Raw genomic sequence first — 56304 nt, 5'->3', positions numbered from 1 at the left:
GTTGCGAGTGACGAAGGATTGATGGCGGTCCTGTGGCCCGAGGATGATCCCGCCCGCGTCCGCCTGGGCGCCCGCTCCGAAGCGACCGACCACCCGGTGCTGCGCGACGCGGCTTCCCAGCTATCGGAATATTTCGCCGGCCAGCGGCAGCATTTTTCCGTCCCGCTGCATTTTCAGGGCACGGATTTCCAGCGCCAGGTCTGGGCCGCGCTGCTCGACATACCGTTCGGCGAGACGCGCAGTTATGCCGACATCGCCCGCGCCATCGGCCGCCCGACCGCGACCCGTGCCGTCGGCGCCGCCAATGGCCGCAACCCGATCTCGATCATTGCGCCCTGTCACCGGGTGGTCGGCAGCAACGGCGCGCTCACCGGCTTTGCCGGCGGCGTCGAGACCAAGAAATATTTGCTCGACCTGGAGAAGGGCGGGGACAATCTTTTTTCGTTCGCGCCAATGCCGGTTGCCGATGCTGGCGCGAGATCGGTTTAGGCCGCCTCGTCATCATGCGTTGATCGCATCACGGCTCAGAAATCGACCAATCGGCGCCAGCGTTCCGTAACGCTAAAATAGGAAACTGCGCGTCAGCCAGCCGATCTATGCGGCGGTTTGGTGCACCCAAGTGGATTCGAACCACTGGCCTTTGCCTTCGGAGGGCAACGCTCTATCCAGCTGAGCTATGGGTGCGTGACGCTGGTCAGAAGGGGCGCTTAGCAAAGGGCTTCGAACCGCGCCAGCCACAAAATCACCTGTTCCCGAAACTTATTTCGGGGCCTTCATCATCGGCTGGAATTTGCCCAGGCCACAGCTGGCACCCGGTTGCAGGCCGGGGCCGGCATTGAACAGCACGGTGATGATGTCGACCGAACAGAGCTGGGACATGCTGGTGCGATAGGAAAAGCGCCGCTCGAAGCCCAGGCTGGGGCAGCTGTTGGGCAGGCTGTTGCGGTAGATCTTCTTGCCGCTCACCTCGAAATCGATGGTGCGATCGTCGCGCACGCTGCTCGACCGGATCTGGCTTATCGAGATGCAATCGACCGGATCGCCGCTGGGCACGTAGGGATCCGGCTTGTCCTTGGTCTTGGCCAAAGCAGGTGTCAGGCCACAGGCCAGCAGCAGGCCGGCGGTGAGAATGGGGCGGATGGACATTGTCTCTCTCCTTCGTGCTGACGAGACGATTCGCGGAGCTGATTTCCGTACCGATCCTAGCACCGCCGTCCGGCGCGATCAGGCGGCTTTTGCGATGCTGCCGGGTTCCGGCGTCTTGGGCTTGAAGCGGCACAGGTCCGACACGATGCAGCGCCAGCATTCGGGCTTGCGCGCCTTGCAGACATAGCGGCCATGCAGGATCAGCCAGTGATGGGCGTCGCGGCGGAAGGGCTGGGGCACGCGCTTTTCCAGCTTGTCCTCGACCGCCTGCACCGTCTTGCCCGGCGCCAGGCCGGTGCGGTTGCCGACGCGGAAGATATGGGTGTCGACCGCGAAGGTTTCCTGCCCGAAGGCGGTGTTGAGCACGACGTTGGCGGTCTTGCGGCCGACGCCGGGCAGGGTGGTCAGCGCGTCGCGATCCTGCGGCACCTCACCGCCGAAATCGCGCGCCAATATCTCGGACAGGGCGATGACATTCTTCGCCTTGGTGTTGAACAGGCCGATCGTCTTGATGTGCTGCTTGAGCGCATCCTCGCCCAGGTCGACCATCTGCTGCGGCGTTTCGACCTCGCGGAACAGGGCGCGGGTCGCCTTGTTGACGCCGACATCGGTGGCCTGCGCAGACAGGGTGACCGCGACCAGCAGCTGATAGGCATTGCCATATTCCAGCTCCGTCACCGGCGCCGGATTGGCCTCTGCCAGGCGGCTGAAAAAGTCGAAGATCTGGCCCTTGTTCATGGCATCAGAGCCCCAGCACGCCCTTCATGTCATAGCGGCCGACCGGCTGGCCGGCGAGCCAGCGGGCGCCCTTGATCGCGCCGCGCGCGAAGATGTTGCGGTTTTCGGCGCGATGGCCCAGTTCGATCCGCTCGCCCTCGGTCGCCAGGATGACCTGATGGTCGCCCGCGACCGATCCGCCGCGCAGCGCGGCAAAGCCGATCGCGCCCTTCGCCCGCGCGCCGGTGATGCCGTCGCGGCCACGTTCGCTATGGTCGGCCAGCGTGATGCCGCGTCCCTTCGCCGCCGCTTCGCCCAGCAGCAGCGCGGTGCCGGACGGCGCGTCCACCTTGTGGCGGTGATGCATTTCGACGATCTCGATATCCCAATCGTCGCCCAGGCTGGCGGCGGCCTTCTCCACCAGCGCAGCGAGCAGGTTGACGCCGAGCGAGGTATTGCCGGTCTGCAGCACCGGGATGCGGACCGCCGCCTGGTCGATCAGCGCATGATGCTCAGCTTCCAGCCCCGTCGTGCCGATCAGCACCGGCTTGTTCGCGGCGATGCAGGCGTCGAGATTGGCGGAAAGCGCGGCTGGCACGGAAAAGTCGATCAGCACATCGGCCGCCTGTGCCAATGCCTGCGGATCGCTGGTGATCGCGACGCCCGGCGCCAACTCGCCGCTGCCGTCGCGATCGGTGCCGCCCGCCACGGTCAGCCCGGCTTCCGCCGCGGCCTGCGCGATGGCGCGGCCCATGCGCCCGGAGGCGCCGAAAATCCCGATGCTGGTCATGCCCTGATCCGTTCCTTGGCTATAAGTCAGCGCGCGATGCCAGAGCGGCGCGGCTTTGTCATCCGGCACCATGAATTTCTTGGGAAAGGCGACCGACCATGGCTAAGAGATGGCCATGCTCGATCTTCCCCGACTCTCCGTTCCGACCCTGCCGATCGACGGCAGCGCCGATCGCTTTCCCGTCCGCCGCATCTTCTGCGTCGGGCAGAATTATGCCGAACATGCGCGCGAAATGGGCGGCGATCCCGATCGCGCGCCACCCTTCTTCTTCACCAAGCCGGCCGATGCCGTGGTCGAGAATGGCGCATCGCTGCCTTTCCCCCCGCGCACGCAGGATCTGCATCATGAGGTTGAACTGGTGGTCGCGCTCGGCGCGGGCGGCACGGATGTCGCGGTCGAGGATGCGCTGGCGCTGATCTATGGCTGGGCGGTCGGCATCGACCTCACCCGCCGCGATATGCAGGCGGTTGCCAAGAAGGCGGGGCGTCCCTGGGACATGGCCAAGGGCTTTGATCGCTCCGCGCCGATCGGCCCGATCCATCCCGGCACGCCGCCGGCCAGCGGCGCCATTGCGCTCAGCATCGATGGCGACCCGCGCCAGTCGGGCGACCTGTCCGACATGATCTGGTCGGTGCCCGAAATCATCGCCAATCTCTCCACCTATGTGGAACTGGCGCCCGGCGACCTGATCTTCACCGGCACGCCTGCCGGCGTCGGCCCGATCGCGCCCGGCCAGGCGGTGCAGGCGACCATCGCGGGCCTGCCGCCGCTCGACATCGCCTTTCAGAACTGACCATCAGAACAAGGACAAACAGGATGGATATCGACATTCCCCATGATCTCGGCCGTGACGAAGCCAAGCGCCGGGTGGAGCAGGGCCTGCCCAAGCTGGAGCAGCATATCCCCGGCGGCGGCACCATGACCGCCACCTGGCCGTCGGACTATACGCTGGACATGGAAATCTCGGCCATGGCCCAGACCATCCCGGTCAAGCTGCTGATCGAGGAGGACAAGGTGCGCGGCACCGTATCGATCCCGATGTTCCTCAAGATGATGTCCGGCCCGATCTCCGACTTCATCAAGACCAGCGCCCAGAAGATGCTGACCAAGGCGTAAGACAATGGCGCGGCCCTTGCGGCGAGGTTGAGCGGCCGTCCCGAACAGGAAAAGAGGTAAGGATGGATCGCTCAGGCCGGGATGTAGCCCTTCCGATGGAAATGCAGGGGCTCTGGATCGATGCGGATGATCCGACGGTCGAACTATCGGTAGACGGTGGTGAGGTCGCCTGCTTCGGCCGCATCGTGTCCTATGACTATAAGCTTGTCGCCACGGATGACGATGTGGTGACGGTCAGCCTGAAGGTCGATGATGAGGAGCGTGAGGATGATTTTCAGCGCGCCAATGTCACCGAACTGGTGATCACTCCAGAAGGCGAGATGCACGCCTATAATGTCCGGTTTGCCAGCCAGTTCATCCGGCGCAACAAATGAAGGGGGCGAACGTCGCATGACCGACATCCGCAACATCGTCATCCTTACCGGCGCGGGCATTTCGGCCGAGAGCGGGCTTGCCACCTTTCGCGGGCCGGATGGCTTGTGGGAGGGGCATCGGGTGGAGGATGTCTGCACGCCCGAAGCGCTGGCGCGTAATCCGGCCTTGGTGCATCGCTTCTATGACGAGCGGCGCGCGAAGCTGGCGGAGGTGGTCCCCAATCCCGCGCATGAGGCATTGGCCGCGCTCGACCGCGCCTGGCCGGGCGATCTGCTGATCGTCACCCAGAATGTCGATGACCTGCATGAGCGGGCCGGGGCGAGCCGGTTGCTCCACATGCATGGGGAATTGCAGTCCGCCCTCTGTGCCGCCTGCGGCAAGGCGGTGGCCTGGGCCGATCCGCTGCCGCCCGGCAGCGTCTGCGCCGGTTGCGGCGCGCCCAGCCTGCGGCCCGACATCGTCTTCTTCGGCGAAATGCCCTATGATATGGAGCGGATCGAGGAAGCGCTGGCGCAGGCCGACCTGTTCGTGTCGATCGGCACGTCGGGCGCGGTCTATCCGGCCGCCGGCTTCGTTCAGATGGCGCGTCATTATGGCGCTCGAACGCTGGAGCTCAATCTCGATCCGTCGGCGGGCAGCAGCTATTTCGAGGAAAGCCGGCTTGGCCCGGCAAGCAAACTTGTGCCCGAACTGGTAAGCGACCTGCTCGGCTGACCGGCCTTATTCGCTGGGCGCTGCCATGATGTCGGCGCCATCGGGTTCATCGCGATAAAGCAGCATCACCGATCCATCCTCGCCATTTACCGCGCGGATCGGCAGGCTCAGTTGCAGCGCGGAGAGGAATTCCTTGCTGTCGCTGACGCGGAAGCGCCCGCCGACCCGTAGCGAGGAGACGCGCGCGTCACCGATCAGGATCGGCGCGCGGCGATAGCGGTTGAACTCGCTGACCGCCTGCTCGATCGTTTCCCCGTCCAGCTCGACCATCTGGTCGCGCCAGGCCGTGCGCTGGTCGATCAGCTTGGGGCTGAGATGGGTGAGGTCGATGCTACGCGACTGGATCACGGCGCCGCTGCCGGCGCTGACCTTTTCCAGCCCGCTATTGCCCGAATGGACCGTCACCGTGCCTTGCGTGACGGTCAGTTCCACCACCGACGGGCGCATGCGGACGTTGAAAGCGGTGCCGACGGCGCGGATCTGGGCCGATCGCACCTCCACGTCGAACGGGCGGCCCTTGTCATGGGCCACGTCGAAGGAGGCTTCGCCCTTCAGTACGCGCACCTTGCGGCCGATGTCGGTGAAGCGGACTTCCGCCTCGCTATTGCTGTTGAGGTGCATGATGGAGCCGTCCGCCAGCGCGACGTCGCGGATCTGGCCGACCGCCGTCTCATAACGATCCACGCCGCTGAAAGTGCGGATGGTGACGATCGCGGCGACGATGAAGAAGGCGATGGCGATGCCGGCGGCGATCATGATGTTGCGCGACAGGCGGCGCTGCTGTTCCTCGCTGACGATCGCTTCGAGCGGGGGCAGATTGACTTCGGCAGCGGCGCTCTTCAGCCGCTCGGCCGCGTCCCAGGCGGCTTCGGCGCGGGCAAAGGCCACGCCATGGCGCGGATCGGCCTCGATCCACGCACATATCTCGTCTTCGTCCTGGGGAGTAGGGTCGCTGTTAAGCCTGGCCAGCAGGCGCGCGGCTTCCAACGCGATCGCGTCCCTGTCCCCGCTGTTTGAACCTGGTCCCGACGCCTGCACGTTCGAAATCCGTTTCCTCACGTTCTGCCCAGGCCCGCATAACTATGCCGATCGCTTTGGCCAGATGTTTTTCAACAGTAGAAACGGACAGAGACATTTCCTCCGCTATTTCCAGCATCGATTTTTCGTGAATACGGCGAAGAATGAAGACGCGGCGGCACTGGGTGGGCAGCGAATCGACGATCGCCTCGACCTGGCGGAGCGCCTCGCGGGCGTGGAGCTGTGCCTCGATGGTGTTTTCGCCGCCCAGCAATTCCAGATCGGCGATCGTCTCGAAGCTCACCACCTTGTTGCGGCGGGCGGTGTCGATGACGAGGTTGCGGGCGATGGTGAAGAGATAGGCGCGCCCGGTGGTGACATTTTCCCAGTTCTCCGTGGCATAGGCACGGGCAAGAACTTCGGCGACCATATCCTCCAGCTCGTGGGTGGAGGGCAAAATGCGACGCAGGCGACCCCTCAAGGCAGCTTCCTGCGGCAAAATCACGGTCTTGAACCACTCTAGCTTGGCGCGAACCCTATGCACGTCGACCCCCTTTTATGTCAGCGCGCCTCTCCTGAATTTCTTTTTGTTGTCACATTTCAATCATGGATTCCGGGGGGTGTCCAGCACGTGATTACGCATATTCCGTAATCCGCCATAAAAAGTTCCACCCTGTTGCAAAAAAGTTTTCAGGGGCCTTCTTTTGTTGCGTGGTTACGAAATTATGTCAGGCGGAACCTCGTCCGGCGCGCTGTCGGGCTGGTCATAATCGGGTTCGCTGGGGATGATTTCGGGCGGCTCGTTGATCGGAGTCTCGTCCGGAGTCGCGGGGGGCGGCGTTTCGGGCGGCGACTGGGGTTCGATCCGGTCGGGCGGGGGCAGGGTGTCGGGCGCTGGATCGGGCTGGGTGGCCATGCTATGCTCTCCTGCAAAGAAGAAGCTACGCGCGGGCAAGGACGCCGGTTCCACCAATGCATCCATATCCCTTGCTCTCGCCAATGCTTTTCTCTATGCCGCGCCGACCGGCGACCGATGCGGGCGTGGCGAAACTGGTAGACGCGCCAGATTTAGGTTCTGGTATCGCAAGATGTGGGGGTTCGAGTCCCTTCGCCCGCACCAGTGTCAGGCTTGGCTTGATCCGGCGCCAACGAGATTCAGCTAAGAAAGCGTTTGAGAGAAGAGATGCAGACTGTCGAGACGTTGAACGAGGGCCTGAAGCGCGCCTACACCGTGACCATCACGTCGAAGGATATCGACGCCCGCGTTGAGAAGGAAGTGCTGGCGATTGCGCCGCAGGTGCGCATGCCCGGCTTCCGCCCCGGCAAGGTGCCGGCGAACCTCGTCAAGAAGATGCATGGTGAAAGCCTGCAGCGTGACGCGCTCAACAATTCCATCCAGGAAAGCGTTCAGAAGCTGATCGCCGACCAGAAGCTGCGTCCCGCGATGCAGCCTTCGGTCGAGCTGGACGAAAGCTTTGAGTTCGGCAAGGACGCGCAGGTCAAGGTGGAACTGGAAGTTCTGCCCGTGATCGAAGCACCGAGCATCGACGGTCTGAAGCTGGAGCGCCTGACTGCCGAAGTCAGCGACGCGCAGGTCGAGGAACAGGCCGGCCGCATCGCCACCCAGCAGGGCGCTCTGGAAGAATATGCCGCCAGCCACAAGGCGAAGGACGGCGACACGCTGGTCATCGACTTCGTCGGCAAGGTCGACGGTGAAGCGTTCGAAGGCGGTTCGGCCGAAGGCGTGAAGCTGAAGATCGGTTCGGGCCAGTTCATCCCCGGCTTCGAAGAACAGCTCGGCGGCGTGAAGAAGGGCGAAGAAAAGACCATCGAAGTCACCTTCCCCGAAGATTATGGCGCCGCGCACCTCGCCGGCAAGGCCGCGACCTTCGACGTGACCGTGCAGTCGGTGCTGAACGCCGACAAGCCCAAGCTCGATGACGACTTCGCCAAGTCGCTGGGCCTGGAAGGTCTCGACCAGCTCAAGGATCTGCTCAAGGGCCAGATCGAGCAGGAGCATAACGGCCTGACCCGCACCTACATGAAGCGCAAGCTGCTCGACCAGCTGGCCGCTTCGCACGACTTCGACGTTCCGCCGAGCATGGTGGAAGCCGAGTTCAACCAGATCTGGCAGCAGCTTCAGCATGAAGCCAGCCATGAAGCCGATCCGGAAGCCGCTCTGGCCGAAATGGAAGCCGAGAAGGAAGATTATCGCGGCATCGCCGTGCGCCGCGTGCGCCTGGGCCTGCTGCTGTCGGAAATCGGCCAGGCCAACAATGTCGTCGTTTCGGACAATGAAATGAACCGTCTCATCATGCAGGCTGCCCAGCAGTACAGCCCGCAGGATCGTGAGCGTTTCGTGCAGTATGTCCGCCAGGATCCGATGGCCGCCGCCCAGCTGCGCGCGCCCCTCTATGAGGACAAGGTCGTCGACTTCCTGTTCGAAAAGGCGGAAGTCAGCGACCGCGCTGTCAGCCGCGAAGAACTGGAAGCTGCGATCGAAGCCGAAGATGGCGATCTGAAGCCCCACGTCCACGGTCCGGGCTGCGGCCATGACCACGATCATGACGACAAGCCCAAGGCGAAGAAGGCCGCTGCCAAGAAGAAGGCCGAGCCCGCCGAGGCCGAAGCCGAGGAAGCGCCCGCCAAGAAGGCTCCGGCCAATAAGGCTGCCGCCAAGAAGGACGAAGCCCCGGCTGAGGAAGCTGCCGCCGAGGAAAAGCCCAAGGCGAAGAAGGCTCCCGCCAAGAAGGCCGCTGCCAAGGCTGAATAAGCCTTTCCAGCCAGCAAATCGGAACGCCCGCTCTTCCCCACAGGGAAGGGCGGGCGTTTTGCATGGGCGCGCGGGTGATTGGCTATGAGCCCTCGGCGCGAACGCCGGGATCATACGCGCTTTTCCTGATCTTTATTTTTGCGCTGCAATATATTCTGATGAAGGCCCGAAACTAGGGATCAGGCGATGAACTGATCGCGGAGGGCTTATGCAAGTCGTCAAGGGCGGTTCTGGTCGGGGTCTTGGGCAATTGCTGATGAACAGGTGGCTCCTGGTGGGCGTCTGCCTGTTCCTGTTTCTCGCCTTCTTCCTCCTGCGCTTTCCCGGTGAGCCGAACAGCGACAGCAACAGCCAATATCATCAGATCGTCACCGGCCGGTTCAACGACTGGCATCCGCCGCTGATGGCGCGGATCTGGGAAGCGCTGACCCTGTTCGGCGCGGGCACCGGGCCGATCTTCGCCTTCGACACGATCTTCTACGGCTGCGGCGTTGCGCTTCTGGCCAGCCTGCCGGCGCGACGCGGCCGGTGGCTCTGCGCCTATTGCATGATCTTCCTCGCGGCCCAGCCGATGCTGCTGATGATGAGCGTCAACATCGCCAAGGACATCATGATGGCGGTGATGCTGCTGCTGGCCGTGGCGATCATCGGGGCGGTGCAGGAAGGGCTCGTCGCCGCGCGGCCGGCCCGGACGCTGTGCTGGGTGCTGGCGCTGCTGATCGTCGTCATGGCGGCGCTGGTCCGCAGCAATGCGGTGTTCCTGGTTGCGCCGATGCTGGTCTTTGCCGGCCGGCCGGCGCTGATGGCACGGCCGGTGCTGATGCTGGCGCTGTCTGCGGTCGGCGGAGTGCTGCTGGTCCCGGCCAGCAATATCGTCAATCATCGCATCCTTGGCGCATCGGATGCCGGGGCGATCCGTTCGCTGCAGATATTCGACATCGCTGGCATCATGGTGCGGGGCGGGGATGATGTCCTGGCCGATCTGCCCGGCGCGCAGGCGCTGACGCAGGATGTCCATCGCTGCTACAGCCCGATCATGTGGGACACGCTGGCCTATGCTCACTGGAATTGTCATGTGCTCAAGAATGTCGAGCAGGCGATCCGGGATGGCGGGGGCGCATCGCTGTCGTCACGCTGGACTGGCGCGATCCGGCATCATCCGCTGGCCTATCTGCGCCATCGCCTGATCCATTATAATTCGACCCTCTATTTCTGGGTGCCGGTCCGTCATACCGAAGCCGTGCGCAAGTTGAACACCGCCGGCAACCGCGGCGGATCGTTCAAGAACCGGTTGCTGGACCAGGTCCGCTATTCGCCGCTGACCTCGCCCGTGATGATGGTCGCCATCGCGCTGGCGCTGCTGCCCTGGATCATTGCCGCGCTGCGCGCCTCGCGCGATGCGCTGCTGCGTGTCTGCGCGATATTGATATGGCTTGCCTTGATATATACAGGCACCTTCCTGCTTGTCGGGGTGGCGACCGATCAGCGCTATTTCTTCTTTACGACATTGGCGGTTTGCTTGGCCCTGCCGCTCGCATTGTCCGATGCGACGATAAGGGCCATGATGCGGCGACATTCGGCATTGGCGGTGGCAACGGTGGGTGTGCCGGCAGCCATATTGGCGCTGACCGTCGTTGCGCGATACATGTTGCCGCCGCCGGTCTGACGGGCGGCGGCCATATTTGGTCAGCATAGGTTGGGGCAATTTATGGATATGGACAATCTTTCGAACATTGGCGTGGGCCATCCCCGCGTCGCCGTTATCCTGCCCTGCTACAATGAGGCCGGGGCGATCGTGCAGACGGTGGAGGATTTTCGCCGTGCGCTGCCCCATGCCGAAATCTATGTCTTCGACAATAACAGCAGCGATGGCAGCCGCGAACTGGCGGCCGGCGCGGGCGCGATCGTTCGCCGCGTGGCGCAACAGGGCAAGGGCCATGTCGTGCGCCGCATGTTCGCCGATGTCGATGCCGATATCTACATCATGGCCGATGGCGACGCGACCTATGAAGCGGCCGCCGCGCCGCAGATGATCGCCGCCATGCTGCAGGATAATCTCGACATGGTGGTGGGCTGTCGCCGCGATCAGGTGGAGGCAGCCTATCGGCGTGGCCATCGCTTCGGCAACTGGGCGCTCACCAGCCTGTTGAAGCAGCTTTTCGGCCGCAGCTTCACCGATATCCTGTCGGGCTATCGCGTCTTCTCGCGCCGTTTCGTCAAGAGCTTCCCGGTGTTGTCCGCCGGCTTCGAGATCGAGACCGAGATCAGCGTCCATGCCCTCGAACTGGCGATGCCGGTGTCCGAAGTGATGACCGCCTATGGTGCGCGGCCTGAAGGATCGGTCAGCAAGCTGTCCACCTATCGTGACGGCTGGCGTATTCTGCGCACGATCATCACCCTCTATCGCATCGAGCGGCCGATCCTGTTCTTCGGCATCATCGCGGCCTTCCTCGCGGCGCTCGCGCTCGGCCTGGCCGTGCCGCTGATCGTCACCTATGCGCAGACCGGACTGGTGCCCCGCTTCCCGACCGCAATCCTGGTCACCGGCCTCATGATCCTGGCGACCTTGAGCGGCATGTGCGGCCTCATCCTCGACACGGTGGTGCGCGGCCGCCGCGAAGTGCGGCGGCTCGCCTATCTCACCTTCCGCGCGCCCAGCGACTACGCCTTGAAGGACTGAACCCGGCGGCGCAGTCGCATCGCCAGGATCAGCAGGGTGACGCCGGTCACAAGCGCATAGAAGCCGATGCCCCAGCCCAGCATGGCCACCGACACATGCGGGTTGGCAAGGGCCAAATAGAGGACGAACAGGCCCAGCAGCAGCGAGAGTAGCCCGCTCAGCGCCAGCAGCCATTCGCCCTCTATCTCCTTGCGAAGCCGGATCGCGGCAATGATCTCCAGTGCGCCGGCTATCACCGCCCAGCCGGCAATCATGAATACGGTCAGCAGCGCATAGGTGATCGTCATCGCGATCGGGGTGACGATGAAGATGATGCCGACGGCAATGCCCAGCAGCCCGCGCAGCAGCATCGCGCCCCAATGACGGCCATGGCCCATCCGGCGAAAGGCGCTGATCGCCGAGAATATGCCGTCGACCAGGGCATAGACCGCGAAGATCAGCGTCAGCGCGAACAGCGCGCTGAACGGGTAGGCCAGGGCGATGATGCCCAGGATGATCGAGACCACGCCGCGTAGCGCCAGCGCCTTCCAACCGAAGGAGAAGGCGGCGATCAGCCCCGGCCCGGCCCGGCCGTCATGGGGTGGAATATCGGAATGCACATCGGAAACCATCGGCTTGTTCCCCCTGTCGCGATTTGAAACGATTGTGGAACGGTAGGGGTGACACATGGTTCCCCCTTGAACCAGTCGGGTTTTGTGCCGATGTAGGGGACCGGGCAAAAGCACCTGACTGAAAGAGCACAATGACCAACATCATGCATGATCCCATGGCCGCGCTGGTTCCCATCGTCATCGAGCAATCGAACCGTGGCGAGCGCAGCTTCGATATTTACTCGCGTCTTCTGCGCGAGCGGATCATCTTCGTGACCGGCCAGGTCGAGGACCATATGGCCTCGCTGATCGTCGCCCAGCTTCTGTTCCTCGAATCGGAAAATCCGAAGAAGGACATCTGGATGTACATCAACTCGCCGGGCGGCGTCGTCACGGCGGGCATGGCGATCCACGACACGATGAAATATATCCGCCCCCAGGTCGGCACCGTCTGCATCGGCCAGGCCGCCTCGATGGGCAGCTTCCTGCTGGCCGCTGGCGAGCCGGGCAAGCGCATCGCGCTCAGCAACGCCCGCATCATGGTCCACCAGCCGTCGGGCGGCGCCCAGGGCATGGCGTCCGATATCGAGATCCAGGCCAAGGAAATCCTTCGGATTCGCCGCCGCCTCAACGATCTCTACGTGAAATATACCGGCCAGTCGCTGGAAGCGGTGGAGCGGGCGATGGACCGCGACACCTTCCTGGAGGCTGACGAAGCCAAGGCGTTCGGTCTGGTCGACGAAGTGTTCGATCGCCGCCCGGCCGCTGCGGAATCCGCGGAAGCCTAAAGGCGATCTTTACCGGGGCGCGGTACATCACCTCTTGTGAAACCGCCGTGCCCCGGTCTAGGATGGCCTTTGGACCAGAATATCCCCGGCCAGATCCGGCATGGTGCCGACGGCGGGGAGGAAAGATTGGCGAATGACTAAGCTTACGGGCTCCGATTCAAAAAGCACGCTTTACTGCTCCTTCTGCGGCAAGTCGCAGCATGAGGTGCGCAAGCTGATCGCGGGGCCGACCGTCTTCATCTGTGATGAATGCGTGGAACTGTGCAACGACATCATTCGCGAGGAGACCAAGGGCGGTCTCGTCGGCAAGAAGGATGGCGGCGTGCCGACCCCGCAGGAGATCTGCGATGTGCTCGACGATTATGTGATCGGCCAGAAGCGCGCCAAGCGCGTCCTGTCGGTCGCGGTCCACAATCATTACAAGCGCCTCAACCATGGCTCCAAGCCGGGCGAGGTGGAACTGGCCAAGTCGAACATCCTGCTTGTCGGCCCGACCGGCTGCGGCAAGACGCTGCTGGCGCAGACGCTGGCCAAGACCTTCGACGTGCCCTTCACCATGGCGGATGCCACCACGCTGACCGAAGCCGGCTATGTCGGCGAGGACGTGGAGAACATCATCCTCAAGCTGCTCCAGGCGTCCGACTATAATGTCGAGAAGGCGCAGCGCGGCATCGTCTATATCGACGAGATCGACAAGATCAGCCGCAAGGCCGAAAACCCGTCGATCACGCGCGACGTGTCGGGGGAGGGCGTGCAGCAGGCGCTGCTCAAGCTGATGGAAGGCACGACCGCCTCGGTTCCGCCGCAGGGGGGGCGCAAGCATCCGCAGCAGGAATTCCTGCAGGTCGACACGACCAATATCCTGTTCATCTGCGGCGGCGCGTTCGCGGGTCTGGAAAAGATCATCGGCGACCGTCTGGAGGCCAAGTCGATCGGCTTCGGCGCCCATGTCGCGGCGCCCGAAGAGCGCAAGACGGGCGAGCTGCTGCGTCAGAGCGAACCGGAAGATCTGCTGAAGTTCGGCCTGATCCCCGAATTTGTCGGCCGTCTGCCGGTGATCGCGACGCTGGAGGATCTGGACGTGACCGCACTGGTCAAGATCCTGGTCGAGCCCAAGAACGCGCTGGTCAAGCAATATGGCAAGCTGTTCGACATGGAGAATGTCGAACTGAGCTTCACCGACGACGCGCTGACCGCGATCGCGAAGAAGGCGATCGAGCGCAAGACTGGTGCCCGTGGCTTGCGTTCGATCTTGGAAGCGATCCTGCTCGACACCATGTTCGATCTGCCCTCGATGGAGGGCGTTGGTGAAGTGGTGGTCGACAAGGATGTCGTCGCCGGGACCAAGGAACCGATTCGCGTGTTCAGCGAGAAGGACAAGCGCGCGGAAGACGCCGCCTAGTTCATTCGCCGTTCAGGCTGGAACAAAAGGGGCCGGTGGACCATCCACCGGCCCCTTTTTCGTGCAAGTCTTTCGCACTGCACAAAATTTCCTGCGCCGTTGCATAATTGCACCACTGTTGGCGTGGTGTAAAATTTCGACATATTATACAATAAAATCAATGAGATAGATTGTGGTTTCGGCCTGTTTTTCAGTGCCTTGTCCAGATGTCCGTCCAATTGTGACAGTCCCGCACCTGCATTGTAACATAATTGCAATCATAGCATCACAGGGGCGTCGCCAGTGGCCGCCAGATGCGGCGCCGGCTCGAAGAGCAAAATGGTTATGGCGCCGTGGGGCGCACTCTTGAAAAAGGGACAAGGGTCAATGAAGCAGTTTCTCAAGTGCAGCGCCGCGATTCTCGCCGTCGCTGCCCCGGCTGTCGCTTTTGCGCAGTCGACCGGTTCGGACGATTTCGATTCGATCATCGTGACGGGCGCCGTCGTCAACCAAGGCGTTGGCGGCGTGAAGATCCCGGACTCGCCCAAGGCGAAGGTCGTTCTGGGCCAGGAAATCATCCAGGCACAGCGTCCGGGCCAGTCGGTCAACGAAATCATCAACCTGGTGCCGGGCGTCAGCTTCACCAACAACGATCCCTGGGGTTCGTCGGGCGGCAGCTTCACCATCCGCGGCTTCAGCTCGGACCGTATCTCGCAGACCTTTGACGGTATCCCGCTCAATGACTCGGGCAACTATGCGATCTACACCAACCAACAGGTTGACGCCGAACTGATCGAGAACGTCAATGTGAACCTCGGTTCGACCGACGTCGACAGCCCGACCGCCGCTGCGGTTGGCGGCACCGTCAACATCAAGACCCTTGAGCCGAGCGATGATTATGGCGTTCTGGCCAGCGTCAGCTACGGCAACATCGTCGCCGACGGTGCCGGCGATCGTCCCTATTTCCGCATGTTCGGCGTGGTGAACACCGGTGACCTCACCGGCCATGGCACCAAGGCCTGGATCTCGGCCTCGCGCATTCGCAACGATGCTGCCTTCGCCAATTATGGCAAGGTGTCGAAGCAGCAGTATAACGCCAAGATCTGGCAGGATATCGGCAGCAACGGCGACTTCATCTCGGTCGCTGCCCATTATAACCAGAACCGCAACAACTTCGGTGGTTCGCCCTTCCGCGCCAGCGCCTTCACCGGCGACAAGAGCGATCGTTTCTACGACATCGCCGGCGGCTATCCCTGCCAGGTCAGCCAGACCAGCACCCCCAACGCTTGCGGCACCGATTTCGAGCGTCGTTTCAACCCTTCGAACACCGGCAATGTCCGCGCGAATTCGAAGTTCACCCTGGCTGAACGTCTGACCCTGTCGGTCGACGGCGCCTATCAGTGGGTGAAGGCCAATGGCGGCGGCACGACCAGCGCCAACGAAACCTTCTTCACGGATTCGACCGGCTTCACCGGCACCGGCAACTATGGCGGCAGCTTCTACTTCGGTCGCGACCTGAACGGTGACGGTGTGCTGGGTCGCGTGACCCTGCTCCAGCCGAGCCAGACCAACACCCGTCGCTGGGTCGGCATCGCCAACCTCGCTTACGAGATCAGCGATGGTCAGCGCGTCCGTCTGTCGTACAGCTATGACCGTGCCCGTCACCGCCAGACCGGCTATGCTGGCTTCCTTGACAATGGCGGCACGCCGTTCGACGTGTTCCCGATCAACGATCCGGTCCTTGATGCTGCCGGCAACGCCCTGCAGAAGCGTGACCGCAAGTCGATCGCCGAACTGAACCAGATCGCCGGTGAATATCGCGGCCAGTTCTTCGAGGACAAGCTGTCGGTACTGATCGGTGGCCGTCTGCCCTTCTTCAAGCGCGAACTGAACCAGTATTGCTTCACCACCAGCTCGGGTGGTTTTGTGAACTGCGTGCCGGAAGACCAGCAGGCCGACTACATCGCGACCCATCCTTACAGCTTCAACGAGACGACTGGCCGTGCGACCGGTTCGGCTCTGCCGCAGGCGCGCAAGCTGAAGTATGACAAGTTCCTGCCGAACGTCGGCGCGACCTTCAAGATCACGCCGGAAATCAGCATCGCGGGCAGCTATGCCAAGAACCTGTCGGTGCCCAGCACCGATGCGCTCTACAACGCGTTCATCTTCCCGGTTGATAGCGACTCCGCCTATCGCGCGCCGGAAACCTCGGATAGCTTCGACGCCAGCCTCCGCTACACCTCGTCGAAGGTGCAGGCTGCTGTCACCGGCTGGTACTCGAAGTACAAGAACCGTCTGGTCACTGCCTATGACATCGACGGCAACGGCACCGACACCAACCTGGGTCCGGTGAAGAAATATGGCGTCGACGCCAATATTTCCTACAGCCCGATCAAGGAAATCACCGCCTATCTGTTCGGTTCCTACATCAAGTCAGAAATCCAGAACGACGCCGTGACCGGCAGCTGCGCCGCGACCAGCGACATCGCTCTGGCCGGCCTGTGCTATGTGCAGGATGGCGTTGCCTATCTCCGCACCTCGGGCAAGCGTGAACGCAGCGCGCCGAAATATCTGTTCGGTGGCCGTCTGCAGGGCAATCTGGGCGACTTCACCCTGGGCGTCCAGGCGAAGAAGACCAGCTCGCGCTATCTGAACGACATCAACGGTGAAATTCAGAGCGTGACGCTCACCGATGGCACCAGCAAGATGATCTTCCCCGGTGCGAAGTTCGGTGCCTACACCGTCGTCGACCTCGACCTGCGCTACTCGCTGGCCAGCGTCGGCATGGAGAAGGGCGCGATCCAGCTGAACGTCAGCAACCTGTTCGACAAATATTATGTCGGCTCGTTCAGCGGCGGTCTGGATACGCTCGCCAGCTCGTCCTCGGCCTTCGTGAACTTCGGTTCGCCGCGCGCGATCAGCGCTTCGCTGATCATCGGCTTCTAAGCCAGACACCGACAGGCAAAAAGGAAGGGAGGTGCGGAGCGGTCCGCACCTCCCTTTTTCATGTCCTATTCGCCGCCGGTTGATTATGATCGGGGATAGAGCAGTGTGCGCTTTCCGATAGGATCAGGGCAGCGCAATAAAATGTCGAAATGTGCGGGAAATATGGGAAGTTAAGCGTCCGATTTCCTATTTTCGGGCGCTTGGCCGCTGTCTCAGTTCAGGCAGTCGTCCAACCCGTCGCGCTGCACCACCGGGATGCGGGCGGAGATGCTGTTGCCATAGCGGCGGGTGAAGCCATGCGGGTCGATCGCCTCGCGCTTCTTGGGCAGCGGCAATACCGCCGCCAGCCGCGCCGCCTCGGCCCGGCTCAGCTTGCCCGCGCCATGGCCGAAATAGCGGATCGACCCGGCCTGCACACCATAGGTGCCGATGCCGGTCTCCGCGACGTTCAGATAGACTTCCATGATCCGTCGCTTGCCCCAGATCGCCTCGATCAGCACGGTGAACCAGGCCTCGAACCCCTTGCGGACGAAACCGCCGCCCTGCCACAAGAAGACATTCTTCGCCGTCTGCTGACTGATCGTGGAGCCGCCGCGAATGCGCCCGCCGCTGGCATTGTGGCGCATCGCCTGGGCAATCGCGACCGCGTCGAAACCATGATGGCTGCAGAAACGGCTATCCTCCGCCGCGATCGCCGCGCGCGGCATGTCCGGGTCGATCGCGTCCAGGCGCTTCCATTCCTTGGTGATGCCATTGGGGTCTAGCAGCATGGTGATCGTCACCGGCGGCGGCACAAAGCGATAGATGACCACGGTGCCGACCGACAGGCCGACAAAGCCGATGGCGACCTTGAGGGGGATGCTGATCCAGCGGGAGCGACGTTTCTGGGCGGAGGCAGGCTTAGGCGCGGCTTTGGCTTTTTTCATGGCCGCAAACTAGCGCCCCTGCGCGCCGCCGTCATCGATTCCTTCAGGCCGTGGCCAGCGTCTGCGTCCGGCCCCGGTTGATGAGCAGCACCAGCGCCGCGCCGATCAGGCACAATATGCCTGCCGCGATGAAGGCGGGCATATAGCTTTGCCAGGCGGTGCGAGACAGGCCGCCGGCCAGCGCCGCGCTCGCCGCGCCCAGCTGATGCCCGGCAAAGATCCAGCCGAACACGATATTGGCCTTTTCCGGACCGAAGCGCTGCGCGGTCAGCTTCACCGTCGGCGGCACCGTCGCCACCCAGTCGAGGCCATAGAAGATGGCGAACAGCGACAGGCTGTAGATCGAGAAATCGCTGAACGGCAGATAGAGCAGCGACAGGCCGCGCAGCCCATAATAGAAGAAGAGCAGCCAGCGATTGTCATAGCGATCGCTGAGCCAGCCCGATGCCAGCGTGCCGGCAAAGTCGAAGAGACCCATCATCGCCAGCATCGACGCCGCGCCCACCGCCGCCAGCCCATAATCGCCGCACAGCGAGATGAAATGGGTCTGGACCAGGCCATTGGTGCTGGCGCCGCAGATGTAGAAGGAGAAGAAGAGGATCCAGAAGGTCGGCACCTTCGCCACGTCGCGCAGCACGATCAGCGGCGTCGCCAGCAGTGCGCCCAGGCTGGCCGGCTGGGTGGGGACGGGCTGGATCGCCTGTTCGCCATAGGGGGCAAGGTTCAGGTCCGACGGCCGATCGCGCATCAGCAGCATGACCGCGACGGCCGCGACCAGGATCGCGCCGCACACAAGCAGCATCGCCACGCGCCAGCCATAGCTGCCGGTCATGCTGGCCAGCAGCGGCAGGAAAGCGAGCTGGCCGGTCGCGGTGCTGGCCGACAGCAGCCCCATCACCAGCCCGCGCCGCTCGCTGAACCAGCGGGTGGCGACCGTCGCGCCCAGCACCATGGCGGTAAGGCCGGTGCCGACGCCGATCACCACGCCCCAGAGAAGGACCAACTGCCACAATTGCGTCATGCCGAGCGACAGCAGCAGGCCGCCAATGACGATCGACAGCGAAATCAGCATCATCCGCCGCACGCCGAAGCGGTTCATGAAGGCGGCGGCAAACGGCCCCATGCCGCCGAACAGCAGGAAACGGATCGCCAGCGCACCGGAAATATCCGCCGCGCTCCAGCCAAATTCCTTTTGCAGGGGGACGATGAACACGCCCGGCGCGCCGACCGCGCCGGCCACCACCAGCATGGTGAGGAAGGTCGTGCCCGCGACGGCCCAGCCATAATGGACATTGCGCGCGGCCAGGCGGCGGGCGAACATGGTGGACAGCATCGACTTCCCCTTGGACTGGCGCTTCGGCCGGAAAACGGACTGGCGTTAAATGATAGGTATCATATATAAGGTCAAGAGGCCAATTGGAGATGCAGGATCATGAAAGTCAGCCGTGAACAGGCCGAACGCAATCGCGAGAAGGTGGTGGATGCCGCTTCCCGGCTCTTCCGCGCTCGCGGTGTCGAGGGCGTCGGCATTGGCGAGGTGATGCGCGAATGCGGCCTTACCCATGGCGGTTTCTACAATCAGTTCGAATCGAAGGAGGCGCTCGCGGCTGAAGCCTGCGCCACCTCGCTCGCGCGCGGCGCGGCCAAGTGGCGTCGCCTGTCGGCCGAGGATGGGCCGGATGCCATCACCGCCGATTATCTGAGCGCCCGCAACCGCGATGCGCCCGAAACCGGCTGCGCGCTGATCGCGCTTGGCCCCGATGCCGCGCGTAAGGGCGGGCCGCTCGCCGCCGCCTTTCGCGAAGGGTTTGAGGATCTGACCGCCGCGTTGCAAAATGCCGGTATCGCCGATCGCGACGCGGCGCTCGCCCGCATGGCCCAGCTGGTCGGCACGATGGTGCTGGCGCGCGCGGTCGATGATCCGGCGCTGTCGGAAGAATTGCTGGCGGCTAATCGCCGTGCCCTGGGTGTCGAGGCATGAGCGGCAGCGCCCAGTGGCGACCGATGGGGCAGGGGGATGTGGACGCGGCGGCGGCCATTTCCGATCGGGTCCATGGCGCCTATACGGAGAAGCCTGCCATCTATGCCGAACGGCTGCGCCTCTATCCGGTGGGTTGCTACCTGCTGGAGCGGGACGGGCAGGCGCTGGGCTATCTCCTCACCCATCCCTGGGCCGGCGACCGGCCGCCGGCGCTCGACCATTTGATCGGTGTGTTGCCGGATGCGCCCGATCGCTATTATCTCCACGACCTGGCGCTGCTGCCCGAAGCGCGCGGCACCGGCGCTGCTGCGGCGGCCGTGGACCTGACCGTCGCGCAGGCCCGCGCCGCCGGCTTCGACCGCATCACCTTGACAGCGGTCAACGGCGCGGATGCCTTCTGGCGCCGACAGGGTTTCGTCGACGCGCCGGTTGCCGCCGACAGCTATGGCGCGGACAGCGTCTCAATGGTGCGGATGCTCTAAGACGAAAAAAAAGCCCCGGATCGCTCCGGGGCTTCTTCTTTTTCCTGTGTCGCCGGATCAGGCGGCGGCGAAGCGTGCCATCTTTTCCAGCTTGCCGCCGGCGATGCGCATCATCGCCTTCTGCAGCTTCTCAAAGGCGCGAACCTCGATCTGGCGGACGCGCTCGCGCGACACGCCATAGACCTGGCTCAGTTCCTCAAGGGTCTTGGGCTCCTCGGCCAGGCGACGCTCGGCCAGGATATGCTTCTCGCGGTCGTTGAGGTCGGTCATCGCCTCGACCAGCATCTCGTGACGCTGGGTGCGTTCCTGCTCCTCGGCGACGCGTTCGTCCTGCAGCGGATCGGTGTCCTGCAGCCAATCCTGCCACTGGCCATCGCCATCCTCGCGCATCGGCACGTTGAGCGAGGTATCGCCGCCCATCGCCATGCGACGGTTCATCGACACCACGTCATCTTCCGACACGCCCAGATCGGTCGCGATCTTGGTCACGTCCTCGGGGCGCAGATCGCCATCCTCGAACGCCTCGATATTGTTCTTCATCCGGCGCAGGTTGAAGAACAGTTTCTTCTGCGACGCGGTGGTGCCCATCTTCACCAGGCTCCAGCTGCGCAGGATGAATTCCTGGATCGACGCGCGGATCCACCACATGGCGTAGGTCGCCAGGCGGAAGCCACGTTCAGCCTCGAACTTCTTCACGCCCTGCATCAGGCCGATATTGCCTTCGCTGATCAGCTCGCTGACCGGCAGGCCGTAGCCGCGATAGCCCATGGCGATCTTCGCCACGAGACGCAGGTGGGAGGTGACGAGCTGGGCCGCCGCCTCGGGATCCTGATGTTCCTCGTAGCGCTTCGCGAGCATATATTCCTGCTCGGGGGTCAGCAGCGGAAACTTGCGAATTTCCGACAGATAGCGGTTGAGGCTGGCTTCACCGCCCAGCGCCGGAACCGCGGGGACATTGCTCCGATTGGCCATGTCACAATTCCTTCCCTTTACATGCGCGCCAGGCAGACCCGAAAGTGGCATCCGCTGGCCGCGCAAACTTGTCAGAACCTATACGTGAAGCTCGCTTAACAGTTCCTGCATATCTGCAGGCAGGGGACTGTCGAAAGCCAAGGGTTCCTCCGTCACAGGATGTATGAACCCCAGCCGTTTCGCGTGCAATGCCTGCCTTTTGAAACCCAGCGTTTCCAGTATTGATTTGAAACCTTTTCTGTCTCTACCGTAAACCGGGTCACCGATCAAGGGGTGACCCAGATGCGCCATATGCACGCGAACCTGATGGGTGCGGCCGGTTTCCAGCCGGCATTCCACCATCGCCGCGCCGCGCAGGCGCTCCATCACGCGGTAATGGGTGACGGCATGCTTGCCGCGTCCTTCCCGATGAACCGCCATCTTCTTTCGATCAGCGTCGGACCGCCCGATCCAGGCATCGACCGTGCCGGACCCCGGCGCGGGAATGCCATAGACGATCGCGGCATAGAGCCGGTCGATACTGTGATCCTTGAACTGTCGGGCCAGGCCCTCATGGGCCTTGTCCGATTTAGCAACGACCAACAGGCCGGAAGTATCCTTGTCGATGCGATGAACGATGCCGGGACGCGCCACGCCGCCAATGCCGGATAACTGGCCATCGCAATGATGCAGCAGCGCATTGACCAGCGTGCCGTCCAGATTGCCGGCCGCCGGGTGAACCACCAGGCCCGCAGGCTTGTCCACCACGATCAGGTCGGCATCCTCATGCACGATATCGAGCGGAATATCCTGCGCCACGGCGTCGAGCGCGACGGGGGCGGGCAAGGTGATGCTGTAATCCTGCCCCACCGCCACCTTCATCGACGGATTGAGCGATCGACCGCCCGAGACGATTTGTCCCTCGACGATCAACGCCTTGATCCGCTCGCGCGACAGGTCGGGCAGCAATTCGGCCAGTGCGCGATCGAGGCGCAAACCCGCCTGGGCTTCGCCTATCGTCGTTTCAATGATGGAAACCCCCGAAATCATTGCCTAGGGATGTAGGAATGAAGGCCGAAATTTCAAGGGTGCTGCTGGAACAAATCATGGCCCTGGCTGCGGCCGAGCCGGGGGAGGTCTGTGGCCTGTTGCTGGGGCAGGGGGGGCGCATCGACACGATCCTGCCCGCAGCCAATGTGGCGCCTGATCCGGCCCGTCATTTCGAACTGGCTCCGGCGACCTTGCTGACCGCGCACCGGGCCGCGCGCAGGGGCGGGGCGGCGGTGCTTGGCCATTATCATTCCCACCCATCGGGCGTGCCGATTCCGTCGGAAACGGACCGCGCCTGCGCCGCGCCGGACGGCGCCTTGTGGCTGATAGTCGGCGGAGGGACGGCGCGCGCATGGGTGGCCGGGCCGGACGGGGAGGGGGGCGTGGCCTTCGTGGAGGCGTTGCTCGACATAAGGTGATGCAAAGGGGGTGAGCCGGGCTTGCATCATCGGCTGGGGAAGCCTAGCCGGGAAGGTGTCTTTTCCCGTAAATCCGGCGGCCTCCATCTCCATGACCCATCCGATCGACAGCATCGAATTTGCCAGCCTTCTCTGCTCGCGCCTCTGCCATGACCTGCTGAGCCCCGTCGGGGCGCTCAACAATGGCCTGGAACTGATGGCTGACGAAACCGACCCGGACATGCGCCAGCGTTGCCTGGACCTGCTGGCCGACAGTGCCCGCACCTCGGCCAACAAGTTGAAATTCTTCCGCCTGGCCTTTGGTTCGGCGGGCGGTTTTGGCGATGCGGTGCCGCCGCATGAGGCGAAGGTCGCGATCGAGGGCATGTTCGCCTCGGGCCGGGTGAAGCTTGGCTGGATGGTCGAGGAACAGATGCTGGCCAAGCTCGCGGTCAAGGTGCTGCTCAATCTGGCGCTGATCGCCGGCGATGCGCTGGTGCGCGGCGGGCAGCTCGACATCGGCGCGGAGAAGCGGCCCGGCGTGACCGAGATCGTGGTGCGGGGCGAGGGGCCCAAGGTCATTCTCGATCCCGAACTGCGCGCGGCGCTGGCAGGAACCTTGCCGGCCGGTGGCCTGGCGTCGCGCACGGCGGCTGCCTGGATGGTGCGGGCGCTGGTGATGGAGGCTGGCGGCGAGATCGTGCTGTCGCCGCCGGGCGATTCGGTGCTGCTGTTCGGCGCCGCCATCCCTGACCGCGCAGAATAATTCGGGCTGGAATGAATCAGGGCAGCAGGGCGCGCAGGGCTGCGTCGTCCTGTCCCTCCAGTTCGAGCAACGCGGCATAGGGATCGCCCGTCAGCCCCAGCAGTGTGGCAAAGGCGGGCTCGGTCTTCAGGCCGCGATGGCGCAAGGCCATGATCGCCTGCGCCAAAGCAGGACCGTCCAAATCGAGCAGGCGCCGCTCGACGCAGAAATGGCGCCAGCCATGTTGCTGCGCAACCGGCAAGGCCTGGCCGAAAATCTCGAACGGCCAGTCCCACGCGCGGAAACGGACGATCATGGCGTCAAGGTCGGGCCGTGCATGGACGGAAAAATCCGGCCGATCGCCGAAATGCTCGGTCAGCAAGGCGGCAAAGGCATCGAAATCCCGCACCTCGCAGACGATATCGATGTCGCTGTCGGGCAGGTCGAGGCCAAGCGGCGGCGTGCCCGCAACATGGGGATCATAGGGCGCCAATAACGTCAGGATGCCGGTGCGTTGCAGCGCAACCTGATACGCGACGCGGCTCATGCCTCGCGCATCTCCCCCGCGATCGCCGCGATCAGCTCTGCGGCTGGCAGAGCTCGGGCGAGGGGCGCACCCTGGCCCGCCCATTGCGCGCCATAGCCGCCTTCGCCCTGGATCTTGGCGGCCGCGTTGAGCGCCTTGCCGGCGGCATAGGCGCGCGGATAGTCGGGGGGGGCGTCACCATTTTCAGCGCTCCATTGGGTGAAGCGATTGGCAAGGCAGCGGGCCGGGCGGCCGGAAATGGCGCGGGTCATGACCGTGTGCAGGGCGGCCGGGCTGGCAAGGGCGGCGCGATAGGCGGCGTCGGCGCTGCTTTCCGGGCAGGCGATGAACGCCGTGCCCAATTGCGCCGCCACCGCCCCCAGGTCGAGCGCGGCGCGCACGCCCCGTCCGTCCATGATGCCGCCAGCCGTGATCACCGGCAGGCCGGCCTTCACCACCAGCAGGCGGGTCAGCGCGAAAGTGCCGAGCATCGCATCGGGCGTATCGGGATCGAACATGCCGCGATGGCCGCCGGCTTCAAATCCCTGCGCTACCAGAACATCGATGCCGGCGGTGCGCGCGGCGACCGCCTCGTCCAAATTGGTGACGGATGCGAGCAGCAGGCAACCCGCCTGCTTGAGCGCCGCGATCTGCTGCGCGCCGGGCAGTCCGAAATGAAAGCTGACCACGCGTGGGCGCGCTTCGACCAGCAGGTCGAGCATCGCCGGGTCTTCGGCAAAGCTGCGATAGATGGTCTCAAGGCCGGTGGGCGGCGCCGCATCCTGTGCGGCAAAGAGCGGTGCCAGCGCCGCCAGCCACGCTTGTTCCTCAGCCGGGCGCACGCGGGGCGGGGCATGGACGAACAGATTGACGTTGAACGGCCGGTCCGTGAGCGCGCGTGTCGCCGCAATCATGGCGCGGGCGCCCGCCGCATCGGTTGCGCCCACGGCGATCGATCCCAGCGCCCCGGCATTGCTGACGGCGGCGGCCATTGCCGGCGTCGAGACGCCCGCCATCGGCGCCTGGATCAGGGGAAAGGAAAGGTCTAGCGCGTTGAACGGGTTCATGCAGTCCATGTGGGCGGTGGCGATCGATCCTGCAACAGGGGGATCAGACGTCGTCGTTGCCCACCGGGCCGCCTTCGCCTTCCATGCGGTTGATCGCGCGCACGTCGCGTGCGGTGAATTTCAGCCGAACGCCAGCGCCCTGTTCGCCATCCTCCGGCAGGAAGACGGCGCCTCCCTGTTCCAGTACCAGACGCAGTCGTGCCTTGGCATCGTCACCCGGATCGGCGCGCCCGGCTTCGAAATCGGCCAGCATCGGCATATCGATCCCCGCAAGGCGAGCGACATGATCACGCGGCCATTCCACCAGGGCGCGGGCGGCGCGGGCAAGCTTTCCGCTGATCTCCAAGGCGAGTCTCCCTTCGTCTATGCGTGGCGCCCGAATAGAACAGCACGCCTGCCGCGCCGCAACGGAAAAGGCCCGGCCGCTTGCGCGACCGGGCCCGTCCTCCAGCAACCTGTGAAAGGATCAGGCGCTGTAATACATGTCGAATTCGACCGGCGAGGGCGCCATTTCCCAGCGATACACTTCGGGCCACTTCAGTTCGATATAGGCATCGATCTGGTCCTTGGTGAACACGTCGCCCTTGAGCAGGAACTCATAGTCGGCTTCGAGGCTGTTGAGCGCTTCACGGAGCGAACCACAGACGGTCGGCACCTGGCTCAGCTCTTCGGGCGGCAGATCATATAGATTCTTGTCCATCGCGGCGCCCGGATGGATCTTGTTCTCGATGCCGTCGAGGCCGGCCATCAGCAGCGCGGCGTAGCAGAGATAGGGGTTGGCCATCGCGTCGGGGAAGCGGAATTCCACACGCTTTGCCTTGGCGCCGGCGCCGTAGGGAATACGGCAGGAGGCCGAACGGTTGCGGGCCGAATAGGCGAGCAGAACCGGGGCTTCGAAGCCCGGCACCAGGCGCTTGTAGCTGTTGGTGGTCGGGTTGGTGAAGGCGTTGAGGGCCTTGGCGTGCTTGATGACGCCGCCGATGAAGTAGAGGCAGGTGTCGGACAGGCCGGCATAGCCTTCGCCCGCGAACAGCGGCTTGCCGTTTTCCCAGATCGACATGTGGGTGTGCATGCCCGAACCATTGTCCTGCGCGATCGGCTTGGGCATGAAGGTTGCAGTCTTGCCATAGGCCTGGGCGACCATCTGCACGACATACTTATAGATCTGCATGCGGTCGGCGGTCTGGACCAGCGTACCGAAGGTCAGGCCCAGTTCGTGCTGCGCGGCGGCGACTTCATGGTGATGCTTGTCGCAGGGCAGGCCCATTTCGAGCATGGTCGACACCATTTCGGCGCGGATGTCGGTGCAGGGATCGACCGGGGCGACGGGGAAATAGCCGCCCTTGGCGCGCGGACGGTGACCCAGGTTGCCGCCTTCATATTCCTTGCCGGTGTTGGTCGGCAGTTCGATGTCGTCGATCTTGTAGTAGCTCTGCGAGTAATCATTCTCGAAGCGCACATCGTCGAACATGAAGAATTCGGCTTCCGGGCCGACATAGATGGTGTCGCCGAAACCGGCCGACTTGACGAACGCCTCGGCGCGCTTCGCACAGGAGCGCGGGTCGCGGGCATAGAGTTCGCCGGTGTCGGGCTCGACGATGTCGCAGAAGATGATCAGCATCGGGGTGGCGCTGAACGGATCGACATAGACGGCGTCCAGGTCGGGCTTCAGGATCATGTCCGACTCGTTGATCGCCTTCCAGCCTTCGATCGACGAACCGTCGAACATCAGGCCCTGGGTCAGCTCATCTTCGCCGAGGACCGAAGACACCATGGTCAGGTGCTGCCACTTGCCCTTGGGATCGGTGAAACGGACATCGACCCACTCGATTTCCTTTTCTTCGATCATCTTCAGGATGTCTTTTGGCGTGTTGGCCATGTGCAGTTGCCCTTCTCTATGGATACCCCCCCGAAGGGGTCGTTGAAGCCTGTGTCCGCCGGACCCCTGTCCGCCGGCTAGAACCTGTCGAAAATCAGATGGCGTCGCTATCGCGTTCGCCGGTGCGGATGCGCACCGCGCCCTCGATGGCGGAAATGAAGATCTTGCCGTCGCCGATGCGGCCGGTCTGGGCGGCGCTGCAGATCGCTTCGACGACCCGGTCAGCCAGAGCGTCGTCGACGACGACCTCCAACTTCACCTTGGGCAGGAAGTCGACGACATATTCGGCGCCGCGATACAGTTCGGTATGGCCCTTCTGGCGGCCGAAGCCCTTCGCCTCGGTGACGGTGATGCCGGACACGCCCACTTCGTGCAGCGCTTCCTTCACCTCGTCCAGCTTGAACGGCTTGATGATCGCCTCGATCTTCTTCATCACTTAATCCCAACCCATGACGCACGAACGGACGCGGGTTGGCCCCGCATCCTTCAACCTTCAAGCGACGATCATCATGCCCCCCGAGGCAAGCGCCGTCTCCCTTAACAATCAATTACCGTGCCAAGTGGCGAATCGCTAGGCCTGCTTTCGGCGATGCAGCAATCTTTGTCCATATTGCCCGGATTCCGGGCAATATCATGTCATTCTGCCTGTTTTTTGGGCAGTGGTTGAACGATCCATCATGCAAAAGGCCCGCCCCGTCGACGCCGGTCAGTTATGACCCCGATGGCATGAACGGAGCGGGCCTTTGGGGCCGCCATGGGCAGGCAGAAATCAGCGCGCGTAGGGCGGGCAGTCGAGGCCGGTCGGGCTCTTGGTGAAGATTTCGCAGCCGGTTTCGGTGATGCCGATGCTGTGCTCGAACTGGGCCGACAGCGTGCGGTCGCGCGTCACCGCCGTCCAGCCATCGTCCAGCATCTTCACGCCCGGCTTGCCGATGTTGATCATCGGTTCGATCGTGAAGAACATGCCGGGCTTCAGCTCCGGACCGGTGCCGGGGCGGCCGACATGGACCACTTCCGGGCTGTCATGGAAGACGCGGCCCAGGCCATGGCCACAGAAATCGCGGACCACGCCGTAACGATGCTTTTCGGCATGACGCTGGATGACATGGCCGATGTCGCCCAGATGATTGCCGGGCTTGGCCTGCTCGATGCCCAGCATCAGGCATTCATAGGTGATCTCGACCAGCCGCTTCGCCTTGATCGGCGCGTCGCCGGCGATGAACATGCGGCTGGTGTCGCCGTGCCAGCCATCGACCAGCGGGGTGACGTCGATATTCAGGATATCGCCGTCCTTGAGCTTATAGTCGCCCGGAATGCCATGGCAGATCACATTGTTGAGTGAGATGCAGCAGCTATGGGTATAGCCGCGATAGCCCAGCGTCGCCGGCACGCCGCCGCCGTCCAGCGTCATGCGGCGGACGATGTCGTCCAGTTCGCCGGTGGTCACGCCCGGCACCACATGGGGCACCAGCGCGTCGAGGATCTCGGCGGCCAGCCGGCCGGCCTTGCGCATGCCGTCGAAACCGGCCGCGTCATAGAGCTTGATCGCGGTCGAGCGGGAAACCGGCGCGTCGGCCGTCATCGTCATATATTCGGTCATGTGGTTGATATAGACCCTGCGATCCGGCATTGCGAGTGTCTTCGCTCAGCCCCTCGGTCGCTATCAGGAAAAGAGAAACGGACATGGTGATGGAAGGCGGATGCGCCTGTGGTGAGGTGCGCTATCGGGTCGATGCCGACCCCATCTTCGTCAACAACTGCCATTGCAGCCTGTGCCAGCGGCAGAGCGGTGCAGCGTCGGCCGTCAACGCCTTTGTCGAGGTCGATCATCTTCATCTCCTGTCTGGGCAGTTGAGCGAACATGTCGTGCCGACCGGCAGCGGCAAGACCCAGGTGATCGTGCGCTGCGCCAACTGCGGCACGGCGGTCTGGAGCTTCTATCCCCGTCTTGGCCGGGCGGGCGCGGCGATCCGCGTCGGCACGCTGGACGATCGCTCGGCGATCCGGCCCGATGCCGCGATCTTCGTGGCCGATCGGTCGGACTGGACTGCCTTGCCGGCCGATGTGCCGGTCTTCGAGACCAGCTACAAGCCGGCGGACATATTGCCGCCCGATCGGCTGGCCCGGCTGATGGCGCTTGCCGCCCGTGCGGAGCCGCTGGCATGAGCGACCGTATCTGGACCGCCGCCGTGATCGTGATCGGCGATGAAATCCTGTCCGGCCGCATCCAGGACAAGAATGTCGCGCAGATCGCCACCTGGCTCAATGTCCAGGGCATCCGTCTGCGCGAGGTGCGGGTGGTGCCCGATGTGCAGGACGCGATCGTCGAGGCGGTCAACATATTGCGTGCCCGCAACGACTATCTCTTCACCACCGGCGGCATCGGCCCGACCCATGACGACATCACGGTGGACGCGATCGCGGCGGCGCTGGGCGTCGGCGTCGAGATCCATCCCGAGGCGCGGGCGACATTGGAGCGCTATTATGTCACGCGTGGGGGCCTTACCGACGCGCGGCTGCGCATGGCGCGGGTGCCGGCGGGCGCCGACCTCATCGAAAACCGGATGTCGGGCGCGCCGGGCATTCGCCACGGCAATATCTTCATCATGGCCGGGGTGCCGCACATCACCGCCGGCATGCTCGATAGCCTCACCGGCACGCTGGAAGGCGGCTTGCCGGTCCTGTCGGCGACGATCGGCTGCTGGGTCGCGGAAAGCGAGATCGCCGACCTGCTCGGCGCCACCGAGCGCGCCCATGACGGCGTCCAGATCGGCAGCTACCCCTTCTTCCGCGAAGGGCGCACCGGCGCCAATTTCGTCATCCGCTCGACCGACCAGGCGGTGCTGGATGCGTGCGTTACGGACCTCAGTGCCGCGTTGATGGAGGGGGGCTGGCCCCCGGTGTCTGGCGGCATCTAGCCAAGAAACATTCGTTGCGGTGACAAGAAAGGCTGGCGGCGGTACAGCGCAGTTCCACTTCTAAAAGAGAATTCTGCATGCTTACCGCGCGAACCTACAGTGTCACGATAGCGCGCAACTGGCGCGAGCTTTACGAAGCGATCTGGCAGCCGGAGATATTCCCGAAATGGGCATCGGGCCTGACCGAGGCCGATCTGCGCAGGGGCGGCACCGGATGGATTGCCGACGGTCCCGATGGGCCGATCGTCGTTCGCTTCACGCCGCACAATGAATTTGGCGTGATGGACCATTTCGTCGAGACCGGTGATGGCCGGGCGGTTCATGTCCCGCTGCGCGTCATCGAGAATGGGGATGGGGCAGAGGTGATGCTGACGCTTTTTCGCCAGCCCGGTATGAGCGACGAGGATTTCGCGCGCGACGCCAAGTGGATTACCCGCGATCTGCGCGCGCTGCGCGATTATGCAAAGACGCTGGGCTAAGGGCTGATATCGATCCGGCCCAGGCGGCTCAGCTTTCCGGCCGTGTCCAGATCCAGCTGCCGCCGATCAAGGCTGCGGCCAGCGGGATCAGATACCAGGGGAAGGGGGAAAAGATCAGCGCCAGGATCGCGCTGAAGGCAAAGGCGCCGAGCGCGGCCTTCTTGCCCTTGCGGCTGATCGCGCCGCGTTCGCGCCAGCGGCGGATATGCGGACCGAAATGCTTGTGATCCAGCAGCTTTGCCTCCAGTTCCGGGCTGGAGCGGGCAAAGCAATAGGCCGCGAGGATCATGAAAGGGACGGTCGGCAGCAGCGGCAGGAAGGCGCCCAGCGTGCCCAATCCGATCGAGAGGAAGCCGGCAATGAGATAGAGATGGCGCCGCACCCGTCGATCCCGTCTGGAATGGGCCGATGCGGCCCGGTCTGTCCTGTCTATGCTATTGATTTGCAGGAACGCAATTGCCTTTCGTCGGGCGCCCTTTGTCAGGCGGCCGGCAGGCGCAGGCGGACCAGCAGCCCGCCCAGATCCTCGCTCTCTTCCAGTGCCACCGGCCCGCCATAGATTTCGGCGACGTCGCGGACGATGGCGAGGCCAAGGCCAGTGCCGGGCTTGCCCGAATCGAGCCGCACGCCGCGATCGAAGATGCGCACCCGGTCGGCTTCGGGAATGCCCATGCCGTCATCCTCGACCATGATCTCGACCATCGCGCCAACCCGGCTGACCGTCGCGAACACGCTGCCGCCGCCATATTTGGCGGCATTCTCGACCAGATTGCCCAGCATTTCGTCCAGATCCTGCCGCTCGACGCGGACCGCCGCATGCTTGTCGCCGTCCATGTCGACCCGCGCATCCTGATAGAGATGGCGCACCGCGCGCTCGACCGCCTCCAGGCTGGCCCAGACCTCGGCCCGGCTCTGCGCCGCGCCGCGCCGGCCGACAGCGCGGGCGCGGGCGAGGTGATGGTCGACCTGGCGCCGCATCGTCGTCGCCTCGCGCACGACCGTTTCGCCCAGGTCCGGCGCATTGGCGGTCGCCGCGTTCATGATGACGGTCAGCGGCGTCTTGAGCGCATGGGCGAGATTGCCGGCATGGGTGCGCGCTTCCTCCGCCTGCCGTTCATTATGGGCGAGCAGCGCGTTCAGTTCCTCGACCATCGGCAGCACTTCGGCGGGCATGGGTTCGGTCACCCGGCTCTTGTCGCCATCGCGCATCTTGATGATTTCCAGCCGCACCTTGCGCAGCGGCCGCAGGCCATAAATGGTCTGCAAGGTGGCGAGCACGATCAGGCCCAGCGCCAGCAGCGCGAAGCTCTTGAACAGGGTGGATCGCAGCGTCTTGATCTGGCCATCGAGACCCTGGCGGGCCTGTGCCACCATGAACATCCAGCGCGCATCGGAACCGGGCAGGATGACGCTGCGCTCCATGACGCGCAGATCCTCGCCGGGAAACTGCTTGCTGTCATAGACATGGAAATTGCGGTCGGCATGGTCGCCCGGCACCTTGAGCGCCCGGTCCCACAGCGATCGCGACCGCCAATCCTCATGCCCCTTTGCGCTGATCTGGTAATAGAGGCCGCTATTGGGTTCCAGGAAGCGCTGGTCGGCCAGTTCGCGGTTGAACAGCACTTCGCCGTCCGGGCCGATCTCGGCCGCCGCGATCATCGCGGTCAGCACATAATTCATGCCGTCGTCGAAATTGCGCGTCACTGCGTCCGACAGCACCCGGTCGAGCGCGACGCCGCCGCCCAGCAGCAGCACGCTGATCCACAGCGCGGCAATGCCGATCATGCGGCGGCTGATCGACCCGGTGGACCGGACGGGGGAGGGCGACGGGCTGGCCATGCAAAATGATCCTACACCCGTTCACTGCTGGCGCAGCCGAGAAACATGGCCGATGGCTCGGACCTATTTGCCTGTCGACTTCGCCCGCAGCGAACGGAAGCGGATGGGGCGGGGATCAGCGCCCCGGCTCGTCCAGGCTGTAGCCAAGGCCGCGGATGGTGGTGATGACGTCGGCGCCGAGTTTCTTGCGGATGCGCGTCACGAACACCTCGATCGTGTTGGAATCACGGTCGAAATCCTGGTCGTAAATATGCTCGATCAGCTCGGTGCGGCTGACCACCTTGCCCTTGTGGTGGAGCAGGTAGGACAGCAGCTTATATTCCTGCGCCGTCAGCTTCACCGGATCGCCCTTGAGCGTCACCTTGCCCGAACGGGTGTCGAGGCGGACGTCGCCGGCGATCAGTTCGCTCGAGGCATTGCCGCTGGCACGGCGGATGAGCGCGCGCAGGCGGGCGATCAGTTCCTCGCTCTGGAAGGGCTTGGCCAGATAATCGTCGGCGCCGGCATCGAGGCCGGCAACCTTGTCCGACCAGCTATCGCGCGCGGTCAGCACCAGCACCGGGAAGCTGCGCCCTTCCTTGCGCCAGCGATCAAGCACGGTCAGGCCGTCGATCGTCGGCAGGCCAAGGTCCAGGACCACGGCGTCATAATTTTCGGTCGAGCCCAGGAAATGGCCATCCTCGCCATCGGTGGCGAGGTCGACGGCATAGCCGGCACCTTCCAGCGTGTTCCTGAGCTGCTGGCCCAGACTCGGTTCATCCTCGACGATCAGCAGGCGCATAGGGTTCCGTTTCTTGTTATCGACGCAATGGGTTTGGCCGGCACGCGGTCAGCGTGCCCAGCCGATGATATCGCCTGTCCGGCCGTCGGCATCAACCCACATCACCTTGCCGTCCTTCACATATTTCAGGCGATAGCGATTGGTGGAAGGGTTGAACTCGCTGCCGACATAGGTGGCACCGCCCACCTGGGCGTCGACCCGGCGCTTGATCATCGAAAAGGGCATGACCTGGCCGTCCAGCATCGCGCGGCGCGCGGCATCCTGCTCGTCACGGCGGCCACCGGCTTCGGCGACCGGTGTCATCAGGGACAGGGCCAGTAGGGCGCCCAGTCCGGCAGTCAGGCTTTTGGCGATCATTGTCATGGGCATGGCATAGGCGAAGCGCATTGAACAGGTGGTGAATGATCCGTCATTCCGCGCTGGAAAGGAGCGGCCGGGCGAATTAGGCTTGCCAACCATGCAGAATGAAGATGACAGGCCCGTAGCCGATGCGCCCTTGTGGCGCTCCGTTCCGCGCTGGTGGCGTAGCCATGTGATCCGTGGGATCGATCATCAGGCGGTGCTCGAAAGGGTGCGGGTCGATGATGGCTGGAGCCCGTCCTATGCCTTCATGATCCTGATGTCGGCGGGCATTGCGGTGCTCGGCCTGCTGCTCTCCTCGCCGGCCGTGGTGATCGGCGCGATGCTGATCTCACCGCTGATGGGGCCGATCGTCGGGCTGGGCTTTGGCCTCGCCATGACCGATGCGCGTGAAATCCGCCGGACGATCGTCGCGCTGGCGGGCGGGGCGCTGGTGGCGATTGCGTTCACCGCCTTCATCGTCCTGCTGTCGCCGTTGCAGACGGTGACCAGTGAAATCGCCGCGCGCACCCGGCCCAATCTGTTCGACCTGATGGTCGCGCTCTTTTCCGCGCTGGCGGGCGCCTATGCGATGATTCGCGGCAAGGCCGGCACGATCGTCGGCGTCGCAATCGCCACCGCGCTGATGCCGCCGCTGGCAACCGTCGGCTTTGGACTGGCGACGCTCAATGCGACGGTCGCGGGCGGTGCCTTCCTGCTCTTCTTCACCAATTTCGTGACGATCGCGCTGGCCGCGGCGATCATGGCGCGGCTCTATGGCTTTGGCCGGCGGCTGTCGCCCAGCCAGAGCTGGCTGCAGATGGTTTTCATCGGTGCCATCTTCCTGGCGCTGGCAGTGCCGCTCGGCCTGTCGCTCGGCCAGATCGCCTGGGAAGCGCGGGCCGCCCGCGATGCCCGCGACGTCATCCGGCGCGAATTCCCCGATGGCGCCCGGATCGCGCAGCTCGACCTGGATTTTGCCGCCAGGCCGCTTGCCGTGACCGCCAGCGTCCTCACCAGCCATTATGAGCGCGACGCCTCCGCGCGGGCCGGCCATATCCTGGGCGACATGCTGGGCAAGCCGGTGGCGCTGGATATCGAACAGATCCGGGTGGGTGAGGGGACGGATGCCGACAATGCCCAGCTGCTCGCCGCCCAGACCGCCCGGCGTGAGGTGCAGGGCCAGGTCGATCGCCTGACCGACCGGCTGGCGCTGGTCGCCGGTGTCAATCCCGATGCGGTGACGGTGGATACCGCGCGCAAACGGGCGGTGGTGCGGGCGCGGGCTTTGCCGGATGCGGGCCTTGGCGCCTATTGGGCGCTGGAGCGGCGGGCGGCGGCGGCAACGCCGGGCTGGGCGATAGAGATTACGCCGCCGACCCTGTCACTGCCGTCGCTCGCGCTGGATGATGCAGGGGCCGTGACGGACAAGGATCGGCTGGCGCTTGTCCTGTGGGCGGCGCAGCGCACCGGCCTGCCGATCGACCTGTCGATCAAGGGGGAGGGGCATGAGAGGCTGCTCAAGCCCTTTGCCGATCGTGGCGTCGACGCACGGCTGGTCAAAGGCGCCAGCGCGGACCTTGCGGTGCCGCACTGGCGCGTCGAGGAATGACGGTTTAGCGTTCCAGCGCGTACTGGACCGTCAGGCTGATCGATGCGCTGACCTGGCCCGGTTCCACCGGGGTCGGTGCGGCGTCGGCCTTGAACCGGGCGGCCATCAGCGGCATCGGCGCATTGCCGCCACTGCTGCTTTCCGAGATCGAAACCAGCCGGGCCGAGCGATAGCCCGCCGCCTGGGCATAGAAATCGGCCTGGGCCTTGGCGGTCTTGAGCGCGGTGGCGCGGGCCTGGGCCTGCAGCGGGCTCGGATCCTCGACCAAGAAGCTGGGCCCGTTGATGTTGGTCGCGCCGGCCTGCACCAGCGTATCGAGCAGCGCGCCAACCTTCTTCACGTCGCGTACCTTGACGCTCAGCTGGTTCGACGCCTCATAGCCCAGGAAGCGCGGACCGGACGGCTGACCGTCGCGGTTGCTGTAATCATATTGGGCGTTGAGGTTGATGCCGCTGGTCTGGATGTCGGTCTTGGCGATGCCGGCCTTGGCCAGCGCCGCGATCAGCCCGTCCATCTTGGCGGCATTGTCCTTCATCGCCTGGGCCGCGGTCGGGGCCTTGGTCTGGACGCCGGTGCCGATGGTCGCGACGTCAGGTGCGGCCTCGACGCTTTCGGTGACGTTCAACGTCACCACCGGCGCGGTCTCGGCGATGGTGACGCTGGTCTGGGCAACAGCCGCGACAGGCAGTGCGGCGGCGCCGAGCGCCATCAGGGCGAGAGCGGATTTCATGGACATGGTCTCCTCTGTAAGTCCTGCACCCGTTTTTGGCCGGGGTGCGATGAATGGACGCTGTCCTGCGTTGAAAGCCGTCCGACAGCTTTCCGGTTCCACCCTTGCCCCGACGCCCGATAGGCCCTAGCTGCACCGCCATGGCAGCACCCATTCTCTCCTTCGAAAATCTCGGCCTCTCGCAGGGCAGTCACTGGCTGTTCCGGCATATCGACATCCATGTCGGCCAGCGTGACCGGCTGGCGCTGATCGGGCGCAACGGCGCGGGCAAGACCACCTTGCTCAAGCTGATCGGCGGCCAGATCGAGGCGGATGAGGGCATTCGTTCGGTACAGCCGGGCGCGCGGGTGGTGACGCTGGAACAGGATCCGGACGTCAGCGCCTTCAAGACGCTGCATGATTTCGCGCTGGCCGGCGCATTCGCGCCGCCCGCCCATGAGGTGGAGGCGATCGCCGACCAGTTGGGCATCGACCTGTCGCGCGAGGTCGCTACCGCGAGCGGCGGTGAGCGCCGCCGCGCCGCGATCGCCCGCGCGCTGGCGAGTGAACCCGACCTGCTGCTGCTGGACGAGCCGACCAACCATCTGGATATCGCTGCGATCGACTGGCTGGAAAGCTGGCTCGCCCGCTATACCGGCGCCTTCATCGTCATCAGCCATGACCGCGCCTTCCTGACCCGCCTGACCCGCCAGACGCTGTGGCTCGACCGTGGCCAGATGCGCCGCAACGAGATCGGCTTCGGCGGTTTCGAGGACTGGATGGAAGCGGTCTATGCCGAGGAGGCGCGCGCCGCCGAGAAGCTGGACGCCAAGCTCAAGATCGAGGCGCACTGGCTGGAGCGCGGTGTGACCGCACGGCGCAAGCGCAACCAGGGGCGCCTCGCCAAGCTGTGGGAGATGCGCGCCCAGCGTGCCGCGATGCAGGGGCCGCAGGGCACCGCCAAGATCGCGGTGGCGAGCGACGACAGCAAGACCAAGAGCGTCATCAAGGCCGAGCATGTCACCAAGACATTCGGTGACCGCACCATCATCAACGACTTTTCCCTGCGCGTGCAGCGTGGCGACCGGATCGGCATCGTCGGCGGCAATGGTGCGGGCAAGTCGACCTTGCTCAAGCTGCTGACCGGCGAACTGGCGCCCGACAGCGGCGCGGTGACGCTGGCCAAGACGCTGGACATGATCTTCATCGACCAGCAGCGCAGCCTGATGCAGGGCGACAAGAGCGTGCGCGACGTGCTGGCCGAGGGCGGCGACTGGATCGACGTGCGCGGCGTCCGCAAACATGTCCATGGCTATCTCAAGGACTTCCTGTTCGATCCCTCGCTGGCCGAGGCGAAGGTCGGCACCCTGTCGGGTGGCGAGCGTTCGCGTCTGCTGTTCGCGCGCGAATTTGCCCGCGAATCCAACCTGCTGGTGCTGGACGAACCGACCAACGACCTTGACCTCGAAACGCTCGACCTGCTGCAGGAAGTGATCGCGGATTATGATGGCACGGTGCTGATCGTCAGCCATGACCGCGATTTCCTCGATCGCACCGTGACCGTTACGCTCGGCCTCGACGGATCGGGCAAGGTCGACGTGATCGTCGGCGGCTATGCCGACTGGATCGCCAAGCGCGATCCGCGCCGCGCGCCCAAGGCGGAGAAGAAGGAGGCTGCGGCACCGCCGCCGCCCAAGCCGGCCTCGACTAAGCTGACCTACAAGGACCAGCGCGACCTCGACCTGCTGCCCAAGAAGATCGAGGAACTGGAGGCGGCGATCGCCCGCGACGAGGAGGCGCTGGCCGATCCCGCGCTCTATACCCGCGATCCCAAGAAATTCGCCGCGCTGACCGCTGCGATCGAGAAGGCGCGCGCCGAGAAGGACGCGGCCGAGGAACGCTGGCTGGAACTGGCGGAGAAGGCCGAGGGGCTGGGCTGAACCCCTTGCGCTGCCCTCTGCATCTGATAGCCAACGGGCTGGATGATCTGACAGGGGGCTCCATCATATGACCACGCCGCGCGTCGAGCCGCCACGGCCGCATCATGCCGTTCATTATGTCAATCGGGTCGGCTGGCTGCGCGCTGCCGTGCTGGGCGCCAATGATGGGATTGTATCGACCGCCAGCCTGATGACAGGCATCGCCGCATCGGGTGCGACGGGCGAGTCCATCCTGCTGTCCGGCATCGCCGCGCTGGTCGCCGGCGCCATGTCGATGGCGGCGGGCGAATATGTGTCGGTGAGTGCCCAGTCGGACACAGAGCGTGCAGATCTTGCCAAGGAAAAGAAGGCGCTGGCGACGCAGCCTCATGCGGAATGGGAGGAGCTGCGCGACATTTATGTCGAGCGCGGGCTGGACCGGGACTTGGCTGGGCAGGTGGCTACCCAGTTGATGGCGACCGATCCGCTGGGCGCCCATGCCCGCGATGAGCTGGGCATTTCCGACCTCAGCACGCCGCGCCCGGTGCAGGCAGGGCTGGCCTCGGCGGCGAGCTTCGCCTGTGGCGCGGCGCCACCGGTAGTCGCCGCGGCCATCGCGCCGTCGCTGGCCGGGATCAGCGTCGTGCCGGTGTCGCTGCTCTGCCTGTTGCTGCTGGGCTATGTCGGGGCGCGGCTGGGCGGGGCGCGGCCGGGGCGGTCGATGCTGCGTACCTTCTTCTGGGGCGCGCTGGCGATGGCTGTGACGGCGGCGGCAGGGCATCTTTTCGGCGCCGCCATATGATGGCAAGGTCCGCCGCCTGATATCCAAGGGAGATGATGCATGACCGCAATCCAGCAGATACCGCTCAAGACCATCAAGGGCGCCGACGCGACCCTGGCCGATTATGCCGGCAAGGTGGTGCTTGCGGTCAATGTCGCCTCCAAATGCGGGCTGACGCCGCAATATGAGGGGCTGGAAAAGCTCTATGCCGATTATCGGGACAAGGGGCTGGTGGTCGCGGGCTTCCCGGCCAATGATTTCGGCGCTCAGGAACCGGGCAGCAATGACGAGATCGCGACCTTCTGCACCACCAATTTCGGCGTCGATTTCCCGATGTTCGAGAAGATCGTGGTCAGCGGGCCGGACAAGCATCCGCTTTATGCCGCACTGACGAGCGCCCTGCCCGAGGCGCAGGGCGATGGCGACAGTTTTCGCGAGCGGCTCAAGGGCTATGGCATGACGCCCAATCCGGTGCCGGAAATCCTGTGGAATTTCGAGAAATTCGTGATCGCCAAGGATGGCAGCGTCGCGGCCCGTTTCGCGCCGACGACGGCGCCCGACGATCCGGCGCTGGTTGCTGCGATCGAAGCCGAACTGGCGAAATAAACATCCGACGGGTGGCGTGTCTGCGCGCGCCACCCGTTCTATTCTACGGCTGCCCCGGAGCGGCCCATTTTCCTTTGTTTCGGTGAAGTTACGAACCCATGCGACAGACTATTGTGAAGGCGGCGCTGTGCGGCGCGATGCTGCTGGCGACCACGGCACAGGCGGCGCTGAGCCCGGCCGAACAGAAGATCGGCGCCAGCGTCGATGCCGGCCATGAGCCCGCGATCACCCTCCTCGAAAAGATCGTGAACCAGAATAGCGGGTCGATGAATGTCGCCGGCGTCAAGGCGGTGGCCGACATGCTGCGTCCCGAGTTCGAGGCGCTGGGCTTCGTCGTCACCTGGAAACCGATGGATCAGGTCAAGCGCGCCGGCCATTTTATCGCCGTTCACAGGGGCAAGGTGGGCACGACGAAGATGCTGCTGATCGGCCATCTCGACACGGTGTTCGAGCCGGACTCCCCGTTCCAGACCTTCAAGCGCGAGGGCGACTGGGCGGCCGGACCGGGTGTCGGCGACGACAAGGGCGGGGTGGTGACGATGCTGCTGGCCTGAAGGCGATGCAGGCGGCTGGCACGCTGAAGAACGCTAATATCGAGGTGGTGCTGACCGGTGACGAGGAGGCTTCGGGCGATCCGGTCTCGATTTCCCGTGCTGACCTGATCGCGGCCGGCAAGCGGGCCGACGTCGCGCTCGATTTCGAGGGGCTGAGCCGCGAGGACGGCAAGGATATGGGCTCGATCGCGCGTCGCTCCTCCAACAGCTGGACGCTGACCACCAGCGGCAAGTCGGCGCACAGTTCGGGCATCTTCTCCGCCGCCGCCGGTGATGGCGCCGTCTATGAAATGGCGCGGATCATCACCGCTTTCCGCAAGGAATTGCCGGAACCCAACCTGACCTTCAATGTCGGCCTGATCGGTGGCGGCCAGAGCGCCGATGTCGACAAGGACGGGGTGCGCATCGCCGTGACCGGCAAGACCAACATCATCCCGCCGATCGCTGTCGCCAAGGGCGATTTCCGCACGCTCAGCCAGGACCAGACCGAGCGGGTGCGGGCGAAGATGCAGGCGATCGTCGATACCGGCCATCTGCCCGGCACTGGTGCCAGCATCGCCTTTGACCTGGGCTATCCCTCCATGGCACCAACCGCGGGCAACCGCGCGCTGCTGGGCAAGCTCAATGGCATCAACAAGGATCTGGGCCTGCCCGAAATGCCTGAGCTTGATCCGCTCAAGCGCGGCGCCGGCGATATCAGCTTCGTCGCGCAGGATGTCGACGGGCTGGTGGGTCTTGGCCTCGCCTCGACCGGCGACCATAGCCCGGCGGAAAAGGCGGACCTGTCCACCATGCCGCGCCAGGCCAAGCGGGCGGCCATATTGATGACCCGTTTGTCGGCCGAGAAGGGCCGGAAATGATCGATCCTCGGGCGCCGGCTTCCGCTGGCGCCCGATAGCGGCTACGGAAAGCCATGCTGCCGCCGACCCCGACGATCGCCACCCATATCGGACCAGTGCTGGAGGCGTTGAGCCTGATCGGCACCTTCGTCTTCGGGGCTTCCGGCGCATTGGCTGCCGCGCGCCTGCGCCAGACATTGGTGACCTTTGCCTTCTTCGCCCTGCTGACCGGGGTGGGCGGCGGCACGGTGCGCGACCTGCTGATCGATGCGCCGGTCTTCTGGATCCATGATCCGGCGCCTTCGATTGTCTGCATGGCCGCCGCCATTACCGTCTGGATCACGCCGCGCTGCTGGTGGAGCGATCATGCGCTCGACTGGCTCGATGCGATCGGGCTGGCTGCCTTCGCGGTCTTTGGCGCGGCTAAGGCGATGAGCTTTGGCGTGCCGCCCTTTGTCGCGGGAATGATGGGCGTGGTCACCGGCTGCGTCGGCGGGATCATGCGCGACACGCTGGCGGGCGAGCCGTCGATCCTGCTGCGCCCGGAACTCTATGTCACGGCCGCAGCGTTCGCCTCCGGCCTGTTCGTGCTGCTGCGGCTGGCCGGGCTGGATGTGCCGGTCGCCGGCGTGATCGCGGCGCTGCTGGGATTTGGCCTGCGGGCGCTGGCAATCCGCCGTGGGCTGGGGTTGCCCGCCTACAAGGAGGCGGGCGAGTGATCGTCCTGCTTCGGGATCGTCACTTCCCGTTTCGATATTCCAGCGCTGGTCCCTTGTCGCCCAGCAGCGAGCGATAGACGAAATCCTTGCCGCGACGGCGATCCAGTTCGGCCTTGGCCTCCGCCAGCGTGTCCGGGCTCTGGAACAGTTGCGCGGCGGTCAGCGCCATCGCCTTGGCGGCGACGACCGCGCCCTTGGTGCCGACGCTGGTGCCGCTGGCGGCGACCGCCTGCCAGCTGTGCGGCGGGGTGCCCGGCGCCCAGGTGGCCGCGACCATGCCGACCGTCGGGGTCGTGTAGCTGACATCGCCGACATCGGTGGAGGCCGGCGTCAGGCCGCCGCTGCTATAGGCTTCGACGCTGCCATCGCCCATGCGCGTGCCCTTGGGGAAGCTCGACTGGATCTGGGTGATGAAAGCCTGCTCCTGCGCATTATAGCTGGGCAGGGTCACCTGTTTCAGATTGTCGTACATGACATGGCCCAGCGTGTCGTTGGGCAGCAGGTCGAAGGTGCCGCCGACCTGGTTGAACTCGACCGTGGTGCCGGTGCCCATGGCCGCGCCCTCGGCCGCCTTCTTCACCCGGTCCATGATGTCGGCGACCACCTGCTGATTGGGGTGGCGGACATAATAATAGACCTCGGCCGTATCGGGCACGACATTGGGCGCCTTGCCGCCATCGGTGATGACATAATGGATGCGAGTTTCCTGCGGCACATGTTCGCGCATCATGTTGACCATGGCGTCCATCGCTTCGACCCCGTCGAGCGCGGAGCGGCCACGTTCGGGCGCGGCGGCGGCATGGGCGGCGGTGCCGTGGAAGCGGAACTTGCCGCTGATATTGGCGAGTGCGGTATTCTGCGACGCGCTGTTGCTGTCGGCGGCATGCCAGTGGATCATCGCCGACACGTCCTTGGTGAGGCCCGCGCGGACGATGAAGACCTTGCCCGATCCGCCTTCCTCCGCCGGGGTGCCATAGAGGCGCAGCTCGCCCTTGATCTTGTGCGCGACCATCCAGTCCTTGGTGGCGATGGCAGCCGCGACCGAGGCTGCGCCGAACAGATTATGGCCGCAGCCATGGCCGGCAATGCCCTCGATCGGCTTGCGCACCGGCTCGGCCGCCTGCGGCAGGCCGGGCAGCGCGTCATATTCGGCGAGCAGGCCGATGACCGGGCCGTCGCCGGTCCTGAAGCGGGCGACGAAGGCGGTCGGCATGCCGGCGATCCCGGCCTCGACCGTGAAGCCGGCGGCCTTCAGCTGCTGCTGCAACAGGGCCGAACTCTTGGTCTCCTGAAAGCCGATTTCGGCATAGTTCCAGATCTGCAGGGCGTTCTTGGCCAGCGTGTCGGCGCCGCGATCGACATCCGCCATGATCGCCATCTTGTCGCCATCGGCCAGCGGCCCGGCCAGGGCGGGCGCCGATGCACCGAGCGCGAGGAGGGCAAGGAAGGAGCGGGCGAAGCGTGACATGGATGGATCCCCTGGCTGCATGAAGCGGGGCGGTCAGCACCATCCCCCACTGGTGAAACGGCTTATCGATCAGGGCGATGGATACCACCATCACAAAAGTGAAATTTTTGATGGGGGAAATTTTCGGGCCTGCGTCTCCGACAATGAGAGGGTTTCCGGCCACGCAGCCGGACGAGGGGACAACCTCAAAAGATCAGAGCCCATCCGAAGGGATCGGATGGCGGGAGCCAGGGGAAGACATATGGGTGTGTATCGGAACAAGGGAGCCTGCGCGGCGAGCCTGATCGCCATGGGATGGGCCATGACCGCAGGCAGCGCATTTGCGCAGGACGCCGCCCCGGCGGCGGATGCGGCGGACGGCATCGTCGTCGTCGGCTCGCAGATCAAGGGCGCCAAGATCAACGAGGCGCTGCCGGTCACGGTGGTATCGACCGACGAGATCAAGAGCGCTGCCGCCGTGTCGGGCGACGAACTGTTCCGTTCGATCCCGCAATTTGGCGACGTCCAGTTCAACAGCCAGTATCTGCCCGGCAGCTCCAACGGCGCGCGCGGCGACGTCGGCTCGCTCGACCTGCGCAGCCTGGGCATCGGCAACACGCTGGTGCTGCTGAACGGCCGCCGTGTCGTCGCCCACCCGACCAGCCAGGCGAACGACCAGCTGGTGCCGGTGCTGAGCTACAACACCAATGCCATCCCGGTGAACGGGCTGGAGCGGCTGGAAGTGCTGCGCGACGGCGCGGCCGCCATTTACGGCGCGGACGCGGTGGCGGGTGTGGTCAACACCGTGCTCAAGACCGATTATCAGGGCGCGGAACTGTCGCTGCAATATGGCGGCGCGGAAGGCACCGGCCTGCGCGAGTTCAACGGCAATGGCGTGATTGGCACCAACTTCGCCGAAAATCGCGGCAACATCACCCTGTTCGGCAGCTATGACCATGGCACTGGCCTGGATTCGACCGAGCAATATTATACCGAATCCTCCGACCGCCGTGGCCTGTTCGAAGGCACTGCATTCGAAGGCTCGACCTCGCTTGACGGCCGGTCGACCACCACGCCCTTCGCCAATCTGCGCACCTATGGCAATGTGCCCGTCACCATCAACGGCACGTCCCTGACCAACGCATCGGGCCAGTTCCACCTGCAGCCGACCAGCAGCACGGGCTGCGTCGCCGCGATCGGCAATGATCGCTGCATCCAGAATGGTGCGATGGCGACAGCGGGCGCGGACCGCGACCTGCGTTATGACTCGCTGGCGCAGGGCACGTCGATCATGCCGCGCCTCAACCGCCTCAACCTGTTCATGACCGGCCATTATGACATCAGCGACGATGTCACCTTCTTCGCCGAAGCCGGCTTCTATCGCAGCAAGACCAGGGCGCAGCAGAGCCCGGTCGCGACGCTCAGCTCGATCCCGATCTATGTGCCGGCGAGCAATTACTGGAACCCGCTGGGTCAGGCCGTGTTCGCCAACGGCACCGTCAATCCCAACCGCCTGGCCGGCACCAATGCCCCGGCCGAGGGTCTGCCGCTCACCATCAACAATTATCTGTTCGAGGACTTCGGTCCGATGAACGTCACCGTGACCAACCAGCAATATCGCCTGCTGGCCGGCCTGCGCGGCGAGTTCAACGGCTTCAACTGGGAAAGCGCGATCAGCTATTCCGAAGCCTGGGCCCGCGACGTCAGCGACAATATCAGCCGCACCAAGCTGCAGGAATATCTGTCGCTCTCGACTCCCGAAGCCTATAATATCTTCGGCACGTCGGTGAACAGCCAGTCGACCATCGACGCGATGCGCGAGGAACTGGTCCGCTATACCAAGTCGACGCTGGCGACCTATGACTTCCGCATCTCCAAGAGCGACCTGTTCACCCTGCCGGGTGGCAATGTCGGCTTTGCCGCCGGCATCGAGGCACGGCGCGAGACCCAGCTTGACGATCGCGATCCGCGCATCGACGGCACCATCACCTACACCGATCCGCTGACCGGCGCGGTCTCGGGCGACTTCGTCAACTCGGCGCTCAACAACGACACCAGCGGCCATCGCGAAGTGTTCGGCGCCTATGCGGAATTTGCCGTGCCGCTGGTTTCGCCGGAAATGGACATTCCGCTGGTGCGCAGCCTGGATCTCCAGCTGGCTGGCCGTTACGAACATTATAGCGATTTCGGCGATGTCGCCGTGCCGAAGATCGCCGGCGCCTGGGAAGTGGTGCGCGGCATCCGCTTCCGTGGTTCCTGGGCCAAGTCGTTCCGTGCGCCGAACCTGGAGCAGACCAACGCGACGGTCGTCACGCGCGCGAACAGCCGCACCGACTATATCATGTGCGAGGCGGACGTTCGCGCCGGCCGCATCACCGACTTCTCGCAATGTTCGCGGGCGCAGACCACCTCGGCCCGGCGCTCGGGTAACCCGGATCTCGATCCTGAACGGGCAAAGACCCTGTCCTTCGGCGTCGTGCTGGAGCCGCCGCTGCCCGACGGCATGGGCCATCTGACCTTCACCACCGACTGGTGGCGGGTGCGCCAGACCGGCCTGGTCGGCATCTTCGGCGAAGGCAATGCGCTGATCCTCGACTATCTGCTGCGCAAGCAGGGTTCGAGCAATCCGAACGTGATCCGCGCCGCGGCGACCGCTTCGGATGTCGAAGCCTTTGCCGGCACCGGCCTGACCCCGGCGGGCGAGGTTCTCTACGTCCTCGACCAATATACCAATTTGCAGCCGCAGACGGTGAAGGGCCTGGACTTCAACCTGACCTATCGCACGCCCGAAACCAGCGTGGGTAGCTTCAACTTCGCGGTCAATGCGTCGCACTTCCTGAAATATTATCAGGAACCCTCGCCGGGCATCGCCGAACTGCTGGCGGCGCAGGACGCGGGCGACATCGACGCCGCCGTCAACATCTCGGGCGGCCGCAGCCTGTTGCAGCTCGACCGCAAGCCCAAGTGGCGCGGTTCGGCATCGCTCACCTGGTCGCTGAACAACGTGACGGTCGGTGCCTTCGCCCAATATACCGGCAAGGTCTATGACACCGGCCTGATCGACGCCGACGGCGATTACTGGACGGTCAAGGCGACCACCACGGCGAACCTCTATGGCCAGTATCGCTTCACCGAGGGATCGCTGAGCGGCACCAGCATGCGGATTGGCGTGCGCAACCTGTTCGACAAGGCGCCGCCGCTGTCGTCCAGTGGCTATCAGGGCCAGCTTTATTCGCCGCTGCGTCGCTATTGGTACTTGAACGTCAGCCACAAATTCTGATGCCTCCTGGGGCACCGGCCATCGCGCCGGTGCCCATTTTTTGCTTTCGGGACATGTTATTGATGAAATCGCTGCGCGCGCTGCCGCTTGTCGCCCTGATGATTCTGAGCGTGCCGGCCGGCACCGCGCTGGCCCAGCCTGCGCCGGTAGCGGCAAGTCCGGCCCCGGCCAGCCTATTCACGCTGGCGGGCGGGCAGAAGATCGTCCTGCCCAGGGCGGGCGCCAATGGCGTCATCGCCCGCTATCTCTACACCCCCTCGATCGCGGGCGGCCTGGGCGCAGCCGAGATCGGCCTGGATCGCGCGCGACTGGGCGAGACGCAGGTGCTGCTGTTTCGCAAGGTCGGCAACAAGGTGCTGGCCGAGTTCGAGAATTACCGCTTCCGCGCGCTCAACGGAGACGCCGGCGAGGAACAGGCGGTCGCGCGCTCCTTCTCCAATTCGCCGATCTGGTCGGGCGATATTGTCAGCGAAGATGACAAGGGCATCACGGTCGACCTGTCCGGCCTGCTGATGCGCGATGCCTTTGACGTTGCCGGGCGGCTGAAGGCGACCAAGGCCGGCAGTTTCAAGATTGCGCCGGCGCTGTCCTATGTCGATCCGGCGCAGAGCCTGGCCTTCCCGGACAATGTCGAGTTCGAGGCGGCGCTGACCTTCACCAGCGACGAGCCGGGGCGCAGCATCGAGCGGGTGCTGCCCGATGCGCGCGGGCTGACGGTGCGGGTGCATCACAGCTTCATCCGCCTGCCCGACGCCAATTTCCACACGCGCGCCCATGATCCGCGCACCGGCACGTCGGTCCAGGTCATCCGCAACAATTATGCCGCCGCGCTGGACGAGCCGATCGTCACCCGGCTGGTCCGCCGGTTCCGGCTGGAAAAGACCGATCCCAATGCCGAGCGTTCGGCAGTCAAGAAGCCGATCATCTTCTATGTCGACCGTGCCGCGCCGCAGGCGATCCGCGATGCGCTGAAGGAAGGCGCGCAATGGTGGGCGCAGGCGTTCGATGCGGCCGGCTTCGTCGACGCCTTCCGGGTCGAGGAACTGCCGGTCGGCGCCAACCCGATGGACGCGCGCTACAATGTCATCGCCTGGGTCCATCGCGAGACGCGCGGCTGGTCGACCGGCACCACCATCGTCGATCCGCGCAGCGGCGAGATCGTGCGCGGCGTGGTGCAGCTGGGATCGCTGCGCGCCTGGCAGGACAAGCTGATCTTCGAGGGGCTGGCCGGCGCGGCGAAGGAGGGCACCGGTGCCAGCGACGACCCGATCATGCTGGTCAAGGCGCGGCTGCGCCAGTTGGCCGTGCATGAGGTCGGCCATGCGCTGGGCCTGTCACATAATTTCGCCGGTTCGACCTTCGAGAACCGGGCGTCGGTGATGGACTATCCCGCGCCGCGCATCGCCGTGCGGGATGGTGCGCTCGACTTTTCCGACGCCTATGCCACCGGCGTTGGCGCCTGGGACAGGTTCGCGATCGACTGGCTCTATCGCCAGTTCCCGGCCGGCACCGACGAGAAGGGGGCGCTCGACGCCATGACCCGCGCGGTCCAGGCCAAGGGCTATCGCTTTGTCGCCGATGGTGACACACGCGGCGATGGCGATGCCCAGCCCTGGGGCAATATGTGGGATGACGGCACGGATGCCGCCGCGCAGCTCACCCATATCATGGATGTGCGCCGGATCGCGCTCGATCGCTTCGGCCTCGACAATCTGCCGGCCGGGGCGGCCGCCGCCGACCTGCGCCGGATGATCGTGCCGATCTACCTGTTCCACCGTTACCAGGTGACGGCCGCGTCGAAGCTGATCGGCGGGGTGGATTACAGCTATGCGGTAAAGGGCGATGGCCATGAGCAGGCGCTGCCGGTCGACGCCGCGCAGCAGCGGGCCGCGCTGCGCGCGCTGCTCGCGACGCTCGACCCCGCCGCGCTCGATCTGCCCGATCGCCTGTCACCTTTCCTGTCATCGATCCAGTCGGGCATGAGCGACCGCCAGACCGACATCGAACTGCTGCCCGGCCGCACCGCCGCCGCCTTCGACTGGGCGCGCGCGGCAGAAGTGGCGGCCGACGGCAGCTTCATCGCGATGCTGGCGCCCGAGCGGCTCAATCGGCTGGTGGCGCAGCATGCCGCCGATGCCGGCCAGCTGTCGCTCGACGAATATCTGGGCGCGATCGACGATCGGGTGATGGCCGCCGGGGCAATGGGCCGGCAGGCGGAAATCGCGCGGCAGGTCCGTGCCCGCTATGTCCTGCGCCTCATCAGCCTAGCCGATGACAAGCAAGTGTCGTCGACCGCGATCGCGATCGTGCGGGCGCATATGGAAAGCCTGGCCGGGCGCCTCGGCAAGCGCGGCGCCGCCGCCGACGCTGCGCATAATCGCTATCTTGCCACAATGCTGATGGCCTCGCCCGAGGAGCGCGCCAAGCTGGCCGAGCCGATCGCGCCGCCGCCGCCGATCCCGCCGGGCGCGCCGATCGGCAGCGATGCCGAATGCTGGTTCTGCATGCCGGCGGTGCCGGCGACCGAAGACTAATCATTGCCTTTGAGGGGGAAGTCCCATGCGTAAATCTGTTGTCACTGCTCTGCTGGCCTCGGCCATCGCCCTGCCGATCGCGCTGCATTCCGCCGCCTCCGTCTCGGCCCCGGCCGATGGCGGCACGGTCGCCATCGTCGGCGCGACCATTTTCGACGGCACCGGCGCGGCGCCCGCGCCCGGCACCGTGCTTATCCAGGATGGCCGCATCACCGCCGTTGGCGCCGATGTGAAGGTGCCGCGCGGCGCCAGGGTCATCAACGCCAAGGGCAAGGCGCTGCTGCCCGGATTCTTCGACGTCCATACCCATTGGACAGCCGGCGGCAGCCCCAGCACCTTCCCGCAGATCGCCAATGCCTATGTCGCGGCCGGCGTGACCACGGTGAATGATTTCAACGAAGCGCCCGAGGCGTTCGCGCCGCTGCGCGCCTGGCTGGGCCAGATGAACGCCCCCCATGTCCGCTTTGCCGCGCGGATCAGCACGCCCGGCGGCCATGGCGCCGACTGGGCCGATCAGGCCACCACCATCTGGGTCAACACCCCCGCCGCCGGCAAGGCCGCGATCGAAAGCCTGGTGCCCTATCAGCCCGATTTGGTGAAGATCTTCTCCGACGGCTGGCGCTATGGCGTGTCGCCCGACAATACCAGCATGGACGAATGGACGCTGAAGGCCACGGTCGATGCGGCGCATGTCCAGAACTGGCCGGTGCTGACCCACACCGTCACCGTCGATCGCGGCCTGGTCGCGGCGCGGGCGGGCGTGGATTCGCTGGCCCATGGCCTGCAGGACCGGCCGATCACCGCCGAGGAAGTCGCCGCGATCAAGCAGAGCGGCATGGCTATGGCGCCGACGCTGGCGGTCTATGATCCCTATAAGCGCGGCGACGTGAAGGCGGACGATCCGCGCCTGAAGCAGACATTCCGCAAGTTCGGCTTTGCGCTGGGCAATGTGAAGGCACTGTTCGATGCCGGCGTGCCGATCGCGCTGGGCACCGATGCGGGCATGCCGGGCACGCCGCATGGTCCGTCGACCCTGCACGAGATGGAATTGCTGGTACAGGCCGGCCTGACGCCCAGCCAGGCGCTGGTCGCCGGCACCCAGACCAGCGCGAAGATCATGCGCATCGATGCCGATCGCGGCACCATCGCGGTCGGCAAGCGCGCCGACATCGTGCTGATCGACGGCACCCCCTGGACCAACATCAAGGATGTCTACAAGGTGTCGCAGGTGCTGATCGACGGCAAGCTGGCCTATGGCGCCGGCGCCCCGGCGCTGCCCGCCGCCAACAAGACCGACCGTCTGCCCTCGATCAGCGTGCCTGCGCTGATCGACGATTTCGAGCGCGACGATCGCCGCTCGTCGATCGACACGCTGCGCGTCGACACGCCCGATGGCGGCATCGACCGGTCGGTCGAGATCACCCAGACGGTGCCGCGCGACGAGGGCGGCAAGGCGCTGTCGCTGTCGGCGCGCATGGCGGTCAAGGAAGCGGCCTATGCCGGCTTTGCCATTCCGCTGAGCCGCGGGTCGATCACCCCGGCGAAGATCAGCGGCTATAAGGGCCTGCGCTTCGAGCTGAAGGGCGACGGCGCCTATACCGTTCGCCTGAATGGCCTAGACGGCGTCTGGGAAGCGCAGGTGCAGGGCGGCGCGGGCTGGGCTGCGGTCGAGGTGCCGTTCAACCAGTTCAAGCCGGTCGAGCGGCGCGGCAAGGTCGGCCCGGCCTTCACCGGTGACGGCATCACCCAGGTCGAGTTCGGCGGATCGCGCGGTCCCGGCAAGCGCATGTGGTTGCAGATCGACAATGTCCGCTTCTACTAAGGGCTGACGGCCTATTTCAAAGGGCGCGATCGAGCATCGCGCCCTTTCCTCTTTCTGCCCGCTTACGACCAGATATCTGGAGAGATTGCATGAAACCCCATTGGCTTTTCCTGTCGGGCGCGCTGCTGTTGCAGGCAGTTCCCGCTGCGGCCCAGACCAGCACGCCGACGCCGCCCGAGCGCTTCTTCAAGCAGCCGCCGGGGACCGACTATTATCTCGCCAACTACAGCGAATATGAGGCCTATCTCCAGAAGCTGGCGACCCAGAGCGACCGGATGAAGCTGGTCGACATCGGCAAGAGCGCGGAAGGGCGCAGCCAGTGGATGGCAATCGTCTCCTCGCCCGCGAACCTGGCCAAGCTCGACGAGTATCGCGCCATTGCCGAGAAACTGGCCCGCGCCCATGGCGTGGACGAGGCGCAGGCGCGCATGCTGGCGGCGCAGGGCAAGGCAGTGGTCTGGATCGACGCGGGCATGCATGCGACCGAAACGGTGACGTCGCAGGGGCAGATCCAGGTGCTCTACCGGATGCTGACCCAGTCGGACCCGGAAACGATGCGCATGCTGGACGACTGCATCATCCTGTTCGCGCATGACAATCCCGACGGCATGGAACTGGTCGCCAACTGGTATATGCGCTCGGCCGACCCCAAGAAGCGCGAGATGGCGACGCTGCCGCGCCTCTACCAGAAATATATCGGCCACGATAATAACCGCGACAGCTTCATGGCGGCGATGCCCGAGACCGAGAATGTCAATCGGGTGCTGTTCCGCCAATGGTATCCGCAGATCGTCTACAACCAGCATCAGACCGGGCCGGAGGGCATGGTGGTGTTCGTGCCGCCGTTCCGCGATCCGTTCAATTTCAATTATGACCCGATCGTCATGGCGCAGCTCAACGAAGTCGGCTTCGCCATGCATTCGCGCCTGATTTCCGAGGGCAAGGCCGGGTCCGGCACGCGCAGCGCGGCGCCCTATTCGACCTGGCACAATGGCATGGAACGATCGGTCGCCTATTTCCACAACAGCATCGGCCTGCTGACCGAGATCATCGGCGGGCCGACCCCGGCGAAGATCCCGCTGGTGCCATCGACCCAGTTGCCGCGCGGCGACGAGATGATGCCGATCGGCCCGCGCGACTGGCATTTGCAGGATTCGCTCGACTATCAGTGGACGCTGGACCGTGCCGTCATCGACTATGCCTCGCGCAATCGCGAGCGGCTGTTGTTCAACATCTGGAAGATGGGCGCCAACAGCATCGAGAAGGGCAGCAGGGATGGCTGGACCATCACCCCGTCCAAGGTCGACCGGCTGGCCAATGCCAAGGCGCTCGACGAAGGGCGCGGCCCCAAGAAGGTCGATCCCGGCCTCTACAAGACGATGCTGCAGGCCCCGGCCGAGCGCGATCCGCGCGCTTACATCATCCCCGCCGACCAGCGCGACATGCCGACCGCGATCGCCTTCCTCAACGCGCTTATCAAGAATGGCGTCGAGGTGGAGCGGGCCGACGCGCCGTTCCAGGCGGGCGGCAAAAACTATGCCGCCGGTTCCTATATCGTGCGCACCGATCAGGCCTATCGCCCGCATGTGATCGACATGTTCGAGCCGCAGGACCATCCGCACGATACGGATTTCCCCGGCGGCCCGCCCAAGGCGCCCTATGACATTACCGGCTATACTTTGGCCTATCAGATGGGGATCGGCTTCGACCGGCTGCTCGACGGGCTGGACCAGCATTTTACCCCGGTCCCCGATCTGCTGGCGCCGCCGCCCGGCCGGATCGTGGGGCAGGGCAAGGCGGGCTGGATCGTCGGCCATGAAAGCAACAACAGCTTCATCCTGACCAACCGCCTGTTGAAGGCCGGCGTGCGTCCGGCCTGGTTGAAGCAGGCGGTGAGCGCCGATGGCGAGGCGATGCAGGCCGGCGCGATCTGGATCCCGGCATCGGCCGGCGCGCAGAAGATCGTCGGCGACGCGGTGACGCAGCTGGGCCTGACCGCTCATGCGCTCGACGCCGCGCCGCAGGGTGAGCGCATTGCGCTCAAACCCCTGCGCATCGGCCTGGTCGATCGCTATGGCGGCAATATCCCGACCGGATGGACCCGCTTCCTGCTGGAGAAGTTCGAATTCCCGTTCGCGCCGGTCTATGCCAAGCGTCTGGATGCGGGCAATCTGGCCAAGGACTATGATGTGCTGCTGTTCGCCGACGGCGCGTTGCCGCCGAGCGGGGCCTGGGGAATGGCGCGCGCCGGCAAGCAGCCGGACGTCAAGGATACGCCGGCCGAGTTCGTGCCGATGCTGGGCGACCTGACCGATGCCAAGACGGTGCCGGCGGTCGCGGACTTCGCCCGCAATGGCGGCGCGGTGGTGGCGATCGGCAATTCGGCCCGCTTCATCGACCTGCTCGGCACGCCGCTCAAGCCTGCATTGTCCCGCGAGGTGGAGGGGACGATGAAGCCGCTCGACACCAAGAGCTTCTTCATCCCCGGATCGATCCTGCGCGCGCGCGTCGATAACCGCCAGCCGCTGGCCTATGGCCTGCCCGATCAGGTGGACATGTTCTTCAACCGCTCGCAGACCTTCGTGACGGCGAATGCCACCCCCTATGGCCAGGTGTCCTGGTTCGAGGGCCGCGATCTGCTGCGCAGCGGCTGGGCCGTGGGACAGGAGAAGCTGGCCGGCACGATTGCCGTCGCCGATGTCGATGTCGGCAAGGGCAAGCTGCTGGTGATGGGGCCGGAAGTGGCGCAGCGCGCTCAATCCTATGGCACGTTCAAATTCCTGTTCAACGCGCTGCTCTATGGCGCGGCCGATCGGAAATAAGGAAAGGAGCGGGGCGTCATCGGACGCCCCGTTTTTTTTGGATCAGCCCCGGACGGCGCAGTCGCCGGGGATGATCTGGTCGCCGCGGGTCAGGACGATCCGGTCGGCGCTACGTGCTACATGCACCAGCCCCTGTTGCTCCAGCGCTTCGGCCAGGCCATCGGCATTGTCGATGTCGAACACACCGCTGATGGCGATATGCGCGGCATCCTCCTTCACCTCCAGCCGGCCCGAGCCATAGCGGTTCATTTCCGCCGCGACGTCGGACAGGCAGCGGCCGGTGAAGACGATGCGCCCGTCGCGCCAGGCGCTTTCGCGGGTCACGTCGACCGGGTCGACCGAAACGCTCTGATCCTTCTGGGTCAGGCGCATGCCGGCGGGCAACAGGGTGGCGCGGCTGCCATTGTGGGTTGCCGCAGCCGTCACGACGCGGACAAGCCCCTCGGTGGTGGTCACCTGTTCCCGGCCCGAAAGGCGCGACACGTCGAAGGCGGTGCCGACCGCCGTGGCCGTGAGCTTGCCGGCCGATACGCTGAAGGGGCGGCTCTTGTCCTTCTGAACGGCGAAATAGGCGCGGCCCGTCTCCAGCGCGACCGCCCGCTTGTCGGTGGAGAAGGCGAAGCGGATCGCACTGTCGGCGTCCAGGATCACGCGCGAACCATCGGGCAGCTGGATATTGCGGCGGCGGCCGGCCGGGCTGAACAGGCGCGTGCCCGCAGCCTGCGCCACCTGTTCGCCGGACAGGGCAGGCGGCACGGGATGGTCGGCAGGCCGGCTGGTGAACCAGAGCGTCGCCGGCACCGCCAGCAGCGCGGTCAGCGAGGCTGCCAGCAAGGCCGCGCGCCACGGGCGGCGGCTGGCCAAGGGGGCGGAAGCTTCGCTCTGGCGCGCCTGCATCTGGGCGAGCATCGCCGCGATCGCATCATCCTGTTTCGCAGCGCCGGCGACGTCCCAGCCGCGCTCGACCGCGGCCATGGCCGCGCGATGCGCCGGGGCCGCGTCGCACCAGGCGGCGATCGCCGCCCGCTCGGCGGATGTCGCCGTGCCGGACTGCAACCGCGCCCAATGGGCGGCGGCGATGTCGAAGGGGTCGTCCCCGTCCTGGGTCATGAAGTGACCGCTATCCTATCGTGCCATGCGCCGGGCGATATGCGCGACGGCCTTGGCGACATGTTTCTCGATCGCGCTCACCGAAATGCCCAGCCTTTCTGCAATATCGCCATAGGCCAGCCCTTCGTAGCGCCGCATCAGGAAGATGTCGCGGGTCCGTTCCGGCAGCTCTTCCAGCGCGCGGACGACCTGGGCGATCTCTTCCCTTGCCTGTAAGACGCGGTCGGCGGTCCGTTCCTCAGCAGGATGATCCTTTTCCGTCAGTTCATCATGCCCCTTGGCATGACGGACCTGATCGCGCCGCGCCTGATCGCGCAATACGCTGGACGCGGTGCGGAAGATATAGCCTTCCAGATTGTCGATGCCGTCGGGCGACTGGCGCACATGCATGCGCAGCATCACGTCCTGCACCAGGTCATCGACGATATGGGCGCTGGTGACGCGGCGGGCAAAATAGCGGCGCAGCGCCGGGATATAGGCGGAATAGTCGGTCGCCCTGTTTTCCGCCCCGCCCGGTTGCGGCAACGACGATCCTGATAGACGGTTCAACCCCGAAACCCCTTGTCCGCGCTTTCAAACCCCTTGCGGGCCGCCCCGGCGACCCGCATCACCAATGCCGGTCCCAGCTCAGCAGGATCGATCGCGGTCCTGAACTGAACGTTTGACCGACCCCATATCCGTTAGTCACCGCGCGCAAATTCGCGACGCGGTTGAAAATATTGCGCGCGCGCAGCGACAGGCTGGTCCGTTCACGGCGCCAGCTAACCCCCGCGCCGAACAGTGAGAAGCCGGAGGTCTCGACGAAATCGGGATCCTCGCGGGTGAAGGTGGACCAGGAACCCGACTGATATTGCCAGTCGCCCTCGACCGTCAGCTGGCCATGGCCGCCGACCGACCAGCTGCGCGCCAGGCTGGCCTGCAACCGGCGATGCGGCACGAAGGGGATGCTGTCGCCCTTGTCGGCGCCGCCGACCAGCGGAGCGGCGTCGGAGACGCGGGTCAGGTCGGCGCGGATCAGGCTGGCTTCCAGTCGGGCGGTCAGGCCCGGCAGCGGCCGGGCGACCAGTTCGAACTCGGTGCCCAGGATCATCGCATTGCCGACATTGACCAGATAGGCGTGCGAGCGATTTTCCGACAGCGCCCGATACTGCATGTCGCGCCAGTCGTTCATATAGGCGGTCAGCGTCATCTCGCTGTCGCGCCAGAGATGCAGGTTGAAGCCCAGTTCAGCGCCCCACAAGCTGTCGCCATCATAGGTGCGCCGGTCGGGCAGCAATACCGAGGCCGTATTGACCCCGCCCGGCCGGATGCTGCGCGTCAGCTGGGTATGCCAGCTGGCGCCCGGCGCGATCGGCAGGTCGATATGGACGCGGGTGCTGAGCCCGCCCGAGCGGCTGACGGTGCGCGGCCAGGAGTCGATCGATCCGCTGAGCAGGTTGGGCACGACCACGTCATTCTGCGACGCGACGCGATAATCGTCATAGCGCAGGCCGAGCGAGACCAGCAGATCATCCTCGCGATAGGAGAGGGTGCCGAACAGCGCCGCCTGGTCTCGGCTGATCGCCAGCCGGCGGGCGCCGAACAGTTCGCCGGTCACATCGGGATCACCGCTGTAGGAGGAGAGTTCGCTGCGCAGCCGCTCGCTCCGATGATCGATCAGCACGCCCGCCACCCAGCCCAGCCCATGGGCATTGTCATGGCCCAGGCGCAATTCCTGCAGGATGCGGGTCGACACGATCGGAATATGCAGCAGCGACGGCGCGAGGCCGGCGGCATAATCGGCGAACTGCTGCGTCTGCGCCGGATCGCAGGACGGACTGTCGAGCCCGAAATAGCGTTGGCAGGCTTCGGGATCCTGCCCCTGCAACAAGGTGGCGTTGGTCCGATCATAACGCCGGTCGAGCGACCAGCGATAGGCGGCGGTGATGCTGGTCAGGCGGACCGGACCGCCGCCATAGCCGATCTTGAGCCGCCCCATCAGGAAGTCATGGGTGGTGGGCGCGGCGAAATAGCGATCGGTGCGATAGGGGCCGAGCGACTGGAACCAGGAGGAGGCATCGGCAATGCGGCGATGCTGCCAGGTGAGCAGCGCCGATATGTCGAGATCAGGCTGCGGCACGATCCGCGCGATCAGGCGCAGCCCCGATATGTCGTCG

Annotated in this window: 53 protein-coding genes, 2 tRNA genes and 1 pseudogene (2 of these 56 running past the window's edge); 29 read left to right on the top strand and 27 right to left on the bottom strand. The window is 64.8% G+C overall.

Annotation, left to right across the window (positions count from 1 at the left end; translation table 11 throughout):
* On the top strand, window positions 1-489 hold the 3' portion of the coding sequence (locus HH800_RS12895; RefSeq protein WP_169861319.1) for a methylated-DNA--[protein]-cysteine S-methyltransferase. Its footprint begins 51 nt before the window's first position; only the last 489 of its 540 coding nucleotides appear in the window; its start codon lies off the left edge, out of view; its stop codon occupies window positions 487-489.
* 118 nt (window positions 490-607) lie between these two features.
* Here HH800_RS12895 and HH800_RS12890 read toward each other — a convergent pair.
* The 4 genes from HH800_RS12890 to dapB all read right to left on the bottom strand — a co-directional run bounded on the left by HH800_RS12890 (window position 608) and on the right by dapB (window position 2653).
* Window positions 608-684: transfer RNA gene (locus HH800_RS12890), tRNA-Arg, on the bottom strand.
* 75 nt (window positions 685-759) lie between these two features.
* Window positions 760-1146, bottom strand: a complete 387-nt coding sequence (locus tag HH800_RS12885) for a hypothetical protein (RefSeq protein ID WP_169861318.1) — start codon at window positions 1144-1146, stop codon at window positions 760-762.
* 78 nt (window positions 1147-1224) lie between these two features.
* Entirely contained in the window at window positions 1225-1884 is a 660-nt protein-coding gene (nth, locus tag HH800_RS12880; RefSeq protein ID WP_169861317.1) for an endonuclease III, read from the bottom strand.
* Window positions 1885-1888: 4 nt separating this feature from the next.
* The gene (dapB, locus tag HH800_RS12875) at window positions 1889-2653 is read right to left on the bottom strand and encodes a 4-hydroxy-tetrahydrodipicolinate reductase (RefSeq protein WP_169861316.1); all 765 of its coding nucleotides are present in this window, start codon (window positions 2651-2653) and stop codon (window positions 1889-1891) included.
* A gap of 109 nt (window positions 2654-2762) precedes the next feature.
* Here dapB and HH800_RS12870 point away from each other — a divergent pair, with 109 nt between their 5' ends.
* The 4 genes from HH800_RS12870 to HH800_RS12855 all read left to right on the top strand — a co-directional run bounded on the left by HH800_RS12870 (window position 2763) and on the right by HH800_RS12855 (window position 4858).
* A complete protein-coding gene (locus HH800_RS12870) occupies window positions 2763-3446 on the top strand; it encodes a fumarylacetoacetate hydrolase family protein (protein WP_169861315.1) in 684 nt (227 codons plus the stop codon).
* A 23-nt stretch (window positions 3447-3469) separates the two neighbouring features.
* Complete coding sequence (locus HH800_RS12865) at window positions 3470-3769, top strand: polyhydroxyalkanoic acid system family protein (RefSeq protein WP_169861314.1); 300 nt, start codon at window positions 3470-3472, stop codon at window positions 3767-3769.
* Window positions 3770-3831: 62 nt separating this feature from the next.
* Window positions 3832-4143, top strand: a complete 312-nt coding sequence (locus tag HH800_RS12860) for a hypothetical protein (RefSeq protein ID WP_038292597.1) — start codon at window positions 3832-3834, stop codon at window positions 4141-4143.
* A gap of 16 nt (window positions 4144-4159) precedes the next feature.
* Window positions 4160-4858: an NAD-dependent deacylase gene (locus HH800_RS12855; RefSeq protein WP_169861313.1), complete on the top strand. Its 699-nt coding sequence runs from the start codon at window positions 4160-4162 to the stop codon at window positions 4856-4858.
* 6 nt (window positions 4859-4864) lie between these two features.
* On the opposite strand, the gene HH800_RS12850 is transcribed toward HH800_RS12855, so the two are convergent.
* From HH800_RS12850 to HH800_RS12840, 3 genes are all read right to left on the bottom strand, one after another.
* On the bottom strand, window positions 4865-5845 hold the full coding sequence (locus tag HH800_RS12850) for a FecR family protein (protein ID WP_235681876.1): 981 nt from the start codon (window positions 5843-5845) through the stop codon (window positions 4865-4867).
* Complete coding sequence (locus HH800_RS12845) at window positions 5814-6419, bottom strand: RNA polymerase sigma factor (protein WP_004207570.1); 606 nt, start codon at window positions 6417-6419, stop codon at window positions 5814-5816. Before HH800_RS12845 ends, HH800_RS12850 begins: the two co-directional genes overlap by 32 nt.
* Window positions 6420-6590: 171 nt before the next feature.
* The gene (locus tag HH800_RS12840) at window positions 6591-6791 is read right to left on the bottom strand and encodes a hypothetical protein (protein ID WP_169861311.1); all 201 of its coding nucleotides are present in this window, start codon (window positions 6789-6791) and stop codon (window positions 6591-6593) included.
* Window positions 6792-6910: 119 nt separating this feature from the next.
* Between HH800_RS12840 and HH800_RS12835 the strand changes: the two genes are divergently transcribed.
* The 4 genes from HH800_RS12835 to HH800_RS12820 all read left to right on the top strand — a co-directional run bounded on the left by HH800_RS12835 (window position 6911) and on the right by HH800_RS12820 (window position 11328).
* Window positions 6911-6995 (top strand) — tRNA-Leu (locus tag HH800_RS12835).
* 63 nt (window positions 6996-7058) lie between these two features.
* Window positions 7059-8648 (top strand): trigger factor, encoded by a 1590-nt coding sequence (tig, locus tag HH800_RS12830; RefSeq protein WP_169861310.1) that lies wholly within the window; start codon window positions 7059-7061, stop codon window positions 8646-8648.
* A gap of 256 nt (window positions 8649-8904) precedes the next feature.
* The gene (locus HH800_RS12825; protein WP_169861309.1) at window positions 8905-10314 is read left to right on the top strand and encodes a hypothetical protein; all 1410 of its coding nucleotides are present in this window, start codon (window positions 8905-8907) and stop codon (window positions 10312-10314) included.
* 42 nt (window positions 10315-10356) lie between these two features.
* On the top strand, window positions 10357-11328 hold the full coding sequence (locus HH800_RS12820) for a glycosyltransferase family 2 protein (RefSeq protein WP_169861308.1): 972 nt from the start codon (window positions 10357-10359) through the stop codon (window positions 11326-11328).
* Here the strand turns inward: HH800_RS12820 and HH800_RS12815 are convergent.
* Window positions 11310-11939, bottom strand: a complete 630-nt coding sequence (locus tag HH800_RS12815) for an HdeD family acid-resistance protein (RefSeq protein WP_169861307.1) — start codon at window positions 11937-11939, stop codon at window positions 11310-11312. The two genes, HH800_RS12820 and HH800_RS12815, sit on opposite strands and share 19 nt — an antisense overlap.
* A 131-nt stretch (window positions 11940-12070) precedes the next feature.
* Between HH800_RS12815 and clpP the strand changes: the two genes are divergently transcribed.
* From clpP to HH800_RS12800, 3 genes are all read left to right on the top strand, one after another.
* A complete protein-coding gene (gene clpP / locus HH800_RS12810; protein ID WP_004207564.1) occupies window positions 12071-12706 on the top strand; it encodes an ATP-dependent Clp endopeptidase proteolytic subunit ClpP in 636 nt (211 codons plus the stop codon).
* Window positions 12707-12839: 133 nt separating this feature from the next.
* The gene (clpX, locus tag HH800_RS12805) at window positions 12840-14108 is read left to right on the top strand and encodes an ATP-dependent Clp protease ATP-binding subunit ClpX (RefSeq protein ID WP_004207563.1); all 1269 of its coding nucleotides are present in this window, start codon (window positions 12840-12842) and stop codon (window positions 14106-14108) included.
* 366 nt (window positions 14109-14474) lie between these two features.
* The gene (locus tag HH800_RS12800; protein ID WP_048938171.1) at window positions 14475-17033 is read left to right on the top strand and encodes a TonB-dependent receptor; all 2559 of its coding nucleotides are present in this window, start codon (window positions 14475-14477) and stop codon (window positions 17031-17033) included.
* 212 nt (window positions 17034-17245) lie between these two features.
* Here HH800_RS12800 and mtgA read toward each other — a convergent pair whose 3' ends face one another.
* Entirely contained in the window at window positions 17246-17959 is a 714-nt protein-coding gene (mtgA, locus tag HH800_RS12795; protein WP_037490228.1) for a monofunctional biosynthetic peptidoglycan transglycosylase, read from the bottom strand.
* A gap of 43 nt (window positions 17960-18002) precedes the next feature.
* Entirely contained in the window at window positions 18003-19292 is a 1290-nt protein-coding gene (locus HH800_RS12790) for an MFS transporter (protein WP_169861306.1), read from the bottom strand.
* A gap of 99 nt (window positions 19293-19391) precedes the next feature.
* Here HH800_RS12790 and HH800_RS12785 point away from each other — a divergent pair, with 99 nt between their 5' ends.
* Window positions 19392-19940 (top strand): TetR/AcrR family transcriptional regulator, encoded by a 549-nt coding sequence (locus HH800_RS12785; protein ID WP_007704859.1) that lies wholly within the window; start codon window positions 19392-19394, stop codon window positions 19938-19940.
* Window positions 19937-20422, top strand: coding sequence for a GNAT family N-acetyltransferase (locus HH800_RS12780; protein ID WP_169861305.1), 486 nt, complete (start codon window positions 19937-19939; stop codon window positions 20420-20422). The genes HH800_RS12785 and HH800_RS12780 overlap by 4 nt, the downstream gene beginning before the upstream one ends.
* Before the next feature lie 57 nt (window positions 20423-20479).
* Here the strand turns inward: HH800_RS12780 and rpoH are convergent, their stop codons facing one another.
* Window positions 20480-21394: an RNA polymerase sigma factor RpoH gene (gene rpoH, locus HH800_RS12775; RefSeq protein ID WP_004207557.1), complete on the bottom strand. Its 915-nt coding sequence runs from the start codon at window positions 21392-21394 to the stop codon at window positions 20480-20482.
* 78 nt (window positions 21395-21472) lie between these two features.
* On the bottom strand, window positions 21473-22423 hold the full coding sequence (locus HH800_RS12770) for an RluA family pseudouridine synthase (protein ID WP_169861304.1): 951 nt from the start codon (window positions 22421-22423) through the stop codon (window positions 21473-21475).
* A 17-nt stretch (window positions 22424-22440) separates the two neighbouring features.
* Between HH800_RS12770 and HH800_RS12765 the strand changes: the two genes are divergently transcribed.
* On the top strand, window positions 22441-22842 hold the full coding sequence (locus HH800_RS12765) for a M67 family metallopeptidase (protein ID WP_169861303.1): 402 nt from the start codon (window positions 22441-22443) through the stop codon (window positions 22840-22842).
* Window positions 22843-22933: 91 nt separating this feature from the next.
* Entirely contained in the window at window positions 22934-23587 is a 654-nt protein-coding gene (locus HH800_RS12760) for a histidine phosphotransferase family protein (RefSeq protein WP_010336062.1), read from the top strand.
* 16 nt (window positions 23588-23603) lie between these two features.
* On the opposite strand, the gene HH800_RS12755 is transcribed toward HH800_RS12760, so the two are convergent.
* The 6 genes from HH800_RS12755 to map form a co-directional block, all read right to left on the bottom strand.
* Window positions 23604-24113: a DUF4269 domain-containing protein gene (locus tag HH800_RS12755; RefSeq protein ID WP_169861302.1), complete on the bottom strand. Its 510-nt coding sequence runs from the start codon at window positions 24111-24113 to the stop codon at window positions 23604-23606.
* On the bottom strand, window positions 24110-25168 hold the full coding sequence (locus HH800_RS12750) for an NAD(P)H-dependent flavin oxidoreductase (protein ID WP_169861301.1): 1059 nt from the start codon (window positions 25166-25168) through the stop codon (window positions 24110-24112). Before HH800_RS12750 ends, HH800_RS12755 begins: the two co-directional genes overlap by 4 nt.
* A 34-nt stretch (window positions 25169-25202) precedes the next feature.
* Window positions 25203-25505, bottom strand: coding sequence for a helix-turn-helix domain-containing protein (locus HH800_RS12745; protein WP_169861300.1), 303 nt, complete (start codon window positions 25503-25505; stop codon window positions 25203-25205).
* 120 nt (window positions 25506-25625) lie between these two features.
* The gene (glnA, locus tag HH800_RS12740) at window positions 25626-27038 is read right to left on the bottom strand and encodes a type I glutamate--ammonia ligase (RefSeq protein ID WP_037519994.1); all 1413 of its coding nucleotides are present in this window, start codon (window positions 27036-27038) and stop codon (window positions 25626-25628) included.
* Between the two features lie 94 nt (window positions 27039-27132).
* The gene (locus HH800_RS12735) at window positions 27133-27471 is read right to left on the bottom strand and encodes a P-II family nitrogen regulator (protein WP_004207549.1); all 339 of its coding nucleotides are present in this window, start codon (window positions 27469-27471) and stop codon (window positions 27133-27135) included.
* 336 nt (window positions 27472-27807) lie between these two features.
* Window positions 27808-28638: a type I methionyl aminopeptidase gene (map, locus tag HH800_RS12730; RefSeq protein ID WP_010336065.1), complete on the bottom strand. Its 831-nt coding sequence runs from the start codon at window positions 28636-28638 to the stop codon at window positions 27808-27810.
* Between the two features lie 83 nt (window positions 28639-28721).
* On the opposite strand from map, the gene HH800_RS12725 reads away from it, so the two are divergent.
* The 3 genes from HH800_RS12725 (at window position 28722) to HH800_RS12715 (ending at window position 30435) form a co-directional block, all read left to right on the top strand.
* Complete coding sequence (locus HH800_RS12725; protein ID WP_159365799.1) at window positions 28722-29204, top strand: GFA family protein; 483 nt, start codon at window positions 28722-28724, stop codon at window positions 29202-29204.
* Complete coding sequence (locus tag HH800_RS12720; protein WP_169861299.1) at window positions 29201-29956, top strand: competence/damage-inducible protein A; 756 nt, start codon at window positions 29201-29203, stop codon at window positions 29954-29956. The genes HH800_RS12725 and HH800_RS12720 overlap by 4 nt, the downstream gene beginning before the upstream one ends.
* 77 nt (window positions 29957-30033) lie before the next feature.
* Complete coding sequence (locus tag HH800_RS12715; protein ID WP_169861298.1) at window positions 30034-30435, top strand: polyketide cyclase; 402 nt, start codon at window positions 30034-30036, stop codon at window positions 30433-30435.
* A 28-nt stretch (window positions 30436-30463) separates the two neighbouring features.
* Here HH800_RS12715 and HH800_RS12710 read toward each other — a convergent pair whose 3' ends face one another.
* The 4 genes from HH800_RS12710 to HH800_RS12695 form a co-directional block, all read right to left on the bottom strand.
* Window positions 30464-30817 carry a YbaN family protein gene (locus HH800_RS12710; protein WP_004207544.1) on the bottom strand — a complete coding sequence of 118 codons (354 nt, stop codon included), beginning with the start codon at window positions 30815-30817 and terminating at the stop codon, window positions 30464-30466.
* Between the two features lie 98 nt (window positions 30818-30915).
* Window positions 30916-32220: a sensor histidine kinase gene (locus HH800_RS12705; protein WP_169863321.1), complete on the bottom strand. Its 1305-nt coding sequence runs from the start codon at window positions 32218-32220 to the stop codon at window positions 30916-30918.
* A gap of 169 nt (window positions 32221-32389) precedes the next feature.
* Complete coding sequence (locus HH800_RS12700) at window positions 32390-33055, bottom strand: response regulator transcription factor (protein WP_004207541.1); 666 nt, start codon at window positions 33053-33055, stop codon at window positions 32390-32392.
* A 48-nt stretch (window positions 33056-33103) separates the two neighbouring features.
* Entirely contained in the window at window positions 33104-33442 is a 339-nt protein-coding gene (locus HH800_RS12695; protein WP_010336069.1) for a hypothetical protein, read from the bottom strand.
* A gap of 70 nt (window positions 33443-33512) precedes the next feature.
* Here HH800_RS12695 and HH800_RS12690 point away from each other — a divergent pair, with 70 nt between their 5' ends.
* On the top strand, window positions 33513-35006 hold the full coding sequence (locus HH800_RS12690) for a DUF389 domain-containing protein (RefSeq protein ID WP_169861297.1): 1494 nt from the start codon (window positions 33513-33515) through the stop codon (window positions 35004-35006).
* 4 nt (window positions 35007-35010) lie between these two features.
* Here the strand turns inward: HH800_RS12690 and HH800_RS12685 are convergent, their stop codons facing one another.
* Complete coding sequence (locus HH800_RS12685; protein ID WP_169861296.1) at window positions 35011-35736, bottom strand: SIMPL domain-containing protein; 726 nt, start codon at window positions 35734-35736, stop codon at window positions 35011-35013.
* A 140-nt stretch (window positions 35737-35876) separates the two neighbouring features.
* On the opposite strand from HH800_RS12685, the gene HH800_RS12680 reads away from it, so the two are divergent.
* The 5 genes and pseudogenes from HH800_RS12680 to HH800_RS12660 all read left to right on the top strand — a co-directional run bounded on the left by HH800_RS12680 (window position 35877) and on the right by HH800_RS12660 (window position 41133).
* Complete coding sequence (locus HH800_RS12680) at window positions 35877-37655, top strand: ABC-F family ATP-binding cassette domain-containing protein (RefSeq protein WP_169861295.1); 1779 nt, start codon at window positions 35877-35879, stop codon at window positions 37653-37655.
* A 67-nt stretch (window positions 37656-37722) separates the two neighbouring features.
* Window positions 37723-38436 carry a VIT1/CCC1 transporter family protein gene (locus tag HH800_RS12675; protein ID WP_097383550.1) on the top strand — a complete coding sequence of 238 codons (714 nt, stop codon included), beginning with the start codon at window positions 37723-37725 and terminating at the stop codon, window positions 38434-38436.
* Between the two features lie 39 nt (window positions 38437-38475).
* The gene (locus tag HH800_RS12670; RefSeq protein WP_004207535.1) at window positions 38476-39021 is read left to right on the top strand and encodes a glutathione peroxidase; all 546 of its coding nucleotides are present in this window, start codon (window positions 38476-38478) and stop codon (window positions 39019-39021) included.
* 98 nt (window positions 39022-39119) lie between these two features.
* Window positions 39120-40435, top strand: a pseudogene (locus HH800_RS12665) (M20/M25/M40 family metallo-hydrolase).
* A gap of 53 nt (window positions 40436-40488) precedes the next feature.
* Complete coding sequence (locus tag HH800_RS12660) at window positions 40489-41133, top strand: trimeric intracellular cation channel family protein (RefSeq protein WP_069338221.1); 645 nt, start codon at window positions 40489-40491, stop codon at window positions 41131-41133.
* 19 nt (window positions 41134-41152) lie between these two features.
* Here HH800_RS12660 and HH800_RS12655 read toward each other — a convergent pair whose 3' ends face one another.
* Window positions 41153-42601 (bottom strand): amidohydrolase, encoded by a 1449-nt coding sequence (locus HH800_RS12655; protein WP_010336076.1) that lies wholly within the window; start codon window positions 42599-42601, stop codon window positions 41153-41155.
* A 241-nt stretch (window positions 42602-42842) separates the two neighbouring features.
* On the opposite strand from HH800_RS12655, the gene HH800_RS12650 reads away from it, so the two are divergent.
* From HH800_RS12650 to HH800_RS12635, 4 genes are all read left to right on the top strand, one after another.
* Window positions 42843-45860 carry a TonB-dependent receptor domain-containing protein gene (locus HH800_RS12650; protein WP_169861294.1) on the top strand — a complete coding sequence of 1006 codons (3018 nt, stop codon included), beginning with the start codon at window positions 42843-42845 and terminating at the stop codon, window positions 45858-45860.
* Window positions 45861-45922: 62 nt separating this feature from the next.
* Window positions 45923-48394 carry a zinc-dependent metalloprotease gene (locus tag HH800_RS12645; protein WP_169861293.1) on the top strand — a complete coding sequence of 824 codons (2472 nt, stop codon included), beginning with the start codon at window positions 45923-45925 and terminating at the stop codon, window positions 48392-48394.
* A 25-nt stretch (window positions 48395-48419) separates the two neighbouring features.
* Window positions 48420-50216 (top strand): CIA30 family protein, encoded by a 1797-nt coding sequence (locus HH800_RS12640; protein ID WP_169861292.1) that lies wholly within the window; start codon window positions 48420-48422, stop codon window positions 50214-50216.
* A gap of 89 nt (window positions 50217-50305) precedes the next feature.
* On the top strand, window positions 50306-53038 hold the full coding sequence (locus HH800_RS12635) for a M14 family metallopeptidase (RefSeq protein WP_169861291.1): 2733 nt from the start codon (window positions 50306-50308) through the stop codon (window positions 53036-53038).
* A 42-nt stretch (window positions 53039-53080) separates the two neighbouring features.
* Here HH800_RS12635 and HH800_RS12630 read toward each other — a convergent pair whose 3' ends face one another.
* The 3 genes from HH800_RS12630 to HH800_RS12620 all read right to left on the bottom strand — a co-directional run.
* The gene (locus HH800_RS12630) at window positions 53081-54148 is read right to left on the bottom strand and encodes a FecR family protein (RefSeq protein WP_169861290.1); all 1068 of its coding nucleotides are present in this window, start codon (window positions 54146-54148) and stop codon (window positions 53081-53083) included.
* A gap of 15 nt (window positions 54149-54163) precedes the next feature.
* Entirely contained in the window at window positions 54164-54673 is a 510-nt protein-coding gene (locus HH800_RS12625) for an RNA polymerase sigma factor (protein ID WP_004207526.1), read from the bottom strand.
* Window positions 54674-54755: 82 nt separating this feature from the next.
* On the bottom strand, window positions 54756-56304 hold the 3' portion of the coding sequence (locus tag HH800_RS12620; protein WP_235682111.1) for a TonB-dependent receptor domain-containing protein. Its footprint extends 989 nt past the window's final position; 1549 of the gene's 2538 nt are visible here — the last part of the coding sequence; its start codon lies off the right edge, out of view; its stop codon occupies window positions 54756-54758.

Origin of the sequence: Sphingobium yanoikuyae (assembly GCF_013001025.1) — a bacterium.
Lineage (GTDB): Bacteria > Pseudomonadota > Alphaproteobacteria > Sphingomonadales > Sphingomonadaceae > Sphingobium > Sphingobium yanoikuyae_A.
Note: the sequence above shows the minus strand (reverse complement) of the source record. Positions and strands in the feature narration are given on the sequence as shown.

Bases quoted from the DNA above. Each gene is read 5' to 3' on its own strand.
- HH800_RS12885 (WP_169861318.1), bottom strand. From the start codon at position 1,146: ATGTCCATCCGCCCCATTCTCACCGCCGGCCTGCTGCTGGCCTGTGGC.
- nth (WP_169861317.1), bottom strand. From the start codon at position 1,884: ATGAACAAGGGCCAGATCTTCGACTTTTTCAGCCGCCTGGCAGAGGCC.
- dapB (WP_169861316.1), bottom strand. From the start codon at position 2,653: ATGACCAGCATCGGGATTTTCGGCGCCTCCGGGCGCATGGGCCGCGCC.
- HH800_RS12870 (WP_169861315.1), top strand. From the start codon at position 2,763: ATGGCCATGCTCGATCTTCCCCGACTCTCCGTTCCGACCCTGCCGATC.
- HH800_RS12865 (WP_169861314.1), top strand. From the start codon at position 3,470: ATGGATATCGACATTCCCCATGATCTCGGCCGTGACGAAGCCAAGCGC.
- HH800_RS12860 (WP_038292597.1), top strand. From the start codon at position 3,832: ATGGATCGCTCAGGCCGGGATGTAGCCCTTCCGATGGAAATGCAGGGG.
- HH800_RS12855 (WP_169861313.1), top strand. From the start codon at position 4,160: ATGACCGACATCCGCAACATCGTCATCCTTACCGGCGCGGGCATTTCG.
- HH800_RS12840 (WP_169861311.1), bottom strand. From the start codon at position 6,791: ATGGCCACCCAGCCCGATCCAGCGCCCGACACCCTGCCCCCGCCCGAC.
- tig (WP_169861310.1), top strand. From the start codon at position 7,059: ATGCAGACTGTCGAGACGTTGAACGAGGGCCTGAAGCGCGCCTACACC.
- HH800_RS12825 (WP_169861309.1), top strand. From the start codon at position 8,905: ATGAACAGGTGGCTCCTGGTGGGCGTCTGCCTGTTCCTGTTTCTCGCC.
- HH800_RS12820 (WP_169861308.1), top strand. From the start codon at position 10,357: ATGGATATGGACAATCTTTCGAACATTGGCGTGGGCCATCCCCGCGTC.
- HH800_RS12815 (WP_169861307.1), bottom strand. From the start codon at position 11,939: ATGGTTTCCGATGTGCATTCCGATATTCCACCCCATGACGGCCGGGCC.
- clpP (WP_004207564.1), top strand. From the start codon at position 12,071: ATGACCAACATCATGCATGATCCCATGGCCGCGCTGGTTCCCATCGTC.
- clpX (WP_004207563.1), top strand. From the start codon at position 12,840: ATGACTAAGCTTACGGGCTCCGATTCAAAAAGCACGCTTTACTGCTCC.
- HH800_RS12800 (WP_048938171.1), top strand. From the start codon at position 14,475: ATGAAGCAGTTTCTCAAGTGCAGCGCCGCGATTCTCGCCGTCGCTGCC.
- mtgA (WP_037490228.1), bottom strand. From the start codon at position 17,959: ATGAAAAAAGCCAAAGCCGCGCCTAAGCCTGCCTCCGCCCAGAAACGT.
- HH800_RS12790 (WP_169861306.1), bottom strand. From the start codon at position 19,292: ATGCTGTCCACCATGTTCGCCCGCCGCCTGGCCGCGCGCAATGTCCAT.
- HH800_RS12785 (WP_007704859.1), top strand. From the start codon at position 19,392: ATGAAAGTCAGCCGTGAACAGGCCGAACGCAATCGCGAGAAGGTGGTG.
- HH800_RS12780 (WP_169861305.1), top strand. From the start codon at position 19,937: ATGAGCGGCAGCGCCCAGTGGCGACCGATGGGGCAGGGGGATGTGGAC.
- rpoH (WP_004207557.1), bottom strand. From the start codon at position 21,394: ATGGCCAATCGGAGCAATGTCCCCGCGGTTCCGGCGCTGGGCGGTGAA.
- HH800_RS12770 (WP_169861304.1), bottom strand. From the start codon at position 22,423: ATGATTTCGGGGGTTTCCATCATTGAAACGACGATAGGCGAAGCCCAG.
- HH800_RS12765 (WP_169861303.1), top strand. From the start codon at position 22,441: ATGAAGGCCGAAATTTCAAGGGTGCTGCTGGAACAAATCATGGCCCTG.
- HH800_RS12760 (WP_010336062.1), top strand. From the start codon at position 22,934: ATGACCCATCCGATCGACAGCATCGAATTTGCCAGCCTTCTCTGCTCG.
- HH800_RS12755 (WP_169861302.1), bottom strand. From the start codon at position 24,113: ATGAGCCGCGTCGCGTATCAGGTTGCGCTGCAACGCACCGGCATCCTG.
- HH800_RS12750 (WP_169861301.1), bottom strand. From the start codon at position 25,168: ATGGACTGCATGAACCCGTTCAACGCGCTAGACCTTTCCTTTCCCCTG.
- glnA (WP_037519994.1), bottom strand. From the start codon at position 27,038: ATGGCCAACACGCCAAAAGACATCCTGAAGATGATCGAAGAAAAGGAA.
- HH800_RS12735 (WP_004207549.1), bottom strand. From the start codon at position 27,471: ATGAAGAAGATCGAGGCGATCATCAAGCCGTTCAAGCTGGACGAGGTG.
- map (WP_010336065.1), bottom strand. From the start codon at position 28,638: ATGACCGAATATATGACGATGACGGCCGACGCGCCGGTTTCCCGCTCG.
- HH800_RS12725 (WP_159365799.1), top strand. From the start codon at position 28,722: ATGGTGATGGAAGGCGGATGCGCCTGTGGTGAGGTGCGCTATCGGGTC.
- HH800_RS12720 (WP_169861299.1), top strand. From the start codon at position 29,201: ATGAGCGACCGTATCTGGACCGCCGCCGTGATCGTGATCGGCGATGAA.
- HH800_RS12715 (WP_169861298.1), top strand. From the start codon at position 30,034: ATGCTTACCGCGCGAACCTACAGTGTCACGATAGCGCGCAACTGGCGC.
- HH800_RS12705 (WP_169863321.1), bottom strand. From the start codon at position 32,220: ATGATCGGCATTGCCGCGCTGTGGATCAGCGTGCTGCTGCTGGGCGGC.
- HH800_RS12700 (WP_004207541.1), bottom strand. From the start codon at position 33,055: ATGCGCCTGCTGATCGTCGAGGATGAACCGAGTCTGGGCCAGCAGCTC.
- HH800_RS12695 (WP_010336069.1), bottom strand. From the start codon at position 33,442: ATGCGCTTCGCCTATGCCATGCCCATGACAATGATCGCCAAAAGCCTG.
- HH800_RS12690 (WP_169861297.1), top strand. From the start codon at position 33,513: ATGCAGAATGAAGATGACAGGCCCGTAGCCGATGCGCCCTTGTGGCGC.
- HH800_RS12685 (WP_169861296.1), bottom strand. From the start codon at position 35,736: ATGAAATCCGCTCTCGCCCTGATGGCGCTCGGCGCCGCCGCACTGCCT.
- HH800_RS12680 (WP_169861295.1), top strand. From the start codon at position 35,877: ATGGCAGCACCCATTCTCTCCTTCGAAAATCTCGGCCTCTCGCAGGGC.
- HH800_RS12675 (WP_097383550.1), top strand. From the start codon at position 37,723: ATGACCACGCCGCGCGTCGAGCCGCCACGGCCGCATCATGCCGTTCAT.
- HH800_RS12670 (WP_004207535.1), top strand. From the start codon at position 38,476: ATGACCGCAATCCAGCAGATACCGCTCAAGACCATCAAGGGCGCCGAC.
- HH800_RS12660 (WP_069338221.1), top strand. From the start codon at position 40,489: ATGCTGCCGCCGACCCCGACGATCGCCACCCATATCGGACCAGTGCTG.
- HH800_RS12655 (WP_010336076.1), bottom strand. From the start codon at position 42,601: ATGTCACGCTTCGCCCGCTCCTTCCTTGCCCTCCTCGCGCTCGGTGCA.
- HH800_RS12650 (WP_169861294.1), top strand. From the start codon at position 42,843: ATGGGTGTGTATCGGAACAAGGGAGCCTGCGCGGCGAGCCTGATCGCC.
- HH800_RS12645 (WP_169861293.1), top strand. From the start codon at position 45,923: ATGAAATCGCTGCGCGCGCTGCCGCTTGTCGCCCTGATGATTCTGAGC.
- HH800_RS12640 (WP_169861292.1), top strand. From the start codon at position 48,420: ATGCGTAAATCTGTTGTCACTGCTCTGCTGGCCTCGGCCATCGCCCTG.
- HH800_RS12635 (WP_169861291.1), top strand. From the start codon at position 50,306: ATGAAACCCCATTGGCTTTTCCTGTCGGGCGCGCTGCTGTTGCAGGCA.
- HH800_RS12630 (WP_169861290.1), bottom strand. From the start codon at position 54,148: ATGACCCAGGACGGGGACGACCCCTTCGACATCGCCGCCGCCCATTGG.